The 55,049-nt window shown below is 62.3% G+C and carries 40 protein-coding genes, 1 tRNA gene and 1 pseudogene (1 of these 42 only partly in view); 22 read left to right on the top strand and 20 right to left on the bottom strand.

Going from position 1 to position 55,049, the window contains the following annotated elements; all coding sequences use genetic code 11:
* Positions 1–48, top strand: partial view of a DUF3800 domain-containing protein gene (locus PT282_RS07295; protein WP_277168864.1) — the final stretch only. Its footprint begins 633 nt before the window's first position; 48 of the gene's 681 nt are visible here — the last part of the coding sequence; its start codon lies beyond the left edge, outside the window; its stop codon occupies positions 46–48.
* 71 nt (positions 49–119) lie between these two features.
* Here the strand turns inward: PT282_RS07295 and PT282_RS07300 are convergent.
* From PT282_RS07300 to PT282_RS07325, 6 genes and pseudogenes are all read right to left on the bottom strand, one after another.
* Positions 120–195, bottom strand: a tRNA-Lys gene (locus PT282_RS07300).
* Positions 196–455: 260 nt separating this feature from the next.
* Complete coding sequence (locus PT282_RS07305; protein ID WP_277168865.1) at positions 456–839, bottom strand: DUF1516 family protein; 384 nt, start codon at positions 837–839, stop codon at positions 456–458.
* A gap of 407 nt (positions 840–1,246) precedes the next feature.
* A complete protein-coding gene (locus tag PT282_RS07310) occupies positions 1,247–1,459 on the bottom strand; it encodes a hypothetical protein (RefSeq protein ID WP_277168866.1) in 213 nt (70 codons plus the stop codon).
* A 99-nt stretch (positions 1,460–1,558) separates the two neighbouring features.
* Positions 1,559–1,903: a DUF1516 family protein gene (locus PT282_RS07315; protein ID WP_277168867.1), complete on the bottom strand. Its 345-nt coding sequence runs from the start codon at positions 1,901–1,903 to the stop codon at positions 1,559–1,561.
* Between the two features lie 374 nt (positions 1,904–2,277).
* On the bottom strand, positions 2,278–3,327 hold the full coding sequence (locus PT282_RS07320; protein ID WP_277168868.1) for an NAD(P)-dependent alcohol dehydrogenase: 1,050 nt from the start codon (positions 3,325–3,327) through the stop codon (positions 2,278–2,280).
* A gap of 235 nt (positions 3,328–3,562) precedes the next feature.
* Positions 3,563–4,255, bottom strand: a pseudogene (locus PT282_RS07325) (HNH endonuclease family protein); the annotation flags it as partial.
* Positions 4,256–4,609: 354 nt separating this feature from the next.
* On the opposite strand from PT282_RS07325, the gene PT282_RS07330 reads away from it, so the two are divergent.
* The 3 genes from PT282_RS07330 (at position 4,610) to PT282_RS07340 (ending at position 9,198) form a co-directional block, all read left to right on the top strand.
* On the top strand, positions 4,610–5,701 hold the full coding sequence (locus PT282_RS07330; protein ID WP_277168869.1) for a LacI family DNA-binding transcriptional regulator: 1,092 nt from the start codon (positions 4,610–4,612) through the stop codon (positions 5,699–5,701).
* A 497-nt stretch (positions 5,702–6,198) separates the two neighbouring features.
* Positions 6,199–7,521, top strand: a complete 1,323-nt coding sequence (locus tag PT282_RS07335) for an MFS transporter (protein ID WP_277168870.1) — start codon at positions 6,199–6,201, stop codon at positions 7,519–7,521.
* Positions 7,522–7,647: 126 nt separating this feature from the next.
* Complete coding sequence (locus PT282_RS07340) at positions 7,648–9,198, top strand: glycoside hydrolase family 32 protein (protein WP_277168871.1); 1,551 nt, start codon at positions 7,648–7,650, stop codon at positions 9,196–9,198.
* A gap of 467 nt (positions 9,199–9,665) precedes the next feature.
* Here PT282_RS07340 and PT282_RS07345 read toward each other — a convergent pair whose 3' ends face one another.
* The 3 genes from PT282_RS07345 to PT282_RS07355 form a co-directional block, all read right to left on the bottom strand.
* Positions 9,666–13,520: a BspA family leucine-rich repeat surface protein gene (locus PT282_RS07345; RefSeq protein WP_277168872.1), complete on the bottom strand. Its 3,855-nt coding sequence runs from the start codon at positions 13,518–13,520 to the stop codon at positions 9,666–9,668.
* Between the two features lie 396 nt (positions 13,521–13,916).
* On the bottom strand, positions 13,917–15,257 hold the full coding sequence (locus tag PT282_RS07350; protein ID WP_277168873.1) for an aspartate aminotransferase family protein: 1,341 nt from the start codon (positions 15,255–15,257) through the stop codon (positions 13,917–13,919).
* A 25-nt stretch (positions 15,258–15,282) separates the two neighbouring features.
* Complete coding sequence (locus PT282_RS07355) at positions 15,283–16,740, bottom strand: APC family permease (protein WP_277168874.1); 1,458 nt, start codon at positions 16,738–16,740, stop codon at positions 15,283–15,285.
* A gap of 527 nt (positions 16,741–17,267) precedes the next feature.
* Here PT282_RS07355 and nrdF point away from each other — a divergent pair.
* From nrdF to PT282_RS07390, 7 genes are all read left to right on the top strand, one after another.
* Positions 17,268–18,320, top strand: coding sequence for a class 1b ribonucleoside-diphosphate reductase subunit beta (gene nrdF / locus PT282_RS07360; protein WP_374114153.1), 1,053 nt, complete (start codon positions 17,268–17,270; stop codon positions 18,318–18,320).
* 445 nt (positions 18,321–18,765) lie between these two features.
* Positions 18,766–21,123: a BspA family leucine-rich repeat surface protein gene (locus PT282_RS07365; protein WP_277168875.1), complete on the top strand. Its 2,358-nt coding sequence runs from the start codon at positions 18,766–18,768 to the stop codon at positions 21,121–21,123.
* Positions 21,124–21,424: 301 nt separating this feature from the next.
* Positions 21,425–23,713, top strand: coding sequence for a BspA family leucine-rich repeat surface protein (locus tag PT282_RS07370; protein ID WP_277168876.1), 2,289 nt, complete (start codon positions 21,425–21,427; stop codon positions 23,711–23,713).
* Positions 23,714–24,131: 418 nt separating this feature from the next.
* Positions 24,132–25,346 carry an ATP-binding protein gene (locus tag PT282_RS07375; protein WP_277168877.1) on the top strand — a complete coding sequence of 405 codons (1,215 nt, stop codon included), beginning with the start codon at positions 24,132–24,134 and terminating at the stop codon, positions 25,344–25,346.
* 531 nt (positions 25,347–25,877) lie between these two features.
* Positions 25,878–27,746: a BspA family leucine-rich repeat surface protein gene (locus PT282_RS07380; RefSeq protein ID WP_277168878.1), complete on the top strand. Its 1,869-nt coding sequence runs from the start codon at positions 25,878–25,880 to the stop codon at positions 27,744–27,746.
* A gap of 544 nt (positions 27,747–28,290) precedes the next feature.
* Positions 28,291–30,276, top strand: coding sequence for a BspA family leucine-rich repeat surface protein (locus PT282_RS07385; RefSeq protein WP_277168879.1), 1,986 nt, complete (start codon positions 28,291–28,293; stop codon positions 30,274–30,276).
* Positions 30,277–30,638: 362 nt separating this feature from the next.
* The gene (locus PT282_RS07390) at positions 30,639–30,893 is read left to right on the top strand and encodes a type II toxin-antitoxin system RelB/DinJ family antitoxin (protein WP_277168880.1); all 255 of its coding nucleotides are present in this window, start codon (positions 30,639–30,641) and stop codon (positions 30,891–30,893) included.
* 146 nt (positions 30,894–31,039) lie between these two features.
* On the opposite strand, the gene PT282_RS07395 is transcribed toward PT282_RS07390, so the two are convergent.
* From PT282_RS07395 to PT282_RS07405, 3 genes are all read right to left on the bottom strand, one after another.
* The gene (locus tag PT282_RS07395) at positions 31,040–33,127 is read right to left on the bottom strand and encodes a BspA family leucine-rich repeat surface protein (protein ID WP_277168881.1); all 2,088 of its coding nucleotides are present in this window, start codon (positions 33,125–33,127) and stop codon (positions 31,040–31,042) included.
* Positions 33,128–33,270: 143 nt separating this feature from the next.
* Positions 33,271–33,483: a hypothetical protein gene (locus PT282_RS07400; protein ID WP_277168882.1), complete on the bottom strand. Its 213-nt coding sequence runs from the start codon at positions 33,481–33,483 to the stop codon at positions 33,271–33,273.
* A 57-nt stretch (positions 33,484–33,540) separates the two neighbouring features.
* Complete coding sequence (locus PT282_RS07405; RefSeq protein WP_277168883.1) at positions 33,541–33,756, bottom strand: hypothetical protein; 216 nt, start codon at positions 33,754–33,756, stop codon at positions 33,541–33,543.
* 288 nt (positions 33,757–34,044) lie between these two features.
* On the opposite strand from PT282_RS07405, the gene zwf reads away from it, so the two are divergent.
* The 3 genes from zwf (at position 34,045) to pgl (ending at position 37,837) form a co-directional block, all read left to right on the top strand.
* Positions 34,045–35,583: a glucose-6-phosphate dehydrogenase gene (gene zwf, locus PT282_RS07410; protein ID WP_277168884.1), complete on the top strand. Its 1,539-nt coding sequence runs from the start codon at positions 34,045–34,047 to the stop codon at positions 35,581–35,583.
* Entirely contained in the window at positions 35,580–36,569 is a 990-nt protein-coding gene (locus tag PT282_RS07415; protein ID WP_277168885.1) for a glucose-6-phosphate dehydrogenase assembly protein OpcA, read from the top strand. Before zwf ends, PT282_RS07415 begins: the two co-directional genes overlap by 4 nt.
* A 455-nt stretch (positions 36,570–37,024) precedes the next feature.
* Complete coding sequence (gene pgl / locus PT282_RS07420; RefSeq protein WP_277168886.1) at positions 37,025–37,837, top strand: 6-phosphogluconolactonase; 813 nt, start codon at positions 37,025–37,027, stop codon at positions 37,835–37,837.
* A gap of 307 nt (positions 37,838–38,144) precedes the next feature.
* Here pgl and gndA read toward each other — a convergent pair whose 3' ends face one another.
* Entirely contained in the window at positions 38,145–39,605 is a 1,461-nt protein-coding gene (gene gndA, locus PT282_RS07425) for an NADP-dependent phosphogluconate dehydrogenase (RefSeq protein WP_277168887.1), read from the bottom strand.
* A gap of 659 nt (positions 39,606–40,264) precedes the next feature.
* Positions 40,265–41,089 (bottom strand): tyrosine-protein phosphatase, encoded by an 825-nt coding sequence (locus PT282_RS07430; protein ID WP_277168888.1) that lies wholly within the window; start codon positions 41,087–41,089, stop codon positions 40,265–40,267.
* 214 nt (positions 41,090–41,303) lie between these two features.
* On the opposite strand from PT282_RS07430, the gene PT282_RS07435 reads away from it, so the two are divergent.
* Positions 41,304–43,079: a glycoside hydrolase family 13 protein gene (locus PT282_RS07435; RefSeq protein ID WP_277168889.1), complete on the top strand. Its 1,776-nt coding sequence runs from the start codon at positions 41,304–41,306 to the stop codon at positions 43,077–43,079.
* A gap of 33 nt (positions 43,080–43,112) precedes the next feature.
* Here the strand turns inward: PT282_RS07435 and PT282_RS07440 are convergent, their stop codons facing one another.
* The 3 genes from PT282_RS07440 to PT282_RS07450 are packed head-to-tail and all read right to left on the bottom strand — an operon-like array spanning position 43,113 to position 44,426.
* Positions 43,113–43,418, bottom strand: a complete 306-nt coding sequence (locus tag PT282_RS07440) for a HigA family addiction module antitoxin (RefSeq protein ID WP_277168890.1) — start codon at positions 43,416–43,418, stop codon at positions 43,113–43,115.
* Positions 43,390–43,677, bottom strand: coding sequence for a type II toxin-antitoxin system RelE/ParE family toxin (locus tag PT282_RS07445; RefSeq protein ID WP_277168891.1), 288 nt, complete (start codon positions 43,675–43,677; stop codon positions 43,390–43,392). The genes PT282_RS07440 and PT282_RS07445 overlap by 29 nt, the downstream gene beginning before the upstream one ends.
* 50 nt (positions 43,678–43,727) lie before the next feature.
* A complete protein-coding gene (locus tag PT282_RS07450; RefSeq protein ID WP_277168892.1) occupies positions 43,728–44,426 on the bottom strand; it encodes a histidine phosphatase family protein in 699 nt (232 codons plus the stop codon).
* A 101-nt stretch (positions 44,427–44,527) separates the two neighbouring features.
* Between PT282_RS07450 and PT282_RS07455 the strand changes: the two genes are divergently transcribed.
* The 7 genes from PT282_RS07455 to PT282_RS07485 all read left to right on the top strand — a co-directional run bounded on the left by PT282_RS07455 (position 44,528) and on the right by PT282_RS07485 (position 52,221).
* Positions 44,528–45,055 (top strand): DUF4235 domain-containing protein, encoded by a 528-nt coding sequence (locus tag PT282_RS07455; RefSeq protein ID WP_374114154.1) that lies wholly within the window; start codon positions 44,528–44,530, stop codon positions 45,053–45,055.
* Between the two features lie 433 nt (positions 45,056–45,488).
* On the top strand, positions 45,489–46,586 hold the full coding sequence (locus PT282_RS07460) for an iron-siderophore ABC transporter substrate-binding protein (RefSeq protein WP_277168893.1): 1,098 nt from the start codon (positions 45,489–45,491) through the stop codon (positions 46,584–46,586).
* A gap of 139 nt (positions 46,587–46,725) precedes the next feature.
* Positions 46,726–47,799, top strand: a complete 1,074-nt coding sequence (locus PT282_RS07465) for an iron ABC transporter permease (RefSeq protein ID WP_277168894.1) — start codon at positions 46,726–46,728, stop codon at positions 47,797–47,799.
* Position 47,800: 1 nt separating this feature from the next.
* Positions 47,801–48,976, top strand: a complete 1,176-nt coding sequence (locus PT282_RS07470) for an iron chelate uptake ABC transporter family permease subunit (RefSeq protein WP_277168895.1) — start codon at positions 47,801–47,803, stop codon at positions 48,974–48,976.
* Between the two features lies 1 nt (position 48,977).
* Positions 48,978–49,844 (top strand): ABC transporter ATP-binding protein, encoded by an 867-nt coding sequence (locus PT282_RS07475; RefSeq protein WP_277168896.1) that lies wholly within the window; start codon positions 48,978–48,980, stop codon positions 49,842–49,844.
* 179 nt (positions 49,845–50,023) lie between these two features.
* A complete protein-coding gene (locus PT282_RS07480) occupies positions 50,024–51,214 on the top strand; it encodes a siderophore-interacting protein (RefSeq protein ID WP_277168897.1) in 1,191 nt (396 codons plus the stop codon).
* Positions 51,215–51,450: 236 nt separating this feature from the next.
* On the top strand, positions 51,451–52,221 hold the full coding sequence (locus PT282_RS07485) for a nitroreductase family protein (RefSeq protein WP_277168988.1): 771 nt from the start codon (positions 51,451–51,453) through the stop codon (positions 52,219–52,221).
* 190 nt (positions 52,222–52,411) lie between these two features.
* Here PT282_RS07485 and PT282_RS07490 read toward each other — a convergent pair whose 3' ends face one another.
* From PT282_RS07490 to PT282_RS07500, 3 genes are all read right to left on the bottom strand, one after another.
* Positions 52,412–52,930, bottom strand: a complete 519-nt coding sequence (locus PT282_RS07490) for a ClbS/DfsB family four-helix bundle protein (protein ID WP_277168898.1) — start codon at positions 52,928–52,930, stop codon at positions 52,412–52,414.
* A gap of 114 nt (positions 52,931–53,044) precedes the next feature.
* Entirely contained in the window at positions 53,045–53,308 is a 264-nt protein-coding gene (locus PT282_RS07495; RefSeq protein WP_277168899.1) for a hypothetical protein, read from the bottom strand.
* A 246-nt stretch (positions 53,309–53,554) separates the two neighbouring features.
* Positions 53,555–54,490: an aldo/keto reductase family oxidoreductase gene (locus PT282_RS07500; RefSeq protein ID WP_277168900.1), complete on the bottom strand. Its 936-nt coding sequence runs from the start codon at positions 54,488–54,490 to the stop codon at positions 53,555–53,557.
* Between the last annotated feature and the right edge of the window lie 559 nt (positions 54,491–55,049).

The following is a 55,049-nucleotide window of genomic DNA, read 5'->3' on the forward strand; positions in this document are numbered from 1 at the left end:
GACTTCAAAAAGAACTATTACCGCAAATTCGCGCGCAAACAGCTATGACCGCAGATATGCCAAATCCCATACTGCGTAAGAAAACAATGAAGGCACCGCGAAATCACGATGCCTTTCGGTGGTGCCCCCCGTGGGACTCGAACCCACAACCCACGACTTAAAAGGACGCTGCTCTAACCATTGAGCCAGAGGGGCAACAACTTTCAATTATATAGCCACTTCTCGATTTGCGTATTCGAGTTTGCGTGTCGCAAATACGGGCGGACAGATTGCGCCATAAACGAGCCGCTGACGACGACTCACCGGCCTAAAATGGCGCAATCAAACAAAGCCGCCATAAATGAGCCACTGGGCGTCGGCGAGCGGCTTGTTTATGGCGTAACCGGAGTATGGGTCCGATGGGTCCGATAGGTCCAATGAAGCATGCGTGGCTGTGCACCATGTGCAGCCGTTAGCTACTGTCGCGGCGATTTGGCCTTGCCGCGACCATGGTGCTTGCCGCGAGCCAGCCAGAGGCCCAGGACGAAGACCACGACACCAAAGAGCAGCGGCATCCAGAGCGCCTGCAGCGGCGAAGTGCCGTGAAGCCGGTGGACGAAGGCGACCTCGCACATGCCGATGAGCCCGAAGGCGGCGACTACCTTGACGATGGTCATGAACCAGTTCGCGCGCCACGCGTGCAGCAGTGTGGGCACCGCGCTGACCATGAGCACGATGTAGCAGATCCGGGCCACCATCGCCCACGCCTCAAGCTGGCCGACGGGCACCAGTATGCCGATCACCATCGCGGCGAGCGCCACCACCGCCGCGCCAATATGCGCCCAACGAAAAACCACCATACCCATCCCATCCTTCAACGAAAGCTCGCCGACTCACCGACTCAGCGACCGGCTTAGCTCAATCCAGCCCAACCTGCACTCGGCGTGACTCAACTCAGCCCAACCTAGCTCGACCCGGCCCAACCTATCCCAATCGGATTCGGCTCAGTCCAACCCAGCCCGTCCTGACTCAGTTTGGCTCAACCCGGCCCAACCTGACTTGGCGTGGCTTGACCAGACTCAAGCCGGCTCGGCTAGCTCTCCCGAATCAGCCCGACTTGGCCCAGCTCGATCCGACTCGATGCAGACCAACCCAGCACATCCTGATCCGGCTCGGCTTAACCCAGCCAAACCTGACCCGGCTTGTCTTAACCCAACCCAATCCAGCTCAGCTCGGTTCAACTTAGCCCAGTCTGATTCGGCATGACTCAATTCGATTCAACTCGAATAGTAACGGGAAAACGGCGGCGCCATCCGTTTTTAGCGACATTTTCACAATATCCGTCGCAAAAGATACCCAGAACCTTATTATCCGATGCGCAACTGCGCGCACCAACGCGCACCCAACCAGTTACGCCATAAACAAGCCACTGACGACGATTCAGCGGCCCAAAAATGGCGAAAATAAACAAAAGCGCCATAAATGAGCCGCTCACCTCAGATCAGTGGCTCATTTATGGCGTAAACGAAGCATCCGTGCGGCTCAGCCTCAGCCGGATGGACCAGCCAGCTGCCAGCGGCTAGTGCATGATGACGGGGAAACCGCCGGTCATCACGAAGCCGAGCACCAGCACGACCACGCCGAGCACGATCGGAATCCAGATGGCCGAGGCGCCCGCGGCCTCGCGCGACTTCCTGGCGAACCCGATCTCGGCGAAGGCGATCATGACGATGGCCAGCACGACCTTCACCACGAGCAGCACCGGGCTGTGCTCCCAGGCGCGTACGATCATCAGCACGCCGCTCAGGATGATGAGGATGTAGCAGACGCGGGCGATCATGGCCCACACCTTGGTGCCCTTCGCGGGCCCCAGCAGCCCCGCCGCCACCGCGACGATCAACACCACTCCAACGATCAGATGCATCCAAGGCCAGACCATGTTCACTCCCAAAAATCGAAATTCAACCAGATATCGCAACCGTCAACAGTCGCCGGCAACCGCCAGCAACCGCCGCACGTTGCGCTATCTCCAATATATAAGCTGCGCCGCGCCGCTTCAACACCGCTCATCCTCGGCGCAACGACCCACCAATCGCGGCGCAACAATCCGCTAACCATTCAGCCAAACAGCCCCGCGCACCAACGCCAATCAATCTACTACACGGCTTCGCACCAATATAGCTAATAACCACCGCCACATACGAAAGGCGGGACACCCACCAGGGGCATCCCGCCATCCAACAATCAGATCCAGTCAAATCCAACTAGGGCTGATTAACTCACAATATTCGCTATTGCTCACTCACCCATGTGAGGCACCACGACGGCGCGCTTGGAGAGCTTGCCGTCGACCAGCTTGTGGTAGGCGTCGAGCGCGTTGTCCATCGAGTAGGTCTCGACCTCGGGGGTGATCAGGCCCTCGCGATAGAGCGCGGCGACCTCGTGCAGCTCGGGCATGGAGCCCCAGTAGACACTCACGAGCTCCTGCTGCCACGGGTTGCTGTACCAGTCGTAGGAAGCCTTGCCGCCGGCGATGCCCACGATGGTGACGCGGGAATCGATGGCGGAAGCGGCCTGCGCGGCGGCGATGGTCGGCGCGATGCCCACGAAGTCGAAGACGGCGTCAACGCCGTGGCCTCCGGTGATCTTGCGGATGTTCTCGACCTCATGCTCATCGCCCTTGACGGTGATGGCGCCCTTCTCCTCGGCCTTGGCCATGGCTTCGGGCTTCATGTCGGTGGCGATGATGGTGGCGCCGGTGATGGCCTTCAGGATCTGAATGGCGATCTGGCCCAGGCCGCCCAGGCCGATGACCAGCGCGTACTTGCCACCGCCCTGCAGGTGGGGCAGCGCGGCCTTGATGGCGTGGTACGGGGTCAGCGCGGCGTCGGCGAGCGGAGCCGCGGCAATCGGGTCGGCGTCGCCCAGCGGCACGAGGTTGCGCGCGGGGACGACCATGTATTCGGCCATGCCGCCGTCGCGACCGAGGCCGATGGCCAGGGACTTGTTGGTGGCCATGTTCTCGCAGTAGTTCTCTTCGCCGGCGACGCAGCGCTTGCAGTGGCCGCAGCCGGTGGGGCCGTAGACCAGGTAGGCATCGCCCTTCTTGAAACCGGTGACGCCGGAGCCGACCTCTTCGACCCAGCCGGAGGTCTCGTGGCCGAGGATGAACGAGGGCTTGGTCTGCGCGCCGGTGACCTCGTCATAGTCGCGGAAGACGGAAACGTCGGAATGGCAGCAGCCAGCGCCGGCAACCTTCAGCAGCACCTCGCCCGGCCCAGGGGTCGGCTTCTCGACATCTTCGAGCGACGGGAACGTCTTGTACTCTTTGAACACAACGGCTTTCATAGCTGTCCTTTCATGTTGCGGATGATAGTCAGGAACTGACCAGCCCACGCAATCGCGCCGAACCTGGCAAATTCACGTACCACATCGTAGCGTTTTCGTTTCCTCATTGGAATCGAAACTGATGTCTTTAATCATACATTTGAATCAAACGATACACAAACGCTGAAAATGGCGAAATATCAACGCTTCGCCAGTTTTGTATGAAATATCACAAAACGGTTTTTTCAGCGAACGGACCGTCATCGGCCGGAACCTGCTGCGCCGGGCAGGTGGCCAGCACGCGCTTCATCGCCGCTTTTTCGGGAGCGGTGACCCACAGGCCATACTTGTGCTTCACACCGATCTGCCGCGCGACGTAATCGCAGCGGTAGCCCTTGTTGGCCGGCAGCCAGGTGGCCGCGTCGCCGTCGCTTTTCTGCTGGTTGCTCGGCCCGTCGACGGCCAGTAGGTTATAGGGGTCATTGGCCATCTGCGTGCGCTGCGCCTCGGTGAGCTGCTGCGCGCCGGTCTGCCAGGCGTTCGACAGCGCGACGACGTGGTCGATCTGCACCGCCGACGAGGTGCGCCGCCCCTGCCTGAAGCTGATGGTCTTGCGCGTGTAGGGGTCGCTGAGCGTGCCCGCCATCACCTTGCAGCCGCGGGTGCCGGGCTTGAGGCGCTTGTCCTTGAGGTCGCGGCCGAGGATGTCGTTGCGGGTGTCGCAGCCGTTGCGGTCCACGTCGGCCCAGGCGCGGCCGAACTTGGCGCGCTTGTAGCCGGTCTTGGGCGCGCGGCCCTTGAGCGGCAGCTCGTCCAGCACGCTCGAGGCGGACTCGCCGTCGCCGTTATCGTTCTGCGCCGCCTGCTGGACCTCGTACGCGGGTTCGGCCTCGGCGGTGTTGGCCGGCGCCCAGTCCGGGGTGAAGGTGAAGAAGACGACCGGCACCATGACCACGGCGGCCAGCAATGCCGCGAGCGCCCTCAACGACCTGCGGCGGAAACGGGTATGGATACGGGAAGAAGCGCGGTTTATGTTGTCGGTGCTGTCGATATTCATGAGGGTCCCAGTCTATACCCGCCCGCGCGCGCATACCTTATAACTAGTACCTTGTTTTCGTCATCCGCCACCAATCGGCGCAAGGCGGACGCCCACAGCCCGTTTTGTCACCGAACCAACCACACACTGTTACGAAACCACACCTTGTGCCTCACCTGACACGCAGCGCCTCGCCGCCGGCCGCCCGCCGAGGCAATCGGCGGCACCCTCCGCCCCATTTCAGCGCGTTCGTCTAACGTGGTAAATATGACGACAATCAAGGAAGTTGCCAAACGCGCAGGAGCGTCAGTCACCGCGGTCTCGATGTCCCTGAACCACCGCGAATCCGGGCATGTGAACAAGGAGCTCGCCGAGCGCATCCGGGCGACGGCGAAATCCATGGGCTACCGCCCCAACCCCCTGGCCAGGTCACTGAGGACCAGCCGCACCAGCACCATCGGCTTCCTCAGCGAGCAGATCGCCACCACCCCCTACGCCGGCGCGATCATCAGCGGCGCGCAGGACGCGGCGAGCGAGCTGGGCTACATGATGCTGCTGGTCAACACCGACGGCGAGACGAACGTGGAGCGAGGCATCGAGGCCCTGAAGCGCTACGAGGTGGACGGATTCCTGTGCGCGAAGGTATACAACCGCCTCACCCGCGTGCCGGAAAGCCTGCTGCGCCGCCCGACCGTGCTGCTTGACGCCATCGACGAGGCGGGCCGAGTGCCCTGCGTCATCCCCGACGAGCGCGGCATCGGCTACGACGCCACCAACCATCTGATCGCCTCCGGGGCCAGGCGCATCGCCTACATCGGCTCCTCCAAAGGCATGCTCGCCGAACGGCCGCGGCGCGAGGGCTACGAGCAGGCCCTGCGCGGCCACGGCATGGAGATCGACCCGGACCTCGAGATCGGCGTGGCCAACAACGGCCCGGCGCTCGAGGCCGTCTCCCGCCTCTTCGACGAACAGCGTCCGGACGCGTTCTTCTGCTTCAACGACGCCCGCACCTGGTACGTCTACGAATGCGCCGCACGGCGCGGGCTGCGCGTCGGCCGCGACAGCTCGGTGGTCGGCGTCGACAACCACCGCGTGCTCGCCGAGACCTTCGACCCGAAGCCCACCACCGTGGAGCTGCCCCACTATGAGATGGGCTACTGGGGCGCGCGCCGCCTCATCTCGATGATCGAGGAGCACCCGCTTGACGAGACCATCGACCCGCACACCCGTGCGCCGATTCCGCCGTTGGACGCCCCGAGCCCGGTGCGCATCCACTGCACGCTGGTCGAGAACGGCTCGGTGATCGGTATGCACTGCGAAGAAAAAGGTGAAGAAGAAGGCGACGCCCCGATACGGTAACGGCGGTACCGACGGCCCAAAACCTCCGAAAATTCCGAAGAAAGACTGGGACCGGTCTGAGGCTCCCGCGAAAGTGAGCTCGCCGCGGCCCCGCAGCGAATCGGCAACAGATCAGAGGCGAGCTGGGAACAGCTCACCCATCTCGCCGACACGCCTTCGGCCCAGGCCACCGAAACGGCATGATACCGCCATTTCACAGCCCGCGGCGCACCGGAAGGCGAGCCATCGGAGCCTCTCGCCCGCCCTGTTTCAAGGTCGCCGAAAACCCCCGCATAACCCCTGCACGGCCTCCGCGAATCCCCCGCGAAATCACAGACGGACAACACCGCGACACGCCTCTGCCGCCACGCCACAGACGATATTCAGCTTGACGTGAATCGTTTCCCGTCCTATATTTTGTCAACATGGCTTCCTTGACCACAACGTGGCGATGGATGATTTCCCGGAAGCCGGTGTGAACGCCACGTGGCAGTGACGCCGAAAAGAAAGGTTAAGCAATGGCAAAAAGAGGTGCCAATACGTACCGCAACCCCTCATATCTTGAGAGCTCCGTCGGTATCTTCATGTTCTTCTGCTCCTGGGGCATCTGGTGGTCCTTCTTCTCCAGATGGCTCACCGACCCGACCAAGGGCTTGGGCATGACTTCCGCCCAGCAGGGCGCCATCTACTCGGTCAACTCGCTGGCGACGCTCATCATCATGTTCGTCTACGGCATCATCCAGGACAGCCTGGTCATCAAGCGCCGCCTAGTCATCGTCGTCTCGGTGATCGCGGCCTGCGTCGGCCCGTTCGCGCAGTTCGTCTACGCGCCCATGCTGACCGCCGGCGGCACCACCAAGTTCATCGGCGTGCTCATCGGCTCCATCGTGCTTTCCGCCGGCTTCATGTCCGGCTGCTCGCTGGTCGAGGCGCTCACCGAGCGCTGCAGCCGCTTCTTCAACTTCAAGTACGGCCAGTCCCGCGCATGGGGCTCCTTCGGCTACGCGCTCGTGGCGCTCATCGCCGGCCACCTGTTCAACATGAACATGATGTACAACTTCTGGCTCGGCTCCGCCTTCGGCGTCGGCATGCTCTGCGTCTACGTCTTCTGGCGTCCAGCCGCCCAGCGTGAGGAAATGAAGAAGGACGCCGATCCGAACGCGCCCCACAGCAACCCGTCCGTCAAGGAAATGGTCTCCGTGCTCGGCATGGGCTCCCTCTGGGCCGTCGTCGTCTTCATCTTCTTCACCTACACCTTCTACACGGTCTTCGACCAGCAGATGTTCCCGAACTACTACGTCAGCCTCTTCCAGACCCAGGCTCAGGGCAATGACTGGTACAGCACCCTCAACGCGGTCCAGGTCTTCTGCGAGTCCGCGATGATGGGCGTGGTCCCGGTGATCATGGACCACATCGGCGTGCGCAACTCGCTGCTGCTCGGCGCCGTGGTGATGTTCCTGCGCATCGGCCTGTGCGGCGTCTTCCACGACCCGGTGATGATCTCCGTGGTCAAGATGTTCCACGCCATCGAGGTCCCGCTCTTCAGCCTGCCGATCTTCCGCTACTTCACGCTGCACTACAACACGAAGCTCTCGGCCACGCTCTACATGGTCGGCTTCCACGTCGCCGCGTCGCTGGGCCAGACCGTCATGTCGACGCCTCTGGGCCTGATGCACGACAAGCTGGGCGACCGCCCCACCTTCTTCACCATCTCGGGCATCGTGCTCGTGGCGCTGATCTACGGCTTCTTCATCATCAAGAAGGACGACCAGCAGGTGGACGGCGATCCGTTCATCCGCATCAAGGACCGCAAGAAGGCCGAAGCGGAAGTCTCCGCCTGACCGGTTTCCTCCCCGTTGTGGAGCCGTGCGCGCGTTGGTATCATAAGCCACGCACGGCTCCGCACCCCAGGCATTTGGCCGACGTCACCTTTCGTGCGCCGGCCACAATTGAAATGAAAGGCATCAATGATGACTACCGAATATCCCGTTTACCATGAGATCCGCGACGAGAACGAGGAGATCGCGAAGGCCGAGGCCGCCATCGACACGCTCGCCATGCAGCGCGACGACCGCTGGTACCCCAAGTTCCACATCGCCTCCGACGGCGGCTGGATCAACGATCCCAACGGCCTGTGCCGCTACAAGGGCCGCTACCACGTCTACTACCAGCTGCACCCCTACGGCACGCAGTGGGGCCCGATGCACTGGGGTCACGTCTCCAGCACCGACATGGTCTCCTGGCGCCGCGAGCCGGTCACCATGGCTCCCAGCCTCGAGGAGGAGGGCCAGGGCGTCTTCTCCGGCTCGGCCATCGTCGACGACGAGGGCAAGCTGCGCTTCTACTACACCGGCGAGCGCTACAACAACGGCGTCGACCGCACCGACGGCCAGTGGCAGGTCCAGATGGCCGCCATCGCCGAGGACGACGACGCCACCAAGCTCAAGAAGCTCGGCATGGTCATCGACTGCCCGCGCGAGAAGGTGAGCGAGCACTTCCGCGACCCGAAGGTCTGGAAGCAGGACGGCGTGTGGACCATGATCCACGGCGTCTCCGACGTCAAGGGCAACGGCCAGCTGTGGCTCTACACCTCCGAGGACATGGTCAACTGGACCTTCCAGTACGTGCTCTTCGAGGACCCGGATCCGGATGTCTTCATGCTCGAGTGCCCCGACTTCTTCCCGCTGAAGGACAAGGACGGCAACACCAAGTGGGTCATCGTCTTCTCCGCGATGGGCGCCAAGCCCAAGGGCTACATGAACCGCAACACCAGCAACGCCGCCTATATGATCGGCACCTGGACCCCGGGCGAGCCCTTCAAGCCCGAGACCGAGCTGCGTCTGCTGGATTGCGGCGCCAACTACTACGCCCCGCAGTCCTTCGAGACCGACGGCCGCCGCATCATGTACGGCTGGATGCGCCCCTTCAACGAGAGCGCGCCGATGCAGCACGACGGCTGGTGCGGACAGATGACCCTGCCCCGCGAGTGCTTCCTGGGCGAGGACGGCGACCTGCACACCGTGCCGGTGCCGGAGGTCGACAACCTGCGCATCAACACCTTCGAGCACACGGTCAAGGCCGTGGAGAACAACGAGGAGAAGCTCGTGCTCGAGGACGCCGAGGCCGTGGAGATCGAGCTCAACATCAACCTCAAGGACACCACCGCCGAGCGCGCGGGCCTCAAGGTCCACGCCACCCCCGACGGCTCCTACACCTACGTGGCCTATGACGCACAGGCCGGCACCGTGGTCGTCGACCGCCAGGCCGCGGCCCGTGGCAACCGTGGCTACCGCGCCGCGGTGCTCACCGCCGACGAGCTGGCCGCCGACGAGCTGCAGCTGCGCGTCTTTGTCGACCGCGGTTCCGTGGAGGTCTACGTCAACGACGGCCTGCACGTGCTGAGCGACTACAGCTACCCGTCCGAGGGCGAGCGCGCCGTGAAGCTCTGCTCCGAGTCCGGCGTCCTCGCCGTCGACTCGCTGACCGTGCACGACATCAAGAGCATCGGCCTGGAGTGAGCCGCCGAGGTCGCTAGGGGCGCTTAGCGCCTTGATATAGCTCGACGAAAGCCCGCCTCGCATCGACATCAATCGGTGCGGAGCGGGCTTTCGTGTATCCGTATGCGGCCGATACAGCCAATGCGGGCCACCCGTTAAAGGCGACGCACAGCCTATGGGGAACACGGCCTATCGAACGCGGGAGCGTCAAGCGAACAGCCTATCGGGCATGCGGTGTATCAGGCGCAAGTCGCATCGGGCACCACGCATTCAGCCTGGCGCGTGGCCGGAGCGTCATATAGCCCAGCACGCATCCACCAACCCTCGCGCGGCAGGCCAGCCACACGGCGACCAAGCCGCGCATACAACCGGCCACGCAGCGACCAAGCCACGTATCCCGCCAGCCACACACGGCAAACGGGCGGGGGCCACGAATCATCTGATCCGTGGCCCCCGCCTGTCCGTTCGCTCCCTAACGGGAGCCCCTGTCAGCGATCGCTGTTCTCGTCGCTACGATGCTGCGCGTAGACGAACCTGTCGCGGTCGGCGTAGCAGTAGTAGCCAATCAGCGCCACCGCGGCCAGCAGCACGATCCACCAGGGGAACGCGGCATGATGCGCGTTGACCGTGACGGTGCTCGACGCGTCCTTGGGCACGCACCGCTCGGCGCTGGGCACCACATAGCCCGCGTCATCGAGCACGTACGCCGAGGTCAGGGTGTAGCCGGGCAGGCACAGCGGCTTCTTGTTGCTCTGGGCCGACTTGGACTTCGCGTGCTTGCCGGCGAGGCTGTCCTTGCCGTTGCCAGCGGCGCCGAGCAATCCGTTCGCGCCGCTCTGGCCGTTGAGGTAGAGCGGGCGTCCGGAGTTGCCGCCAAGGGCACCGGGGCCGTTCGGATTCGACGGCTGGTTAGGCTGGCCGGACTGACCGGGCACCGGGCTCACGGGCGGAGTGATGGGATTCACGCTCCACATCGCACGCACCACCTGTTCACCGGCGGGCACTGCCATCTGGGTGCCGGGATCGCTCATGGCCGAGGCGGGATCGCCGTCGCGCAGCCAGCCGACGTTGGTATAGCCATCGGCATGGAGCTGGGCCGGAAGGGCGACGACCAGTCCGCGCACATCCACGGGCTTCTCGCTGCCATCCACCTTGACGCCCAGCGCATCGACGCCGTGGAGCTGCTGCGGAGCCATCACGCTATCGTCGTAGGGAGCCTTGGGCTTGGTGGCGTCAAGGCCGGCGAAGTGCGCCAGAGAGCTCTGCTCCCAGACGTAAGTCGCCTCCTGCTTGTTGGCGTTGGCATGGTCCATCATCGAGGCCGTGGCGCTGGTGCCGGCCGTGCGGCCGCAGCTGGTCCAGGCCTCGCCATGGGCCGTGTAGGTCGTTCCGTCAACGGTGCACGTCTGCTTGGCGTCGGCCTTGTTGCTGGCCTCGGCCCACTGGCCGGTGTAGGAGCCGGCATCGCGCGTGGACCCACCGGGCTCGGCGCCCGTCACGAAGTACTCGGGGCGCAGCACGGTCTTCGGCCCGACGGTCAGCTGGCGCAGATCGGCGGAGAAGCGCGGCTGGAATCCGGTGTTGGCCGTCGTGTCCCAACCGGTGAGGTCGAGCTCGGCCACATTCGCTTGGCGCAGCGACATCTCGACGCTGACCTTGTCGTTGACCTTCCAGTTCGAGAGGTCCAGCTTCATGCCGTCACTCGAGCCGGCACCGTCGAATGTGCCGTCGAAGCTATCGAGGCTGTGGGCATCCCAATTGGAGAGGTCCAGAGACTTGAGGCTTGAATTGTTGGTGAACACATTCTTGCTCTTACTCACCTTCTGGATATTCCAACCGGACAGATTGATGCTTTCGAGCCCGGTGTCGCCAGAGAACATGTAGTCGATGCCGTGGTCAGAGTGATAGGTCGTAGTGGTGCCTCCGCCATCCGGATGAGTCACCACCACATGGTAGTAATCCGACGTCACGTCTCCCAGGTCCCATCCGCTCAAGTCCAGGGACTTGAGCTTCGGGCAATCCTGGAACATGCTTTGGGTGTTCAAGAAATTGTGGGTATCCCATACCTGTGATCCAGGCTTATGAGCCAGGCTGCCGACGCTGGTCAGGGAAGTATCGCCCTTGAACATCTCCTCGGCGCCCCAGTTCTTGCTTGTCTTCCAGTTGCTGATATCCACGGATTCCAGCTTCGGATCGTTCTCGAACGTTCCACCGGTGTCACCCATATTGCCGGTGTCCCATTTCGAAACGTCCACCGTCGTCAAGTTCGGCATATTCCTGAACATATAGACGCCGCTTGTGAATTGGCTCGTATCCCATCCGGCGACGGGAAGGGTCTTGGCAGCACATCCGTCGAACAAGCCGTATACGGTGACATCTGAGGACTTGCTGAATTGCCACCCTTCGATGGACGACAGATCGACGACATCAGCCGCATTCGACACATCCTGGCCGAAGTTCTGGAACATGTCACTTATATCGCTCATATTGGAGACATTCCAACGCGAGAGATCGAGCGTCGAAAGCTTGCGGCAGTTGGCAAATACATCCGAGGCGTCGCGCACGGAAGCGGTATCCCATTCGGAAACGCCCTCCAAGTTGGTCAGTTTCACACAGCCACTGAACATATAACTCAGACTGGGCGCCTTGGAAGTATCCCACCCGGTAACGTTGATCGAGGTAAGCTGGCTGTTCATGTTCTTCCATGCGTTCGCCAAGCCGCTACCGCTGAAGCCCCGCATAGCCATGGCGAACATGGCGTCCATGTTCTTGGCGTTCTTGGTGTTCCAGGAATGCAGGTCCAGAGCAGTCAACGCCCAATCGTTGACGAACATACTGCTCATGTCTTCCACGTTCGCCACCTGCAACCCTTCGATGCCACCGATGGATTTCAGGTTCTGGTTGTAGGCGAACATCTCGCTGGCATCGGTCACGGCGCTCATGTCAATCTTGTCGACACCGGTCAGCTCGGTAAGCGATTCGGACGATGGCAGTTCATTGGAAATTCCCTTGGCTCCCGCAAACAGCCGATTCATCGTCGTGACATGCGAGGTGTCCCAGGTGCCTATCGCACTGACGTCCTTGATATGGGCGTCCTCGGAGAACATGCGGTCCATGGCCGTCAGGCTGTCCAGCTTGAGATCTTTGGCATCGACGCTCTGCAGATCGTCATCGCCTAAGAACATGCCCGACATAGTCGTTACTTTCCTCAGGTCCCAGTGCGAAAGCGCCGAGATGTCCGAGATCTGCGTCTTCCAGAACATGCCGCTCATATCCGTCACCTTCGAGGTATCCCAGCCTGAGAAGGCCCCTGTACCTGTGATGGACACATTCTCGTTGAACATGTCGTGCATGTTCGTCACATTGCTGGTGTCAAGCTTGCCGATCTGGTTGACGTCGAACACGCCGGGATACTTCACGTCGGCGAACATCTTGGAGCAATCGGCCGGAAGCACCGTATGTTCCGGATCGGTGAAAGTGACCGTGCTGTCCGCAGTGAGAGTCACATCATAAAATGCATGCGAGAGCCACGGAGCGTCTCCCGCCGAACCAACATGCCCGGCACCGATCTCATAGAAATAAACGTCCTTTTCCGGCTCATAGCGGTCGCTTGGCTGCGCCACATCCTTGATCGCGGACGCATCTCCCCATTTAGCGGGCTTTCCCATTTTATATATAGGGGAGATGGTGTCATGCCATCCATCATTGCGGTCAACCCTATATTCGTCCCAGTACAAGCCGATTTCCTTGACCAACCCATGAGGCGAAGAGAATTTCATCTCTCTAATGCCACTCACGGAGTCATTGTCAGTATAATAATTGATGCTCGTCACCGGATCGGTCTGCAGGTAAACGAAATTGTAACTACCCACATACTTTGGACTGACCGAGGTCACCGTGCCGTCGAAGGAACGGTAGGTATAGCTGCCGTCGTTGTGGAGGTCGAGCTGCGAACCATCAGCGATATCGATCTTGAACGCCTTGCCGCCCTGCTGGGTGATCTTGGCGGTCGGCTTCGTGGGCCGCTGGCCGAGCAACGGGCTGTCGCCGGGCTGCGCCTGGGGCGCGCTCTTGGTGGTGGCGGCGTCCTGCTTGGACTGGTTCTTCGCCCCGTCCTTCGCGGCGGGCTTGGCCTCGTCCTTGGCGGTCTTGTCGCCGGCCTTGTTGTCCTTATTATTATTGTTGGCATCCTGCTTCTGCGCTTCGGTTTCCTGCGCAGCGGTGGGCTGCGAAGGCCCCACGTTCTCGTTCGCCGCCGTGGCCGAAACGGTGACGGCCCCGCACAGCATGGCCAATGCGGCGACCGAACCTAAGATCTTGGGGATCTTCTTCCCTGCGGTCATCGTTCTCTCCCTTCATGCCGATTCACGACATAGCTCTGACTCGTTAGTGTATATTTTTGTATCGCATTCGATTCAAATCAAAGCCAAATGGATAAACGGTAGGGAACGCACCCCCAACGGTAGGAATGCCGGCGCGAAATATGAGCATGAAATGGGGATGGCAATCACGGGACGACATGGGCAAACCGACGAGCCCGCGAACCCTCCAATCCCGAATCCGTTCCGCACCCGGCCAAACCGGCCCGGCCCAGGCGCGGCACCATCGTCGCGCCGGTCATCAGGGCACACCCGCGTCAGCCGCGGACGCCCCATCCGCGCACGGGCATGCGAAGAGGCCCGAACATCGTGGAATGGCTTCCTGCGATGCTCGGGCCTCTTGAATGGGATCGGCGGCTCTCACCAACCCATCTTCGCGGCGCCCTCGGGCAGGCTCAGCTTGCCCGCAGCCAATTCGGCCAGGGCCTGGTCGAAGGCCTTGAACGCCTGCTGCAGCTGGTCCTCGGTGATGACGAGCGGCGGCTGGAAGCGCAGGATGTAGCCACGCAGGCTGATGATGATGACACCCAATTCGTAGAGGCGGTACATCAGCTTGGTGGTCGCCTGCTCGTCGCCCTTGCCGGTTTCCGGATCGATGATGTCGATGCCGCCGTCGAGGCCGTAGAAGCGGATGTCGCCGATGAAATCGTACTGCTCGCGCTTCTTCTCGAAGTAGGCCTTGACCACCGGCCCCAGCTTCGCCGAACGCTCGACGAGGTGTTCCTGCTCGACGACGTCCAGCGTGGCGTTCGCGGCCGCCGTGGTGACCGGGTTGCCCGCCGTGGTGTAAGTGACGGCCGGGGAGCCCAGGGAATCCATGATCTCCGCACGCCCGACGACCGCGCTCAGCGGCAGGCCGGAGGCGATCGATTTGCCGACGGTCATCAGGTCGGGTTCGAGGCCGAAGTTCTGAATCGACCACCATTTGCCGGTGCGGCCCATACCCTGGTTGACCTCGTCGATGGCCATCACGATGCCGTGCTCGTGGGCGAATTTCCAGACGAAATCCATGTAGCGCTGCGGCGCCTTGACGATGCCGCCGTCGCCCTGGATCGGCTCGATGACGATCGCGGCCACTTCCTCGGCCGGCAGGTAGGTCTCGAACGGCAGCTTGAAGGCGGCGATCATCCGGTCGACGAACGCATCCTCGCTCTCGTGCGGCAGGCGCGCATGCACGTCGGGATAGGGCACCTTCACCACGCCTGGCAGCATCGGGGCCATCTTGCGGCTCATGTTCAGGCTGACCGACGAAATCGACATCGAGCCGTAGGTGGAGCCGTGGTAGGCGCCCGTATAGCTGACGATGTACTGGCGGCCGGTGTAGGCACGGGCGTACTTGATGATCCCGTCGTTGGCGTCGGAGCCGGAATTGCCCCAGGCGACCTTCACGGGCCCGCTTATCGGCGCCAGCTTGGCGAGGCGCTGCGCCAGCTCGATCTCGGGGCCGCTGGCGAAATAGGCCGGCGTGTATTGAATCAGCTGCGCGGCCTGCCTCTGGATCGCCTCGACGACGTGGGGATGGCAGTGGCCGGTGTTGGTCGCCGACGCGCTGGCCAGCAGGTCGATGTATTCACGGCCGTCGGCATCGGTGAGCAGCGCGCCTTTGGCCTTCTGGATGACGATATCGAAATACTTGATGCGCACCGCGGGCGACAGGACCTCGTCCTCTTGCGCCAATAATGCCTTGTTGTTATCCGACATTGCTCCTCCTTATATATCTTCCCTATCAGTCTTTCCCGTCGGCTTGCCCGTCGGTCTTCCCCGCCAGGGCGGAATGCCTCATGCCGTAGCCGAAATACAGGATCAGGCCGAAGACGAACCATCCGAACGCGCAGATCTTCGCGTCGGCGCTCAGCCCGAGGAACACGATCAGCGAACCGAGGAACGCCAGGGCGGGCATGACGGGGTAGAACGGCATCTTGAAGCCGGGCTCGGCGATGTCCTTGCCCTCGCGCCTGCGCAGGCCGTAGATGCCGAGCGAGACGAACATGAAGGCGATCAGCGTGCCGGCCGAGATCAGCTGGCTCAGGAACGCGAACGGGAAGATGGAGCCGATGATCACCGCGAAGACGGTCAGCGTCACCAAGGCGTTGTTCGGCAGATGCTTGCCGTTGATCTTGCCCAGCTTGCGCGGCAGCAGGCCGTCGCGTCCGAAGGAATAGATCAGGCGGGAGCCGGCCATCATCATGCCGATCAGGGCGGTGAACATGCCCACGCAGGCCACCGCCTGGACGATCGCGGCGATGACGCCGTGGCCGCTGTGGCGCAGGGCCCAGCCCACCGGTTCGGCGTTGTTGGCGTAGAGCGGATAGTGGAACATGCCGACCAGGACCAGCGAGACGGCCGCGAACAGCACGACGCCGATCAGCAGGGAGCCCAGGATGCCGCGGGGCATCGTCTTGGAGGGGTTCTTGGCCTCGGCGGAATTGGAGGCGATGGAGTCAAAGCCGACGTAGGCCAGGAAGATCATCGAGACGCCGGCGTAGATGCCCTGCCAGCCGCCGAAGGCCGTGCCGTCGGCGTTGAGATGGTACTTGGGGATGAAAGGCACGTAGTTCTGCGGCTTGATCGCCGTGCAGCCGACCACGATGAACAGCAGGACGGCCAGCACCTTCAAGACGACCAGAGTGTTCTCGACCCGACTGGTCTGGCTGGCGCCGCGGGAGAGCAGAAGCGCCACGGCGAGGATAGCGATCACGGAGATCAGGTCGATCACGCCCCCATCGGTGCCGAATGGGTTGGCCAGCGCCTTCGGCAACGTCCACCCCAAAGGCTCGATCAGACCGCGGAAATTGGCCGACAGGCCCGAGCCGACGAAGGCCACGGCGATGAAGTACTCCGCCAGCAGCGCCCAGCCGGCGACCCAGCCGAAGAACTCGCCGAAGACGACGTTGATCCAGGAATACGCCGAACCTGCGAACGGCATCGCCGAGGCCATCTCGGCATAGGCGAACGCCACCAGTCCGGCCACCACGCCCGCGGCCACGAAGGAGATGACCACCGCGGGGCCGGCGTGCTGGGCCGCCACCGTTCCGGGCAGCGTGAAGATGGTCGTGGATACGATGGTTCCCAGGCCCAGGGCCAAGAAGTCCCGCACTCGCAGGGTCCGAACCAGGTGGGCATCCTTCTGCTCATAGACGCTGGGATCCTCTTTTCGGAAAATGCGTTCCTTGAAACTCGTCATATTCTTCCTTCAGTCCTGTTTGTTCGAAGCAATCGTGGGGCACGGACCAGATGGTCCATCCCGATAGCGCCAGTTATGCTGTGCGCTTCCCCCCAATTTTTGCTTGTGCACAAAAGATAGTTCATCGTTTCCGTTCCGGGAGCCAACGTTCCGCATCGTGACACAATCGCGCCCGCAGCCCACCACCGGACCGGCGACCGGCGACGTCGAACCGGCGACCGGCGGCCACAAGGTGTTAGCTACATCACAGCGAGACCCCGCGCGTCACGAAACATGACACAGGATGAGAGATTACTATATATAGAAGCATCGCGTTGCCGAACCACTAGATATAGTGCTGGTGTCGCGATAAGCGAGCCGCCCGATGTCAATGGAATACGACACAATGGGCGTCTCGAAACGTAGCGAAAGCAAGGCGCCTGACGACCGGCCGGCACGACGGCCACCGCCAGACGAAGGCAACGCCCCACGACGCCACGGAACCCACATCCGCGGCCGACGGGCACGGCACGAAAAGAAGGAACACAATGACAAACGAGGTCAAACTCGCCGACGACAAGATGATGGCAGACTCGCTGACTCCCCCGCAGTGGTCGACGGCCTTCGCCAAGGGCGCGGACCCGGAGAGCATGCGCATCCGTCCGGTCAACTGGAACAACATCCAGGACGACAAGGACCTCGAGGTCTGGAACCGCCTCATCGCCAACTTCTGGCTGCCCGAGAAGGTGCCGCTCTCGAACGATATCCCCACCTGGCGCTCCATGACCGAGCACGAGCGCACCACCACCGTGCACGTCTTCGCCGGCCTCACCACGCTCGACACCGAGCAGGCCACCGTCGGCGAGCTCGTCCAGATCCCGGACGCGCTCACGGAGCACGAGCAGGCCATCTACACCAACATCGCCTTCATGCAGTCGGTGCACGCCCGCTCCTATTCCTCCATCTTCTCCACCCTCTGCTCCTCCGAGCAGATCGACGAGGCCTACCGCTGGGCCGTGGGCAACGACCTGGTACAGGAGCGCGTGCGCATCGTCATGGAGCAGTACCAGTCCACCGACCCGCTCAAGCGCAAGGTCGCGGCGGTCATGCTCTCCTCGCTGCTGCTCTACGCGGGCTTCTACCTGCCGCTCTACTTCTCCAGCCGCGCCAAGCTGATGAACACCGCGGACATGATCCGCCTCATCCTGCGCGACAAGGCCATCCACGGCTACTACTCCGGCTACAAGTACCAGCGCCACCTCGAGCACCGCACCGCCGCCGACCAGGAGATGCTCAAGAAGTACACCGACGACCTGCTGAGCCAGCTCTACGACCTCGAGGTCAAGTATTCCGACCAGGTCTACGCCGGCTTCGACTTCATCGACGACGTGCAGGCGTTCGTGCGCTACAACGCCAACAAGACCCTGATGAACCTCGGCTACGAGGCCAAGTTCTCCGCCGCCGAGACCAAGGTGAGCCCCGAGATCATCGCCGCGCTCTCGCCGTCCGCCGACGAGAACCACGACTTCTTCTCCGGCTCCGGCTCCTCCTACGTCATCGGCAACGCCGAGGCCACCGACGACGAGGACTGGGACTTCTAGGTTCGTTAAGTCTCAGCACCCCACTCACAAAAGTCGGAGATAGGAACTGGCGTTTGGCGTCATTGCACCACTCACCCTTCCCTATCTCCGACTTTTGTGAGTGGGGTTTGACCTAACTATCGACCTTCCAGCCCCGTCCTCCTGTCACCAACAAGACAATCCCGCTAGTTTTCGTACGTTTTCGACCGCAAAAACGTACGTTTTCTAGCGGGATTGTCTTGTTTCTAGCAGTATTGGCACGTATATACTCGCGCCACCATTCCTACCGTTTGCGCACGATACGACACCGGTCGGCATTTTTTTCATCCATCGGAATCCACATATACCTAAAGTATTAACGTCCGAAAACCGGTGCCTTGGGCATGTGGTGGCCACATCGGCTGGGGTCCTCCGGTATCCGCAAGAGAGAGAAGAAGGACCGATACCGATGAACGGAAAACTCGTTATGGCGATTGGCGCGCTGGCCGCGGCGGCAACGCTGTCGTTCCCCGCGTTCTCCAACGCCGAGGAGATCCAAAGGTCGCACCCGGAGAGCGCCGCACCGACCTCGCAAGCAGCGCCAAAGCCCACGCAGGCAACGCCTAACGAAGGCCAAGTGACACATGGGACGGCGAATGGGCAGCGGCTGAATGCTGCCGCCAATACGACAGCCAAGGACGCGAGCGCCGGCTCGACCGCCGGCAAGCAGACGACCGGCGAAACCGCCACCACGCCGAAGACGACCACGCCCCAGGCGCAAGACAACGACCAAGGCTCCAGCTCCTACACGCGCGGCCCCGGCGTCACCGTCGACCCGAATTACGTCTCCGGAGTCATCACCATCACTGCCCTCCCTGGCGGCGGCACCCTCGACGCCGGCGACTCGAATCTTTGGAAAGGCAGCCTCAGCAGCAACGTCAAGAAGATCGAGTTCAAAGGCGGCATGACCAAACTGCCGGCAAGCTGCTGGGAACTGTTCGCCAGATTGCCCAACCTCACCGAGCTGACCGGTCTGGACCACGTCGACACCAGCGACGTGACGGACATGAGCTTCATGTTCGCCCACGATCCCAAACTCAACACCATCGACCTGCACACCTGGAACACCAGCAACGTCACCACCATGAGCTGCATGTTCCAGGAATCGTTCAAAACCGCCACGGCCCCGGCCAGCCCCAACCTCACCGGGCTCGTGACCAGCACCACCACCGACATCAGCCACATGTTCCAGGACGACACCAACTTGCCCAGCGTCGATGCCAGCAGCTGGAACACCAGCTCAGTGACCTCCATGCTCCAAACGTTCAAGGGCTGCACGAACCTGACCACCGTCAACATCAGCGGCTGGAGCAGCGCCTCCGGCAATGGCACAGGAGGGATGTTCGATGGGTGCACGAACCTGACGAACGTCATCGACACCGGCTTCGACACCAGCAACATCAACACCACGGACGCCATGTTCCGGGGCTGCGAGAACCTGGTCACCCTTGACGTAAGCAACTGGGACGTCGGCAAGGTTCAAAACATGTCATACATGTTCGACGGTTGCTACGAGCTCGCCAACCTCGACGTCAGCGGCTGGACCACCGGCAGCGTGAAGAATATGTTCCGCATGTTCTTCAACGATGAGGAGCTCACCAGCCTTGCCGTCGGAGACTGGGACGTCGGCAACGTCACCAATATGGGTGGTGCGTTCGCTGCCTGCGACAGCCTGGCCAGCCTCAACGTCAGCGGCTGGGACGTGCACAAGGTCCAGGACCTGAGCGGCACGTTCGCCTATGATTCCGCGCTCACCGACCTCGCCGTCAGCGGCTGGCACACCGACGCCCTGACCACCATGTACACCGGCATGATGCCATTTGGCACGTTCGAGCAAGACAGTGGACTAACCAGCCTCGATGTGAGCAAGTGGAACACTTCGGCCGTGACGAACATGGGCCACGCGTTCAAGGACTGCACCGGGCTGACCAAGCTGAACCTGAACGGATGGAACACCTCGGCCGCCTCCATGGCCGACATGCTCGCCGACTGCACCGGCCTCGCCCAGATCTCCGTCGGGCCGGCGACCAAGCTGGCCAGCAACACCAACCTCCCCGCCGCGCCCACCACCGCTCCCCACACCGGCAGCTGGATCCAGCTCGCGATCCCCGGCACGCCGTCCGCAAGTGCTGACGAGACCGCTGCCTACGCCTCGGCCGACCTGCTGACCCGCACCCAGAACATCTCCAGTGACGCGACGGAGCCCGGCACCTACGTGCTGCAGCAGAAGCGCAAGCTGACCCTCAACGCCAACGCGCCCACCGGTACTCAAGCCGACGGCGCCGCCACCCGCGACTCCGACATCCTCGGCGGGGTCGGCACGCAAGTGCCCGCCTACAACGCAGCCGGCAATCTGGTTCAGACCTATCCCACCTTGGGCACGACGTTCGCCATCCCCGCCAACCCGTTCACCCTGAGCGACGACGGCACCGACGCCTCCGCATACCACTTCACGAAGTGGATCGATCCGGCGACCCACGTCGCGCACGATGCTGGCGACACCATGGACTTCCCCGGCAGCGACGTCATCCTCAACGCCCAATGGCTCGACAGAAGCGGCGCACCGGCCCCGGGATCCGACCCCGGCTCGAACCCTGGCCAGCCCGGAACACCTGGCCAGCCAAGTCAGTCCGGCAACAACAACGCCGGCAAGCACGGTGCCAATAACGCCAAGCTGGTCCAGACCGGCGCCACAATCACTCCGATCCTGATGGTTCTCGCAGCAGCCCTTGTGGCCGCCTGTGCCGCAACCGTCACCCTCAGGAAAACAAGGATGACCAAGTAACCACCAACCGAACACCGAAGGAATCCTGTCACTAACAAGACAATCCTGCTAGTTTTCGTATGTTTTCAGCCGCAAAAACGTACGTTTTCTAGCGGGATTGTCTTGTTTCTAGCGCTTTGACGCGCATTACTCGCGCCACCATTCCTACCGTTTGCGCCAGTTATGGCACCGGTCGGCATTTTCCCAGACCATCAGAATCTGTCCATATATACAGTATTTAGTGTCTGACAAATCTATGCCACAAACGCCTAGTGGCAATACGGACCGGGGCACACCGGTTCCCTGGAGAGAAGAAAGGCCGATGTCGATGAACAGGAAACTCACCATTGCGATAGGGACGCTGGCGGCAGCGGCGACACTGTCGTTCCCCGCATTCTCCAACGCCGCGGAAATCCAAAGGTCACATCCGGAAATCACTACCCCGACCTCACAGACGACGTCGGAACCCACACAGGCGACGTCGTCCGAAGGCCAGACCACGGATAAGCACGCGGACACCAACAAGCCGACAGCAAGCAAGACCGACACCAAGTCGAAGCCGGCCACACCCAAGGCACAAGGCGACGAACAGGACGCCAGCTCCTATACGCGCGCAAACTACTCCACCGTCAACACGGACCTGAGCACCGGAATCCTCACCATCACCGCCGCGCAAGGAGGCAGCTCGCTCGACACCGCAAACACAAGTTGGAAAGACGACCCTAGCGTCAAAAAGATCGAATTCAAAGGCGGGACTACCACACTACCGGCCAACTGCGAAAATCTATTTGCACGCGTACCCAATCTCACCACGATAACCGGTTGGGACCATGTCGACGCCAGCGACGTGACGGACATGAAGTTCATGTTCTCTTCCAACCCCAAACTGACCTCCATGGACCTGAGTGGCATGAGCAACACCGGCAGCGTCACCACGATGTATGGGATGTTCCAGAGCGACAAAGAACTGACCAACATCGGCGTCGGCGGACTCGTGAAAAGCAGCACCACGGACATAAGCTCCATGTTTGAAGATTGCTGGAAACTGACCGGCATCGACGCCAGCACCTGGGACACCAGCGGTCTCACCCGCGCGTTCCAGACTTTCGCCGATTGCAAGAGCATGACCAGCGTTAACATCAGCAACTGGAAAACCGGTATGAACGCCAGCTTGAACAACATGTTTTATGACTGCGAGAAGCTCACGACCGTCATCGACGCCAACTTCGACACCAGCAAGGTCAAAAACATGGCAGGAATGTTCTATAGGTGCCTTGAACTCCCCGGCCTTGACGTCAGCGGCTGGAAGACCGGCAACGTCGACGACATGTCCGGCATGTTCTTCACTTGCCCCAAACTGGCCAGCCTCGACGTCAGTGGCTGGAACACCGGCGAGGTCCAAAACATGACAATGATGTTCGGCAACAACATAGAGCTTACCGGCCTCGACGTCAGCGGCTGGCAAGTCGGCAACGTCACCAATCTCGCTCTTGCCTTCTTCAACTGCAAAAAACTGACCGCTCTCGACGTCAGCCAATGGGACACCCACAGCGTCCAGAGCCTGGCCGGCACATTCACGCTCGACAAAGCGCTGACCAATCTCGACGTCAGCGGCTGGGACACCAGTGCCGTCACCAACATGAGCAATCCGTCAGTCGGCCTCCCTAACGGCACGTTCGAGGGCTGCACCGGACTGACCGCTCTTGACGTCAGCGGTTGGGACACCCACGCCGTCACCAACATGAACCGCGCATTCAAGGACTGCACCGGGCTGACCTCGCTCAATTTGACCGGTTGGAACACCTCGGCAGCCACCATGACCGATATGCTCGCCGGCTGCACCAAGCTCGCCCAGATCTCCGTCGGGCCGGCGACCAAGCTGGCCAGCAACGCCAACCTCCCCGCCGCGCCGACCGACGCGACCCACACCGGCAGCTGGATCCAGCTCGCGATTCCCGCGACACCGTCCGCAAGCGTCGACGAGACCGCCACTTATGCCGCCGCCGATCTGCTGACCCGCACCCAAAGCACCTCCGACACCACCGTGCCCGGCACCTACGTGCTCCAGCAGAAGCACACGCTCACCCTGCAGGCCAACGCGCCCACCGGCACCCGGCCCGACACCGCCACGCAGGACTCCGACATTTTGGGCGGGATCGGCACCAACGTCCCGGCCTACAACGCAGCCGGAACCCTGGTAACGACTCATCCAACCCTGGGCACGAAGACCGCCGTCCCCGCCAACCCGTTCACCCTCAGCGACGACGGCACGGACGCCTCCGCTTTCCACTTCACGAAGTGGATCGACCCCGCCACGCACGCCGCGCATGATGCCGGCGACACCATGGACTTCCCCGACGGCGATGTCGTCCTCAACGCCCAATGGGCCGACAGGAGCGGCAATCCGGCTCCGGGATCCGACCCCGGCTCGAACCCCGGCCAGCCCAGTCAGCCAGGTCAGCCCGGCAACAACAACGCCGGCAAGCCCGGCGTTGACAACCCCAAGCTGGTCCAGACCGGCAGCACGGTCCTGCCCGCCATCGCGATGATGACCGTGGCCCTCCTGGCCGCCGGCACCATCACCATCAGGAAAACCAGAATGAACAAGTAACCACAAACCGAACACCGAAGGAATCCCGCTAGTTTTCGTATGTTTTCAGCCGCAAGAACCTACGTTTTCTAGCGGGATTGTCTTGTTTCCAGCGGTATGGGCTCGCAATATCCGAGCCCATCATTCGATTTCCAGACCTCCGACTTTTGCAACCAACGATCGCGCAGCTGCCGCACCATCATGCCCGGAAACAAGCCAATCCACCACTCATCAGACGCCCAATATCAGGATTATCAGAACTCCTATTTCACAATCACCCGAGACTCTATGTCAGGATCGCCCGAAGTTCTACATCACAATCTCCCGAAGTTCTATGTCAGGATTACCCGATAATCTAAGTCATGATTAGCAGAAACTCTATGTCACAATCAGCCGATAACCCACAGCGACTCTCGGCACGGAACGAACGGCGGCACCCATGATCGACAGGATTCTCAGCGCATACGTCAAGAAACTCGCCACTTGGTTCCCGGTGGTGTCGATCACCGGACCTCGCCAAAGCGGCAAGTCCACGCTCATCCAGAACGTATTCAGCGACTATGAATACATCAATCTGGAGAGGCCGGACGTACGCGCCAACGCGCTGAACGATCCGGTCAGCTTCATCGAGAACCGTTCCGACAGGCTCATCATCGACGAAGCGCAATATGCGCCCGACCTGTTTTCGATGATCCAGACGGAGTCGGACCGGCGCGGCACCACAGGCCAATACATCCTCTCCGGCTCCCAGAATTTCCTGATGCTGAAGAACGTCAGGCAATCGCTCGCCGGGAGGGCCGGCATCGCACGACTGCTGCCGCTCTCCTACACGGAAGCACAAGGCTCGGCGCAAAAACCTTCCGTGGACGAGTTCATGCTGCGCGGCGGCTACCCGCGCCCGTACGACGTCGGCATCGACCTCGACGCCTATTTCGACGCCTACATCAGCAGCTACATCGAACGCGACGTCAAAGACTATCTGGACGTCCGCAACGTCGACGACTTCCGCCGCTTCCTGAGGCTTTGCGCCCTGAACGCCGGCAACCTGACCAACTACACGAACATCGCGAATGACCTGGGAGTGAGCTTCCGGACGGTGAAATCGTGGCTGTCGATTCTAGAATCCAGCTATATCCTGTTCTCGCTGCCCCCGTACTTCAAGAGCGCCGGCAAACGCGTGGTCAAGACGCCGAAACTCTATTTCTACGACACCGGCCTGTTGTGCAACCTCCTGGGCATTCACAGCCTGGAACAACTGCTCGGCCACGATATGTTCGGCGCCGTGTTCGAGAACCTCATCGTCGCGGAGACGGCGAAGCACTATTACAACGAGGGCAAAAAGCCGGAACTCTATTTCTACCGCGATTCCGACAAACAGGAAGTCGATCTGATCGACATGTACGAATCCGCTGCGCCGAAACTGCTGGAGATCAAATCCTCGAGAACCTACCACGACAGACAGGGCAGGACCCTCGCCAAACTCGGCGGCCTGCTGGGCGTGCCCCGCGAACGGTGCGCGGTCATCTACCGCGGGTCCGGGCCGATGCAGCTCGAGCAGTACGCGGTCATCAACGCCACAGAATATCTCGAATTCGACTGCCCAGACGGCACTTTGCCCGGGACCAGGGCGGAAGTCGGACCGGCAGCCTTGTAGGCGCACACTCGCCCTCTTCCCTAACGGCCCGTTCCTACCTCTAACAGACCGATTCTGCACGTTTTAGTACATTTTCATGGCGAAAAATGTAGGTTTTCGGGCAGTATCGATCTGTTAGGGGCAGGAACGGGCCGTTAGGGTCAGGATCAACCAGCTATGGGCAGGAAAGCCGGCAGCAGCCAGCACAACTTATCGCGATCATCACCGAAACCGGTCTGTCCGCCAAAACGGCAGCACGGTCACGCCCTATGCCCCGGAACAAAAAAACGATATTCTTTCCGCACTAAAATGTATGGAAAACTAGAAATTAGTACATTATTAAGCCAAGAGCTTAGTGCTTGTTTCGTCCGCTGACAGCCAATTGCAACACAACCAGCCATTTTCACCGTTATTTTAGAGTTTTTCACCCTGTCAATAACTCTTCGTATGTACAATATTCCTTGTATGGCAAAATCGGGCCCCGAGCACATGCATAGAAGCATTGACGAGGGCTGCCGACACCTCCGAAGAGAAAAGGACAGACCGATACCCATGAACAAGAAACTCACCATCGCCGTCGGTGTGCTCGCCGCGGCGGCGACGCTGTCGATGCCTGCGTTCTCCAACGCCGTGGAAATCAACGAGTCGCATCCGGAAACCACCTCAACCACACAAGTCGCGCCAAGCAACGGCCAGACGGCACACAAGCTCGCCACCAAAGACCAGTCGGAAGCCCCCAAAGCCCCGGCCGCACACAGGAAGGCGGCAGATAACGCCACAACCGAATCGCGCAACGCCGCGCCCCAAACGCAAGAAAGCCAAGACACTCGCTCGTACACGCGCGGAGCCGGCATCACCGTCACCCATGATTCCTCGACCGGAGTCGTCACCATCAAAGCCGATCCGGCCGGCGGCACGTATGATTCCAGCGATCGCTGGAGTGACGACAGCGGCGTGACGAAGATCCAATTCACCGGCGGAACGACCAGGCTGCCCTCGGGTACCTCATATCTGTTCGGCCAAATGCCCAATCTCACCGAAATCACCGGCCTTGACCATGTCGACACGAGCGGCGTCACCGACATGGAGTGGACGTTCGCCGAAGACCCCAAACTGGGCTACCTCGACCTGAGCGGCTGGGACACCAGCAACGTCACCAACATGGCGGCAATGTTCTCAGACTCCGGTTTGACCCACGTCAAGCTCGATGGACTGGTGACCAGCAAAGTCACCGACATGAACGGCATATTCGCCAACTGCCACAAACTGACCAGCCTCGATGCCAGCAGCTGGGACACCAGCGGCGTCACCGACTTGAACGGAGCATTTACCTCCTGTTGGAATCTGGCCAACATCAACATCGACGGTTGGAGCACTGCCGCCAACTGTGACGCAAGCCTCATGTTCTACAATTGCGTAAGCCTCACGAACTTCACTGGCACTGGCTTCGACACCAGCAACGTCATCAATATGATGGGCATGTTCTACCGTTGTCTCAACCTTGCCAACGTCCAAATCAGCAACTGGGACACCAGCAACGTCCAAGACATGAGCTCCATGTTCGGTGACACCGCTCTGACCTCCCTGAACCTGAACGGCTGGAACACCTCTGCTGCCACCATGACCGATATGCTCGCCGACTGCACCGGCCTCGCCCAGATCTCCGTCGGGCCGGCGACCAAGCTGGCCAGCAACGCCAACCTCCCCGCCGCGCCAACCACCGCTCCCCACACCGGCAGCTGGATCCAGCTCGCCATCCCCGCGACGCCGTCCGCCACCGCCGACGAGACCACCACTTATGCCGCCGCCGATCTGCTGACCCGCACCCAAAGCACCTCCGACACCACCGTGCCCGGCACCTACGTGCTCCAGCAGAAGCACACGCTGACCCTGCAAGCCAACGCGCCCACCGGCACCCAGCCCGACGCCGCCACGCAAGCCTCCGACATCTTCGGAGGAGTCGGAACCGACGTACCGGCTTACAACGCAGCCGGAACGCTGCTGAAGACCTACTCGACCCTAGGCACCAAGACCGCCGTCCCGGCCAATCCGTTCACCCTGAGCGACGACGGCGCCGACGCCTCCCAGTACCATTTCACGAAGTGGATCGATCCTACGACCCACGCCGCACACGAGCCTGGCGACACCATGGACTTCCCCGACGGAGACGTCGCCCTCAACGCCCAATGGGCCGACAGGAGCGGCACACCGGCTCCCGGATCCGACCCCGGCTCGACCCCTGGTCAGCCCGGCGACTCCGGCCAACCTGACAACAACAACGCCGGCAAGCCCGGAACCGACAACCCCAAGCTGGTCCAGACTGGCGCCACGGTCCTGCCCATCATCGCGATCATGACCGTAGCCCTCCTGGCTGCCGGCATCATCACAGTCAGGAATACGAAGGCGAAAGCGGCCGAGTAACAACGGGATAACCGAGTAAGGTTCGGGCGAACGCCCGGGCAAACCTCGAGGATTCTCCTAGCCGGAACGTCTCCTTACCGTCATCGCGCCACACGAGCGACGATGACGACAAGGAGACGTTTTCATATCCGTGGCTCTTCCATGGACCAGCCCCAGCCCCGTCCGGCCAATCCCAGCTATCACTCTCCTAGCGCAGCTTCATCCAACCGGCTCCCAACAACGACCGGGGGTTTTCAAAACCGCACTCACAAAAGTCGAAGATAGAACACAGCTTTTGGCGTCATTCCGCCATTGGCATCCTCGTATCTTCGACTTTTGTGAGTGGGTCCCCTCATCGTCCGACTTCTCCTCTAGCCACCCGCGGATAGTTCTTCACCAATCATCTTGGAAAAACAAAACGCCATACAGGTAGGCATGATTTGTAATATAATGCCCTTCGTGCGGCCATCCGGTGAGATGACCAAAGAACCATTGACGCGTAATCATGGCGGAATCAGCCGACCTGGTGCGGGGAACACAAGGGACAAGAAGAACGATGAAGAACATGAAGACATTGGTCGGACTCGTCGCGGCGGCCGCAATGCTCGCCCTGCCGGCGCTCTCCCAAGCCGACGAGATCCAGCGATCGCACCCCGAGGACGCGCAGGTCACCCAGTCGCAGAAACCGACACCCGCCGGCGACAACGCAAAACCGCAGACGAATTCCCATGAGAACAAGCCGAGCAACGGCAGGCAGGCCGCCGGCGGCAAAACCAAGAGCTCCAACCGGCCCACGGATACAGACAAGACGACGATGAAACCGGCAACCAGCCAGAAACCCACCGTCCAGGGCAACCCCGCACCAAGCGGTAACGCCACCGTCACCGTCGATGGCACCACCCTCACCGTTCACTCGCCCGAAGGCGGCTCCGCAATCCTCAACAGAAACGAGCTTTGGAATAAATACGATTCCACCACCGTTCCCATCACCATGAAATTCACCGGGGGAACAACCAGCCTTCCACAGGACTCCTCGGGCCTTTTCAGCAGCATGAATCGCCTCACTTCCATCGAGGGCCTCGACAAAGTCGACACCAGCAACGTCACCAACATGCGCGAAATGTTCGAGGGCGTCGGACTGGCCGAACTCGACCTCAGCCACTTCGACACCAACCATGTCACCGACATGAGCAGCATGTTCCAAAGTTGCGAAAACTTGGCCGAACTCGACCTCAGCAGTCTCGACACCAGCAACGTCACCGACATGAGCAGCATGTTCTGGGGTTGCGGAAGCCTGACCAAACTCGACCTCAGCAGTCTCGACACCAGCAACGTCACCGACATGAGCTGGATGTGCCGGTCATGCTACAACCTGGTCAGCGTCGACATGAGCGGGCTTGATACCCGAAACGTCCACGGCATGGCCTTCATGTTCATGGAATGCTACAAGCTGGCCAGTGTCGACATGAGCGGACTGGACAACAGCAACGCCAGCAGCTACGTAACCGGGATATTCACCCAATGCCGGAGTCTGAAACAACTCCGAATAGGAGCAAAGACAAACCTGTGGACCCTCTACGACGCACAGCTTTCTCCGGACGACAACTACACGGGCCTGTGGATTCAACTACCGGAACCCGGGACCCAGTCCGCGGACGTGAACCCCGACACCACCTACACCGGCGAGGCACTGGCTGACCGGACGACGACCAGCTCACCGGACAAGGCAGGCACCTATGTGCGGCAACAAAGGCTGACGCTGAAACCGTCGAGCACGCTGCCTTCCGGAACCAGCGTCACCGATCCGAGCGGCAAGACCATGCTGGGCGGCGTGGCCACGATCAAGGACGCCGACGGGCATGACACCTTGCTCACCAGCTTCAAGGCGCCGGGCAGCAAGTACACGCTGGCTGGCGGGGACGCCGGCCAATATCGGTTCGCCGGATGGTCCGAGCGCGACAACGCCGCAACAGCCGACTTCCACGAGGGCGACGACATCGACGCCGACACGGTACCTGGGCGTATCCTCTACCAGATCTGGACGAAGAGCTTGCCAGTTCCGATGCCATCGCCTAGTCCGTCACCGACACCCGGCCCCTCACTGACACCAACGCCGAACCCGTCCACCAGCCAGAATCCAAATCCGGGTATGCCGTCGGCTCCGACCGCTCCATCGAACCCGGGCCGGAACGCTGGGCTCGGGAGTCCGGCCTCGCCGCTCATGCTCGGAGCCGCAACGACCGCACAGGCAATGACCGGCGGCGACCACACCGACCACACCATCGGCGGCAACACGGCCAAGCCCCAGGCACGCGGCCACAAGTCACTCAAGTGCGAGCCCGTCAGCTACATCGAGGGCACGCTGGTCCCAGCCAGCAACATCTGCGCCGGCGACACCACCGCCACCGTCGGCAAAGCCGGTAACACTCGTCAGATGCCGCTGTGGATCTTCCTGCTGATTGCCGCCATCACCGTGGCGGCCCTCGTATCGATCAAGCGCAATGACGACTTCACCGTCGTCCAACACCGCGCCGCCGACACCACCAAGTAAGGCGAGCGCACCACCGATAGCGCTAAGGTGTCGGTCCAGCAGTGAAACCATCCGCTGGACCGGCATCTTTTCTATAACAAATCCGCACACGCAACAGGTCCAATCACCAGTGCGTCACCTTCTCCGCACCCAATACGCTCCCGTAGCCTCACCACAAAAATTGTTAATTATAATTCACAACCTGTCAGTGAAATCGCAAAATGAGCATTATAAGTCACAATTTCATCTATGGCAGCCGACCGTACGGAAATATCATAAGCAAGCCATCGCATACATAGATAGCACATAGAATACTTACATTGTATTTGAATAGTTATCTCTTATATATAAAATATACATATCGTCGAGCAAAGGAAATCATTATGGCAACCACCACCGTCAGCTTCAGGACCGACAAGGACGTCAAGGACCAGGCCAAGGAGCTCTTCGCCTCGCTGGGCATGGACCTCTCCACCGCCATCAACGTCTTCCTGCGCCAGTCGATCCGCGACAACGCCATACCGTTCCGCATCACCGGCGACGATGCCAGCGCTCGGGCACGTTACGAAGCCGAACATCACATCGGCAAGGCCTTCGACAGCGTAGACGACCTGATGGGAGACCTCGAAAAGGACTGATTTCGCCACCCCTCAAGGCCAGCAGACACCGACGAATACTCTGTCCCATCGGCGAAAACGTTCTTGTTATGCCATTGGCCGGCGGCAGCTTCGGTGCGATCCGAGCCACCACCGGCCAATGCCAGTAACTGATTTGCTATAACGTCCTATTCATCAACATCCGCACTACGATGCTGCGCCACGGGGGAATCGCTTCTATACCGTATCCCGACCATGACCGCAATGGCAGCGATGGCCAGCAAAAGCAGGATCCACCAAGGCACCTGACGAACATTGTTCGGTTGGACCGTGGCCACGGACCGCTCATCCCGGCAGTTGGATGCCACCGGAATCGTCGTGCCGGAGATATAGCCAGTCGGCATCGCGCACCTGTCCTTATGCCTCTTCACAACCCGTGGGCGTACCGTACGCCCACCGCTGATATGGTCGCTACCAGCCAAAGGCACCGTATTCGCGTTCCCACGTGCCCCTGCACCGGCGGCCCCAGTGCCGGACTGCGACGGCAGGATGGGCGCGGGACTCGAGTTATTGGTAAGCGGCAAATTCACACTGCCCAAATCACCGGCTGCCTTCGGCATCCACATCTCATAAAGAGTCGTATCGCGTGTGACGTTCACTGTGTCACCCTCGTGATAGACCACCATAGGAACCATACCAGCACCCGGCGTAGCGGTGGGCATGGCCGGCCCCGTAGCCGACCAACCAGCAAACTGGTAGCCACTGGCAGGATTATTGTCCGAGTCAAGAAGATCGAACCGACTACCCGGAGCCAAGAGACGGAATGAGCTTGCCGATGCGCCAGAAGGCAGGGCGACAACACCACCCAGGACGGTGGACGTCTTGGGCTGCGCGTCACCTCGAGCATGAAGACCCATAGGCACCGTCGACGCTTCCAACGTCAACGTTCTCTTCTGCTGCCACACATACGTGCCGGCACGATTCGGATCAGTGCTCTGCGTACGGGCCAGGAGCTCGCTGACAGTATAGCCATTATCCTTCGCTACCACAGTGCCATCGGCCGACACCTGCATCTGAGTCCACTTACCGGTATAACCGTCAACCACGGAAGGCGAAGTGGAACACGTGCTTGCACTAACGCCGATATAGCAGGTATACTCAAAAACATCAGATCTCAATTTTGTAGACGCCCCAAGCTTAAGTTGACTGAGCTTGGAGGAGATTCCAGCCAATATACCCCTCATGTCGGTGACATTACTGGTATCGAAATTACTCAAATCAAGCCCCGTCAGACTCCGGCAATCCCAAAACATACCGCTCATATCGGTGACATTACTGGTATCGAAACTACTCAAATCAAGACTCGCCAAACCCAAATCGTAATAGAACATACTGTTCATATCGGTGACATTACTGGTATCGAAACTACTCAAATCAAGACTCGCCAAACCCAAATCGTAATAGAGCATACCGCTCATATCGGTGACATTACTGGTATCGAAATTACTCAAATCAAGACTCGTCAAATTCCTATCGGCACCAATCATATACTGCATATTAGTGACATTACTGGTATCGAAACTACTCAAATCAAGACTCGTCAGACCCGGAAGACTGCCGAACATGTAACCCATATTAGTGACATTACTGGTATCGAAACTACTCAAATCAAGACCCGTCAGACTCTGAGCATTGTAGAACATGGCGTACATGTTGGTAACGTTACTGGTATCAACCTTGTCCAGGCCGGAGATATTGGTCAGCCCTAGATGACTAAACAAGTTGCTGGAGTCCTGCGGAAACTGAGTCGTGCCGCCGGTGAACTTGACTTGCTTAATACGGTAGCTGTAATTTAGCACATTACGGAACGCAGTCTTATCAAGCGTATCGACAGCATCCGGGGAATTGACAATAACAGCACTGCCAGTTGAATCGATGCGAACCGTGGCTTGTCCCGCGACCTGCGCGGATGGATGTAGGTCCTGGGCTGTGGGTTGTGGGACCGCGGACTTGGCCACATCACCCTTCGGCTTGGACGTGTCACCGGCCATAGGTGCAACAGGTTTCTGGCCTTGCGAATCAGCTTGCACCGGGCCGGACTGCTGGCTGACGGCATCCTTTTGCCCGTCTGCCCGCTGCGCCGGATCCTGCACCTGTGCCTGACCGGTGTCCTCAGGATGGGAACGCTGAATCTCATCGGCCTGCGCAAAGGCCGGGACCGCCAGCATCGCCACCGCGGCCAGAACGCCCGCGAGCGCTTTCATCTGCTTCTTCATCGTCTGTCTTATCCCCTTCTTACAGAACTCTCTCCATAAACGAACGAAGCATCCCGACATAGGAATACTCATGAACGTCGTTTTGTGATATGGAAAATTTATCACGAAATGTAATAGAAAAAGTATCGCGTTCTACGCATCTTTCAGCCAAATTCCAAGAGAAATACAGCATCTATCAAAGAGAGCACATCGCCGTTATCGGACCGGATTTCACTCGATTTTCCCGATAAGGAAAACGTTCCACGCTTCATTTCCACAGCGAAACCGAGAATGCCGAAACGGACAAGTTCGCCACCGAAAAACTCTGCGTAGAACGATAACCCCGCATCAATCGCACGGACCAGATCCACGTCCACGATTTCCCGCTGCGGCGATGCCCCCCCCCCGCGAATCAGCCTCCTCTACAGAAAACGTCATTCACTCAGAGCATAATTATTTTTAATATGTCTAGTTTTTTGTTGACATATCGAGCCGCAAAAGCAACCAGCACCACCGAATATCGCCTTCTCTTTTGACAGGAGGTCGACAGTCTCCACCGAACACAGCCAGGCATGCGCGTCAGAAAACTCGACCATGACCTCTCGCCACCCCATCTTGAACGGTGAAAACTCATCCTTGCCATCATCCATACCTTGAACAAATAAACAACGCGAAAAAGATCGCCACGAACGGTGTGACCATCACGGCACGCACCAATCAGGAAATCAAGAATCCGGCACAGAACATATCGAATAACGAGACCCAATACCTTCAACGGTGTCGACGACCTGACAGAGCCCTCGGAAAAGCCTGATTTCGCCGCCCCTCGTCCGCCAGCCCGCACAGCAAACCTCCCGAAATGTGAACCACGCGACATCGTGTTCACCTGACGCACGGCGACCACACCACGGATAACCCGTCCGGCTAGTATGGGAACCATGAGTGAACAAACTTCCTGGGCGAACCCCCTGCGCGACCCGCGAGACCTACGGCTGCCGCGCATCGCGGGCCCCTGTAGCCTCGTGATTTTCGGCGTCACCGGCGACCTGTCGAAAAAGAAACTGCTGCCGGCCATCTACGACCTGGCCAACCGCGGTCTGCTGCCACCGAGCTTCGGGCTGACCGGCTTCGGCCGACGCGACTGGAGCAACGAGCAATTCGCCAACTTCGTGCGCGAGTGCGTGAAGGCCCGCTGCCGCACGCCGTTCCGCGAATCGACCTGGACGAACCTCGCCAAGGGCATGCGCTTCGTCACCGGCACCTTCGACGACAAGGCCGCCTTCGAACGCCTGAGCAAGACGGTGAAGGAACTCGACCGCGACCGCGGCACCCGCGGCAACCACGCCTTCTACATGTCGGTGCCGCCGAGCGCGTTCCCCGTCGTCTCCAAGCAGCTGGCCGACTCCGGGCTCTCCAAGTCCAGCGAGAACGCCTGGCGCCGCGTGATCATCGAGAAGCCGTTCGGCCACAACCTCGAGAGCGCCAAGGAACTCGACCGCGTCGTCTCCGGCGTCTTCGAGCCGAGCTCGGTCTTCCGCATCGACCACTACCTCGGCAAGGAGACCGTACAGAACATCCTGGCGCTGCGCTTCGCCAACTCCATGTTCGAGCCGGTATGGAACTCGAACTACGTCGACCACGTGCAGATCACCATGGCCGAGGACATGGGCATCGGCGGCCGCGCCGGCTACTACGACGGCATCGGCGCCGCGCGCGACGTCATCCAGAACCACCTGCTGCAGCTGATGGCCCTGACCGCAATGGAGGAGCCGGTGAGCTTCGCCGCCGGCGACCTGACGGCCGAGAAGACCAAGGTGCTCTCCGCGGTGCGCCTGCCCGAGGACCTCGCCCACAACACTGCCCGCGGCCAGTACGGCCCTGGCTGGCAGGGCTCCGAGGAGGTCAGCGGATACCTGGGCGAAAAGGGCATCGACCAGTCCAGCACCACCGAGACCTACGCCGCCATCCGCCTTGACGTGGATACGCGCCGTTGGGCCGGAGTGCCGTTCTACCTGCGCACCGGCAAGCGCCTGGCCAAGCGCGTCACCGAGATCGCCATCGTCTTCAAGCGCGCCCCGCACCTGCCCTTCGAGCAGACCGCCGTGCGCGAGCTCGGCAACAACGCCATCGTCATCCGCGTGCAGCCCAACGAGGGCGTCACCATGCGCTTCGGCGCGAAGGTGCCCGGCGCCACCGCGATGGAGGTGCGCGACGTGTCGATGGACTTCAGCTACGGCCGTTCGTTCACCGAGAACTCGCCCGAGGCCTACGAGCGCCTGATCCTCGACGTGCTCCTGGGCGATCCGCCGCTCTTCCCGACCACCAAGGAGGTCGACCTGAGCTGGAAGATCCTCGACCCGATCGAGGAATACTGGGCCACGCTCGGCCAGCCGCAACTCTACCGTTCCGGCACCTGGGGCCCGAAGGAAGCCGACGAGATGCTCGCGCGTGATGGACGCCATTGGAGGATGCCATGATCATCAAAATGCCCGATACCCAGACCAGCGCCATCGCGCGCAAGATCGAGGAGCTGCACCAGAAGCGCGGCGAGGCCGGCAACGACCGCGTGCTCACGCTGATCATCTCCACCGACGAGAAGGAACTCGAGAACGCGCTGAAGATCGCCAACTTCGCGGGGCGCGAGCATCCGTGCCGCGTCATCGCCATCGTGCCCGAGACGCGCGAGACCACCTGCCCGGCGCCCCAACCCGGCGACGCCACAGCCCAGCCCGAGGCCTGCATCGACGTCGACCCCGGAACCGACGAGACCGACCTCGACGCCCAGGTGCGCTTCGGCGCGGACGCCGGCGCCGGCGAGGTCATCATCCTGCGCCCGCGCCACGGCCTGTGCCAGCACACCGACACCCTCGTGATGCCGCTGCTCGTGCCGGACGCCCCGGTGGTCACCTGGTGGCCGACCAATCCGCCCGCCAACCCTTCCAAGGACCCGCTCGGCGCGATGGCCGGCAGCCGAATCACCGACGCGCTGCGTGCGGACGATCCGAAGGGCACCTTCGCCAAGCTGCGCTCCAACTGGAGCCCGAAGGACGTCGACTTCTCGTGGACGCGCGTGACCACCTGGCGCGCGATGCTCGCCACCACCGTCGACCAGCCGCCGCACCTGCCGATCGAAAGCGTCAAGGTGACCGGCCAGCCCAACTACCTGCCGATGAAACTGCTCGCGGCCTGGCTGGCTCTGAAGCTCAACGTGCCGGTGGAGCTGGGCTATGTCACCGGCGCCGAGGCGATCACCGGCGTCTACCTCAAGCGTTCGGACGGCACGATCGCCATGGAGCGCCCGGATTCTCGCGAGGCCGTCATCAGCCAGCCGGGCCAGGCGCCGCAACGCGTGGCCATGCCGCTGCGTTCGCTCGAGGACTGCCTGAGCGAGGAGCTGCGCCGCATCGACCCGGACGAGGTCTACGCCGACGTCATCACCAGGGGCTGGGACCTGCTCGGCTGAGACGGCGGCTGGGCAATAGCGACCCGTGAACCCTGCCCAATCTGTGACCTAGCCCAGCTCATCCTCCCAGTGAAGGAACCGCATCTTAGAGGCATCAAGATGCGGTTCCTTCACTCTTATTAGGTAGCCGGTGAAGAAACAGGTTCCTGACGACGCTCAGATACTGTTTCTTCACCAACAATCAAGTATCGGTGAAGAAACGGGTTTGGGCGGCGCTCAGGTGCGGTTTCCACACAAGTACGCATAGGTACCCCGGCTGCCAGTGAAGAAAACGCACCTAGGCGGCACTCAGGTGCGGTTTCTTCACCGATAGCCGGATGCTGGTGGAGAAAGCGCATCTTGGCCGGGGCTAGATGCGGTTTCTTCACTGGAACTCGGATACACTGGTGCGGAAACAATCTCCTAGTATGTGGTGTAGGGATAGCCCCCATAGATCTGCTCAAAGGAAGAGGATAATGGCGAATCGAACGCTGGAAGTGTACAAGGACGCGGAAACCGTGTCGCAGGCGGCGGCGCAACGCATGCTGCTCGCCATCCTGGACGCGCAGAGCGAACGCGACGAATCCGGCAAGCCCGCCCGAACGCGCTACGACGTGGCGCTGACCGGCGGCACCGACATCCTGCGGGCGATGAGCTATATGACCTCGAACCCGCTCGTCGACGCCATCGACTGGAGCCGCGTGTACTTCTGGTGGGGTGACGACCGCTTCGTGGCCCCCACCGACGAGGAACGCAGCTCGTGGCAGGCCCGGCAACGATTCCTCGGCAAGCTGGTCGCCGACGGACGACTGCCCGAAACCAACATCCACGAGATGGCCACCGACCCGCGCACGCCCGAACAGATTGCCAACGCCAGCGACGAGGAGGACAAGGCGCTGGTCGCAAAGGCCGCGGCCGACTATGAGCGGACGCTCAGGCGCGAACTCGGCGACGAGCCGGTGATGGACCTGCTCGTCCTTGGCATGGGCCCCGACGGTCACTTCGGCTCGCTTTTCCCCGGCCACAGCGGGATCGACATCATCGATCCGGCACACTTGGTCACCGGCGTGACGCATTCGCCCAAGATGCCGCCACTGCGCCTGTCGATGACCGCGCCGATGCTCGGCCGCAGCCGCCGTACCTGGATGCTCACCTGCGGGGCCGGCAAGGCCGACGCCACCGCCGCCGTTTTCGCGCGCCCGGACAACCCTGCCTACCCCGCCAGCTTCGCGACCGGCACCGATGAGTTCGTCTGGATGACCACCCCGGAAACGGTGGCGAAGCTCTAGCGCATACCGGCTGGAACGCGGCCACGGCGCCGACGTTCGGCACCATCGCCGGCGTCCGGAATCGTCTCCGGCACACGACGCCTTCAACCATTCGATACCGTTACCGGCGCTCGGCACGGCCACCAGCACCCAACACTGGTACCATCGCCGCCAACACTCCAATACGATACGAAAAATCCTACCGGAACCAATGATTTCGGTAGGATTTTCTCGTTTCCGGACGCACGCATGAACGTGCGCCCGCAAGCCTTCGCATAAGCCTCAGACGAGACTCACACGAGGCTTAGTCGAACATCAGCACGAACGCTCAGTCGCTCATCTTCTCCTCGGGGCGGTCTTCCTGCGCCCAGAGGGTGTGGAAGGTGCCGGGCTCGTCGACGCGGCCATAGGTGTGGGCGCCGAAGAAGTCACGCTGGGCCTGGATGATCGTGGCGGGCAGGCGCTTGGAACGCAGGCCGTCGTAGTAGGAAAGCGAGGTCGAGAAGACCGGCGCGGGCACGCCGCAGAGCGCGGCCTTGGCCACCACGCGACGCCAGGAATCCTGCGCCTTCTCGACGGCGGTCTTGAAGTACGGCGCGAAGAGCAGCGAGACGTTGGCCGCGCCGGACTCGAACGCGTCGGAGACGACGTTGAGGAACTGAGCGCGGATGATGCAGCCGCCACGCCAGATGCGCGCCACGGCCGCGAGGTCGATCTTCCAGTCGTACTGCTTGGCGCCGTCGCTGATCTCCTCGAAGCCCTGGGCGTAGGAGACGATCTTGGAGGCGTAGAGCGCCTGGCGAATGTCCTCGATGAAGGCCTTGCGCTCGTCGTCGGAGGCGAACTCGAGCTTGCCGCTGGGGCCGGTGAGGTTCTGCTTGGCGGCCTCGTCACGCACCTCGGTCTGGCTGGAGAGGCCACGCGCGAAGACGCCCTCGGCGATGGCGGTGACCGGGGTGCCCGTCTCGAGGGCGGTCTCGACCGTCCAGGTGCCGGTGCCCTTCATGCCCGCGTGGTCGAGAATGACGTCGACCAGCGGCTTGCCGGTCTTCTTGTCCTTCTCATGCAGCAGGTCCGCGGTGATCTCGATCAGGTAGGAGTCGAGCTCGGTCTTGTTCCACTCGGTGAACACATCGCCGATCTCGTCAGGGGTCATGCCCATGCCACGGCGCATCAGGTCGTAGCTTTCGGCGATGAGCTGCATGTCGGCGTACTCGATGCCGTTGTGCACCATCTTGACGAAGTGGCCGGCGCCGTTCTCGCCGATATGCGTGACGCAGGGCTCGCCCTCCGCCTGCGCGGCGATGGTCTTGAGGATGGGGCCGAGGGTCTTCCAGGACTCATCGGTGCCGCCGGGCATCAGGGACGGGCCGTTCAGCGCGCCCTCCTCGCCGCCGGAGACGCCACAGCCCACATAGTGCAGGCCGCGGGCGCGGATGGCCTTCTCGCGGCGGATGGTGTCCTTGAAGTAGGAATTGCCGCCGTCGACGATGATGTCGCCCTCGTCCATCGCATCCGCGAGCGCCTGGATCATGGCGTCGGTCGGGGCCCCGGCCTTGACCAGGATGATGGCCGTACGCGGCTTCTTGAGCGAGGCCACGAACTCGTCAACGGTCTTGGTGGGCACGAACTGGCCTTCGTCGCCATGCTCCTTCATCAGCTTCTCGGTACGCTCGTAGTGACGATTGTACAGAGCCACGGTATTGCCATGATGCGCGAGATTCCGCGCGAGATTCGACCCCATGGCCGCCAGGCCGACAACTCCGATGTTTGCTGTTGCTTCCGCCATTGTTTACCTTTCACATCGACAAACCACGCGCCTGCAATCCGCCCGTTCGCCCCGCGCTTTCGCGCACGGCCGACGGTTTGCCCGCACCCATCCGCAGCATGTGCCACGTTGACGCGGATGGCGCGGCCGAGGCCATCGCGGCCCCAGGCGCATACGTCGCTTCCAGTTTATCCCCACGGTGGCCGACACGCATCAATTATCAGCCCAATGAGACAGTTATATCCGCGCCCTCGCATCCGCTCGACCGGATTCCCGTCACATCGTGTTATCCGCCGCTGCGGACCCCGTGGGCTCGCGGCATCGCGGGCAGGGGCCAAGCCGCGCGAAAACAGGCCTTTCGGCGGGGTTGGCGGAGCTACCGGCATCCCTTCGGAACCGTTCGGGCAGGTCCGCTCCGATCCCCGACCACATGGCGAATGCAACGGAAACGGAAACATGCCCGCTGATACAAATGACGGCAACATATGCCCGAAAAGGCAGGTGTCGCCGTCAATATCGGTCTGGCGTTCGCCGTCGCCTACGTCTCAGTCGGCCATATCTCAGTCACCCAGGCCATATATGGCTGTCCGCGAAACCGTGGCCGCGAACTGGCGCCAATGAGGCAAAGCGATGACGGACGGCCGACAAAACCACGAAACCACGAAACCGCCAACGCGCGGTCAGCGCAGGAACATCGCTCGCAGCGCCTCGACCTCGCTGGCGTCCATGCCGTTGCACAGGCAGTAGCGCTCCACCGAGCCGTACTCCTTCTTGATGCCCGCGAGCACCGTGCGCATCAGCTCCGGCGGCGAGGCGAGCATGGCGGTCTGGGCCGCCGAGATCTGGCCGACGCCGTCACCGTCGCCCACCAGGCCCGCCATGATGGCCTTCTTGAACGCGGCGCCGAGGTTGTCGCCGGACTGGGCGTAGCAGGAGACGACCATGTCGTCGCTGACGCCGAGCAAGCTCATCAGGATGCCGGAGGTGATGCCGGTGCGGTCCTTGCCCGCGGTGCAGTGGATGAGCATCGGGTGACCGTCGTCGGTGAGCAGCTTGCGCAGGATGAGCACAATCTGCTCGGCCGAGCCGAAGACGATGTCGTGGTACATCTCGGCCATGTCGATGCCCTTCGCGGTCATCTCCTTGAGGTCGCCGTCGGCGGAGGGATCGGTTTTCAGCAGCGGCACCCGGTCGACGTGGATGTCGTCGGGCAGGGTGTAGGGCCACTCCTCGATCTCGAGCGGGTCGCGCAGGTCGACGACCTCCTTGACGCCCAGCCGGTGCAGATCGTCGACGCCGTGCTCGCCCAGGAAGTTGAGGCCGGCGGTGCGGAAGAAGAGGCCGTCGCGCACCGTGTGGCCGTCCGCGGTCGGGTAGCCGCCGATGCCGCGCGCGTTGGGCACGCCGTCGATCTCGACGCCAGCGCCATCGCCTTCCGGGCGGTAGTCCAGGTACGCCTCGTCGTCCTTGATGTCCTTCGCCCCGCGTGTATCTTCAGCAGCCATGCCATACCTCTTTCATCGATCGCCCCACGGCGAATACCTAACGAATATGCGTACCAGTCTATCGGGCGACGTTGGGAACTGGCTGGGAACCGTCCGCAGGCTGGCGGCGGACTACGCACACGGCGCATAATCGCGTTTGAGGTAGACTCAACATAACCCGACATGGCCGGCCCGACCACGCCGGATTCCATGTTTTTCGCTGAGGAGGACGCCGATGACCGCCAACAACACGCGCGACGATTGGTGGAAGCAGGCCGTCGTCTACCAGGTCTACCCGCGCAGCTTCAAAGACACCGACGGCGACGGCATCGGCGACATCGCGGGCGTCACCGAGAAGATGCCGTACCTGCAGGCGCTGGGCGTCGACGCGATCTGGCTCTCGCCGTTCTACCCCTCCGAGCTGGCCGACGGCGGCTACGACGTGATCGACTACCGCGACGTGGACCCGCGCCTGGGCACCATGGACGACTTCGACCGGATGGTCGCCGCGGCGCACAAAGCCGGCCTCAAGGTGATCGTCGACATCGTGCCCAACCACACCTCCGACCGCCACCGCTTCTTCCGCGAGGCGCTCGAGGCCGGGCGTGGCTCGGCGGCGCGCGACCGCTATATCTTCCGCGAGGGACGCGGCGAGCATGGCGAGCTGCCGCCCAACGACTGGCAGTCGCTCTTCGGCGGCCCAGCCTGGCAGCGCGTCGACGACGGCCAATGGTATTTCCATATCTTCGCCGCCGAGCAGCCCGACCTCAACTGGAAGAACCCGGACGTGCGCGAGGAGTTCGACCGCACGCTGCGCTTCTGGAGCGACCACGGCACCGACGGGTTCCGCATCGACGTGGCGCACGGGCTGGCCAAGGACTTCGACAGCCGGCCGCTCGGGGAGCTCGGGCGCGAGTACACCGTGCAGGACCAGAGCAACCACGACGGGCGCAACCCCATGTGGGACAGGCCCGAGGTGCACGAGATATACAAGGAATGGCGCGCGATCTTCGACGAATACGACCCGCCGCGCTTCGCGGTCGGCGAGGCCTGGGTGGTGCCGGAGCACCAGCACCTCTACGCCTCGCCTGATGAGCTCGGGCAGGTGTTCAACTTCGAGCTCGCGAAGGCCGACTGGGACGCCGGGCGGATGCGCGCCGCCATCGAGGATGGGTTGGAAAGCGCGGAACGCAGCGGCGGCTCGACCTCGACGTGGGTGATGAACAACCATGACATCCCGCGCAGCGCCACCCGCTACGCGCTGCCGCAAGTGCCCGCGCGCGGCAAGCACCGTATCGCCAAGGACTGGATCCTGCGCGACGGCAAGAGCTATTACGAGGACCGGACGCTGGGCACGCGCCGCGCCCGCGCCGCCGTGCTGATGGAGATGGGACTGCCCGGATCCGTCTACGTCTACCAGGGCGAGGAGCTCGGCCTCTTCGAGGTCGCCGACATCCCCTGGGACCGGCTCGAGGACCCGACCGCCTCGCGCACCAGCCGCAACTTCGCCGACAAGGGCCGCGACGGATGCCGGGTGCCGTTGCCATGGGTCACCTCCGACGAGCCGCAGCCGGCCGATTGGAACATGGACTTCGGGCAGGGCGAGTCCTTCGGTTTCTCACCGGCACGCAAGGCCGAGGGCAGCGCGAGCGCCGACCCGCACCTGCCGCAGCCCCTATGGTTCAAGGATTTCGCGGCCGACCGGGAATCGGCTGACGGCTCCTCGATGCTCAGCCTCTACCGCACGGCGCTGCGCCAACGCGCCAAACTGCTGACCGCCACCGGCGACTACACGAGCTTCGACTGGCTGGGCATGGGCCACGACGTGATCGCCTACACGCGCCCGGCCCTCGACCCCGACGGCTCGCCGGCCACCTTCGCCAGCGTCACCAATTTCGGTTCCGTTCCGGTCGCGCTGCCCAAGGGTTCGGTGCTGCTCGCCTCGGCCGAGCTCGACGCCGACGGCCGGCTCCCCCGGGACGCGAGCGCCTGGCTGCTCCTCGACGAGTGAGCGGCTCAAGCGCCTAAACCGAGCCGCAACCGCCTAGGCGACCAGTCTTTTGACCTCTTGCCTGATGCCGGAATCGTCGAAGGTCCTCTCGTCATAATCCATCTGAAGGGTGAGCCAGAAATCGGCGGTCGTGCCCAACGCGAACCCCAGTCGATGCGCCATGGGCACGGTGATGCTTCGCTTGCCATGCAGGATCTCGCCGACGGCGGTCTCACTGACATGCATGGCATGCGCCAGCTTGTAGGCGCTGATTTTCAGTGGTTCCAAAAACTCCTCGCGCAGGATTTCTCCCGGCGTGCTCACGAATGTGCTAGCGGTGGTAGTCATCGAAATAGACATCACGCGCCTCCTGTTCCCGATCGTCCCAACGGAATACGAGACGATACTGCTGATTGACCCGAATGCTCCAGAACCCATCCAGATCACCACGCAAGCGTTCCAGATGGTTTCCCGGCGGCACCATCAGATCATGCAACGCGCATGCCGCATTGAGCATCTGCAACTTGCGCATCAACGGTCTGGCGAGTCCCATCGGATACCCGCGAGGGTAAACGCCCTCCCTCCAGAAACGCTCGAGTTTTCTTAAATCTATCTCCATGTCACTATACTAACGAGCAGCGTTAGTATACGCAACCCGGAAATCCAGCCTCAGTCGTTCCAGTGCTCGATGACGCGGTCGTTCTTGTAGTAGCCCAGCACCGAATAGTGCGCGGTGTCGAAACGCAGCAGGCGCCCCTCGCGCGGGTCGACGCCCAGCCATTGCGAGGTGACGATGCGCAGGATGTGGGCATGGGCGACGAACAGGACGTTGTGGCCGGCGAGAATCAACGGCTCTACCTTGTCGATGACGCGCCTGGCGCGGGCCGCGGCCTGTTCGACGGTCTCGCCGTCGCCGTTGTGGACGTTGACCGTCCTGCCCTCGTCGATGGTGCAGGTCCAGTCGCCTTTCAGTGAGGCGGGCAGCTTCTCCGGTCCCTCGTCCCACACGCACCACTCGTGGCCCAGCGCGGCGCTGACCTCCTCGCGCCTGTGGCCTTCTGCGGGGCCGTAGTCCCACTCCATCAGGTCGTCGAGTCTCTCGAAATCGGAATAGCCTGCCAGCTGCGCGGTCTCGGCGGCGCGGTGCAGCGGACTGCAGAAGACGTGGCCGTGCCCGAAACCGTTCGGGAATGCCTTGCGCAGCCGGTCGCCGCCGTCCAACGCCTGCCGCCTGCCCTCGACGTTGAGCGGCACATCCGTACGTCCTGTATATTGCCCGGTGACGCTCCACGCCGTCTGCCCATGGCGCAGCAGCACGAGATAGCCGGGATTCGAGGCACCTTCGCCCGAAGTAAGATAATCACTCATGCCATTACTGTAACTCGGGCAGCGGAGCGGAGCGCGCCGAGATGGCACCGCCAGGCGCGAAGAACCGGGCAGCGGCCGGCGCCAGCGCCTATCATGGAGATATGCACGCACGACACAGCAAGACGGCGGTCCGGGAGGCCGAGAAGGCCGAGGCCTCCGCTTTGGCGACCTCGCCCTCCGGCTCCGAGCCCGCATCTCCGTCGGTTTCGCCGTCCGCGACGTCGGCATCGTCAGCCTCTTCGCCCGCGTCAACTGCTTCGGCCTCGGCGGACCGCATCGTCGAGACCCTGCATCGCGTAGACAGGAAAGTGGAAGCCATGCGCCAGAACCGTTTGCAAGACCCGGACACCCTGGGCGACAAGATCTTCAAGTTCGCGTTCCCCACCCTGCTGGGCGCGGTGGCCGGCAAGGCGTTCAAGTCCGTCTGGGACAGCTTGGTCGCCGGCGGGCGTTCGGCGGGCAAGGGACCCAGGTCCGGTGGCGCCGAGGAAGCCGAGCAGCAGGGACTGGTGGCCAGCGTCATCTTCGCCGCGGCCTCGGCGGCGTTCGGCTCGGTGATCTCCACGCTGGGCACGCGCGGCTCCAACGCGCTGGTGACCCGCCGCCGCAACCGCCGCAACGCCAAGTAGGCCATAGCTTCTGCCAGGCGAGGGAGGGCACGCGGCCGACGCCGACTGCCATTCTTTCGGTTGCCCAATCACTGTTTCATCGGCATTCATCCCATTATCCGTTCGTCGTTTATCCACCATCCATGTGGCATCCGCCCGCCGTTTACTTATCTACCCATCCGATATCCGCGCGCCATCCATGCGACGCCACCCAATAGCCATTCGGCATTCCCGCCGTTTATTCATCATCCGGCATCCGTCCATCCATTATCCACACCCCGCATCCATCGCCATAATGTGACCTGGCCCACATAACGTCTCCACGAGCCTCGATTAGCACAAAACGATGAAAAAACAAGTCTTTTTATCCTGTGGTTTCACTGTTAGATTGGCTTTCAACAACGTTGCTTCGGCGATCGGCGCCGAAATCATGCCAGCCAACCGAGGAGAAACCATGTCACTCACATCATCATCGCCACACCGGCTCGGCCACACGCTCGTCCGCGCCACCGCCGCGCTCGTCGCCGTCGCCTCGTTGGGCGCCCTCGCCGCGTGCGGAACGTCGGGCAGCGCCGGCAAGGGCGCGGAGCAGTCGCAGTCCGCGAGCGCCGGCAAATCCGCCAAAACCCAGGGTTTCCCCGTCACCATCAAGCACGTCTACGGCACCACGACCATCAAGTCCAAGCCGACGCGCGTGGCGACCGTGGGCTGGGGCACGCCGGACAACCTCATCGCCCTGGGCGTCACCCCGGTGAGCATCCAGAAGAACACCTTCGGCAAGACCACGCACGGCGGCTTCCTGCCCTGGACCTACTCCGCGCTGCAGAAGGTCGGCGTGAAACCCGCCGACATGCCGCAGCTGCACGACGAGTCCGACGGCGTGGACGTGGAGGCCATCGCCGCCGCCAAGCCCGACCTCATCCTCGGCATGCAGTCCGGGATGACCCGCGGCGAATACCAGAAGCTCAGCGAGATCGCACCGACCGTCGCCTACCAGAAAGTCTCGTGGGGCGACCCGTGGCGCGGCATGATCCGCACGACCGCGCAGGCCCTGGGCGAGCCCGACAAGGGCGACAAGCTCGTCGCCTCGCTCGAGTCGCAGCTCAAGTCCGACGCCGCGCAATACCCGCAGCTGAATGGCAAGACCGGCGCGGTGATGAGCTTCGATGCCTCCAAGCTCTCCAGCTTCAGCGTCTACACCACCACCGACGTGCGCCCGCAGCTGCTGAACGACCTCGGCCTGAAGACCCCGGCCTCCGTGGCCAAGCTCTCGCGCGGCACCACGAAGTTCTACAAGGACGTCTCGGCCGAGAACGCCGACCAGTTCAAGGACGTCGACGTCATCGTCACCTACGGCACGCCCGACTTGCTCGCCGCGATGCAGAAGGACCCGCTGCTCTCCAAGATCCCGGCCGTCAAGCGCGGCTCGGTGGTGGTCGTCGACAACGATTCCGAGATGGCCAACGCACTGGACCCGAGCGCCCTGTCGATCCAGCAGACAGACGCGCAGTACGCCAAGCTGCTGGCCGACGCCGCCGCCAAGGTGCAGTGACCCAGCATCGGTATCCTGCTAGTTTTCGTACGTTTTGGACAGCCAAAACAGCCGAAAACTAGCGGGATTGTCTTGTTTCTAGCAGGACGACCACCAACAGACCCGGCAACGGACCCGACAGCGAGAGGAGGGAAGCACGATGAGTGACCACGCACAGACGTCTGCGCAGCCTGCACATTCGGCTGCCATGCAGCCGGCCGACACTCATGCCCACGGCACGCACAGGCTCGGCACACCGGCACTGTACGCGCTGCTGATCATCGCCCTCCTCGCGCTGTCGCTGCTCTCGGTCATGTTCGGCTCACGCATCGTCACCCCGGCCGACGTGGCACGCGCCCTGACCTCCGACGCCTCCGACATCGCGGCCACGGCGGTGCGCACCCGCCTGCCGCGCACGGTGCTCGGCATCCTCATCGGCGTGGCCCTGGCGCTGGCCGGAGCGCTGATGCAGGGCGTCTCGCGCAACCCGCTGGCCGACCCGTCGCTGCTCGGCCTCAACACCGGCGCCGCGTTCGCCATCGTCCTGTCGATCGCGTTTTTCGATCTTTCCACGCCTGCCGCCTACGTCTGGGTGGCGCTGCTCGGCTCGGCCGTCACGGCGGGCCTGGTCTGGCTCATCGGCTCCATCGGCCATTTCGGCGCCACCCCGCTCAAACTCACCCTCGCCGGCGCGGTGCTGAGCGCCGTGCTCAGTTCGCTGACCAGCGCCGTGCTGCTGCCGCGCACGCAGACCATGGCCACCTATCGCTTCTGGCAGGTCGGCGGCATCTCCGGGGCCCGCTTCGGCCTGATGCTGCCGATCCTGCCGCTGTTGGCCGTGGGGGCCGTCGTCGCGTTCGCCGTGGCCCCCGCGCTCAACGCGTTGGCGCTCGGCGACGAGCTGGCGGCCGGGCTGGGGGCGAGACTCGGGCTTGTCCGCCTCGTGGCATGGACGGGCGCGGTCCTGCTCTGCTCCGGCGCGACGGCGCTGGCCGGTCCGATCGGTTTCGTCGGACTGGTCATCCCGCATGCCGCACGGCTCATCGTCGGTTCGGATTACCGCCGCATCATGCCGCTGAGCGCGTTGCTGGGCCCGGTGCTGCTGCTCGCAGCCGACGTACTCGGTCGCGTCATCACCCGCCCCGCCGACGTGGAGGTCGGCATCGTCACCGCCATCATCGGCGCCCCGGTCTTCCTCGCGCTGATCCGACGTCGCAAAGTAAGCGAGGTGTGACATGGCGAAACCCTCGTCACCATCGTCTTCGGCATCGTCGCCGGTCGCGCACGCGTCCTCGCAATTTCCGGTTCGCAGCATCGCCGACACCACATCGCAGGCCGCCATCACAGCAACGGTTTCCGACGACGAAGCACTCATCGCCATCCGCCTGCGCCGCTCCCGCCGCCGCGAACATCTGCGTTCCGCAGCAGTCACCACGTTGCTCTTGGTCTTGCTGGTCGCGCTTGCCTACGTCGACCTCGCCTTCGGCCACGAGCTCTATTCGTTCTCTGACATCGTCTCGGTCGCCGAGGCCAAGCTCGCCGGCGGCGACCCGGTGCCCGGACTGAGCTTCGTCATCGCCGAGCTGCGAGCGCCACGCGTGGCCGTCGGAGCCTTGTGCGGCCTGGCGTTCGGCCTCGCAGGCGCGACGTTCCAGCACATCCTGCGCAACATCATGGCCAGCCCCGACATCATCGGCATCACCGCCGGCGCCAACACCGCGGCCGCCTTCGGCATCGTCGTCCTCGGCCTTTCCGGCCTGAGGCTCTCGGCCTTCGCCCTGATCGGCGGACTGGCCACGGCCGCCCTGGTCATCGCGTTGGCCTGGGAGGGCGGCACTCCGAGCATCGGCAAGCTCATCCTCATGGGCATCGGACTGGCCGCGGCGCTCAACGCGGTGAGCTCGTGGATCCTCATCCGCGCCGACCAGTGGGACATGCAGTCGGCGCAGCGCTGGCTCACCGGCTCGCTCGCCGACGCCGCATGGCCACAGGTCGCGCCCATCGCCGTGGTCGTCATCGTGGCGGGGCTGGCGTTGACCGCGCTCAACCCGCACGTCGACATGCTGCGTTTCGGCCCGAAGCTGGCCACCGGCCTGGGAGTGCGCGTCGCACGCACGCAGATCGCGGCGATGCTGCTGGCCGTCGTCCTGCTTTCGGCCGCCACCGCCACCAGCGGTCCCATCGCATTCGTCGCCTTCCTCTCCGGCCCCATCGCCGCGCGTCTGGCGGGCCCCGGCAAACCGGCCATCGGCCGCGCGGGAATCGTCGGCGCCTGCCTCGTGTTGGCCTCCGACATCGTCGCACAGCATCTGCCGCAGGCGCATGTGCCGGTCGGCGTGGTCACCAGTCTGATCGGAGGGCCTATTCTGGTGATACTCATGATTCGCATGGCCCGCGGCAAGAAGGTTTGATATGACGACGCTCACCAGTCACGACGCCGACCACCAGCATCTGCCCCACGCCTTCGAGGCCCGGCATATCGCACTGGCCTACGACGGCCACGAGGTCGTGCCGGATTTCTCGCTGACCGTCCCCGCCCATCAGGTCGGTGCCATCATCGGCCCGAACGGCTGCGGCAAGTCCACTGTGCTCAAGGCGTTGGCGCGCCTGCTGAAACCGACGCACGGGTCGGTCATCCTCGACGGCAAATCCATCAACACCCTGCCCACCCGCGAGGTGGCCACCAAGGTCGGACTGCTGCCGCAGAGCCCCACCGCGCCGGAGGGCATCACCATCGCCGACCTCATCACCCGCGGCCGCTACCCCTACCACGGACTGCGCGGCGGCTGGAACACCGACGACGAACAGGCGGTCGCGCACGCGCTCAACGCCACGGGCCTGGCCGGCCTCGCGGACCGCTCGCTCGACGAGGTCTCCGGCGGCCAGCGGCAACGCGCCTGGATCGCCCTGGCGCTGGCCCAGGAGACGGACATCCTGCTGCTCGACGAGCCTACCACCTACCTCGATATCGCCTACCAGATCGAGGTGCTTGACCTGCTGAGCTACCTGAACGCCAGCGAGGGCGTCACCGTGGTGATGGTCTTGCACGACCTGAGCCTCGCCGCGCGCTACGCCGACTGGATGGTCGCCATCGACCACGGCCGGATCGCCGCGCAAGGCACCCCGGGCGAGGTCGTCACCGAATCGCTGCTCCACGACGTGTTCGGCCTCAACGCCAGCGTCACCACCGACCCCGGCACCGGCCTGCCGATCATGGTCCCCGCCGCCACTCACTCGCTCAAGGCCCAGCGCGAGGCATATGCACGGAAGGCATCATGACCGATCATCGGACCAAATCGCAAGAAATGTCAGCCGTCAAGCCGTCATCGGCCAATGAAACGGCGAACACCGCATGCCACATTGTCCGTCACCATGAACCGGCAGACCATTCGGAACCATCCCCCGCAAACGCCACAACTTCGACGGCATCGACATCGGACCCGCAGCAAGAAGATTCCGTGCCCGCCCAAACATCGCCGGACGTTGACGCCGCCAATGACATCAACATCGCCGATGAGACCGCCGAACAATCCGCTGCAGACCTGCCAATGGAACCACCGGCGTTCCAGCCATACCTGGTCAGTGTGGCCCGCAAGCGCCGGCTATCGCCCCACTTCATGCGCATCGTCTTCGCCGGCAGCGAGCTCGGCCACTTCGGCACCGACGGCTATGACCAGCGCATCAAGGTGATGCTGCCGATGACGCTCACCCACCCCGAGACCTGGCATTCCCGGCAACCCTGGGCCGATCCACTACTCTTCGACCCCGCCTCCATCGCGCATGGCGGCTGGTGGGATCAGTGGCGTGCGCTGCCGCCCGGACGCCGCAACGTCTTCCGCACCTACACCGTGCGCGCGGTCGACCAGGCCTCCCGCGAGGTGACCGTCGACTTCGTGCTGCACGACGACGCCGGCCCGGCCGGCACCTTCGCCGCCACCTGCCGACCGGGAGATGCCGCCGTCCTCATCGGCCCCAACGCCCACTCAACGGACTCGGCCCTCGGCATCGATTTCCATCCCGATCGCATGGAACCCGACGGCGAATCCGGCCTTCTTCGCGACCAGTCGCGCACTGCTCCGACCCTGCTCGTCGGTGACGAGACCGCCACACCCGCCATCGCCGCCATCCTCGAAGGCCTTGCGCGCGACTCATGGACGGGCCGTGTCGACGCCTTCATCGAAGTGCCCCGCACCGGCGATTTCCTACGGCTCTCCGGCCCGCAAGGCAGCGCAATCCATTGGGTCGCGCGCGACGACGCCCCACGCGGCGCGCGCCTGCTGACCGCGCTCAGCGCATGGTGCAGCCATACCGCCATCGACAATCCGCACGATTCCGCTGCCGCAGGTGACCCCGCCGGAATCAATGACACCGATACCGTCACCGTCATCACCGGCACCGATACCGCGCATCCCGAAACATCCGAACAGCCTGCGCGCACAATCGACCCAATCAAACGCATATCCAATCAAAACAAACGCATATTCAGCCGCCCGGCTCCGCCCTTCAATCCCGCCACCACGTACTGCTGGCTGGCGGGCGAGGCGACGCTCGTACGCAGCGCCCGCCGGCTCCTGGTCAATGAATTCGCCGTTGCGAAGGCCCATATCTCGTTCATGGGCTACTGGCGCGAGGGCAAGGCCGAGCTCTGAGTACCGAGTCCATCGTCACCTCGCCAGACATACATGAACATGAACATGCACCTGTGCGTGTGAATATACATAACCGTCTCGCAAATGCTCGAAAACCAAGCAAACATAACTAACTAGACGTTCGCGACACCCCGGTCTCATTACCCACAGCGGAAAACCGCGCCGCCTCTTCCACCCCTTGTTGAGAGAATGGAACCATGACAGAACATACCGAAACCGCGCCCGCGCGCGAAGACCTGCGCACCAACGAAACCATCGAGACCCCGCTGAACCGCCGCTCGATCCGCAAGTTCAAGCCCGAGGCCGTCGACAGCCAGACTGTCGCCACGCTCGAAGTGGTGGCGCAGCACGCCGCCTCCAGCCAGTACCTGCAGGACTGGTCCGCCATCCGCGTCGAGGATCCGGCCATCAAGCAGGCCATCGCCGAGATCGGCCACCAAACCTACATCGCCGAGGCTCCGCTGCTCTACATCTTCGTCGCCGACGAGCACCGCAACGCCGCCATCGCCACGCGTAAGGGCGTCGACGTGCACGCCGACGAGTTCACCCTGAACTCCAGCTACCGCTTCTCGCAGGCGCAGAACGACGCCGTGCTCGCCCTGCACGCCATGGAGACGGCCGCCTATTCGCTCGGCCTGGGCTGCGTGATCCTCGGCTCGGTGCTGAACGACCCGCGCAAGCTCATCGCCACGCTGCACCTGCCGGAGTTCACCTACCCGGTGCTGGGCCTCGCCATCGGTAAGCCCGATCAGGCGCCCGCGCTGAAGCCCCGCATGGAGCGCGACGACCAGTTCTTCACCGACTTCTACCCCGCCGACGACGCGCAGCTGCTCCACGGCCTCGACGCCTTCGACGGCACCGTGCACCAGTACTACGACCTGCGCAACACCGACCGCCCCGTCGACGCCTTCAGCGACCAGATCGCCAACAACGCCGTCGACCGCGGCGTCTTCAGCCGCTCCGTCACGCCCGTGGCCGAGGACCAGCATTTCCGCTTCGACCGCTGAGCCGCATCAATACACCGACGCTATACGAATGCCTCCGAAACGCCGAAATTCAAGCGCCTCAGAGGCATTAGCGTATATATGAGGCCGCATCCTCACGCGAACGCGCACTCTCTCCGACTTTCAGCGCGTCAAATCATCCATTCCAATGGCGACGGTACCCCACAACCAATGTCGCCATGCTTACCGAACATCACAAAACGTCCTTTTTCCATTTCCTGATTGTTGTCCTGAACGTTTTGAAAGGTGCAACAGTGTTGATGTGTATGAACTTCCACACCGGCCATACAGCCGTTTTAGTGGCCTCATCCGCCCATCGCCGTTGATGCGTATTGAAAACCTCATCTTCCGACATAGTGTCAATCATGGTAAGAATGTCGGCCACGTTGGCTTCAAGCCTCTCTCTAAGCTCCCGCAATGGCAGCCCCGCATACGTGTCCGTGAACCAACGATACAGGTCGCCCAGCTGATTCCATGCGTATCGGTCGGATGGCGTGCGCACCTGCCGCCCCGCACGCTCGTCGCGCTCCCATTGCAGAAGCAGGGTGGTCCATCCGACTTGGTACGCAAGGTTTTCCGCGGGTGTCCGATCGACATCCTCGCACCGTTTGTCTTTCAACGCCTCCGGGATCTCGTCGAACTCCGCGATGTACTTGCCGTATGCCTTTCGAATTGTGCTTTTCAGGTCCTCTTTGCCTTGATATGTCTGCATTTCCGCGACCTCCGCGTCCGAATTCCGTCAGCGTCCACATGACACCGCGAATCACCAGACAACGCCGTCCAAGTATTATCCCACATCTTAGCCATGTCCACCATCGTTACGCCGCTAGCGCCGCCTCGGTTTGAAGCCACGCTTGCGCGAGCGTGGCTTTCCTTGTCGCGTGGCCTGTGCACCCATGCCACGCAACAGATGTTCCTCTTTGGGATCGTGGTGCGTCAGATGCCATCCGCCGCAGTATTCGCACCGGTAGACCCACAGCTCGGCCCCGCGCTCGATAAGACCCTGCCGGGCGGCGCGCTCGGCCTGGGCCTTGTCGTGGTAGATGATCTTGCGCGAGCTGGCGCAGCGTTTCGGGGTGAAGTAGTGCACACCTCCACCCTACCAACGCGGGCTTACGGCGTCTTATGCCGTTACGACATTCGTCTCGCTTGCTATTCACATGGTATGTAGCCAAATCGACCATCCAGGCTACAAACCCATGATGAAGGAGTTCCTTATCGTGTGTTTGCGGCATGAACAAGACCGAAAGCTACAAACCCATGACAAAGCGTTTCCTCATCATGGGTTTGTAGCTTGGATGCGACCACCAAGGTTCACTTATGAAGCATGAACACCTTACGGCAGGTCGTTGCCGGCGGCCACGTAGAGGTCGTACCATTCCTGCGCGCCCAGCTCCACGTCGGCTCCGGCCATCATCTCATTGAGACGGCTCGGCGTCATCGACCCCAGCAGAACTTGCATGCGCGCGGGGTGCCGCAGGATCCACGCCACGGCGATCGCGTTCTTGGTCACGCCGTGCGCGTCGGCCACGCGCTGCAGGGCCTCGTTGAGCTCGGGGAACTTCGGGTTGTCGATGAACACGCCCTCGAAGAAGCCGTACTGGAAGGGGCTCCACGCCTGGATGGTCATGTGCCGCAGCCGCGAATAGCTGATCAGTCCGCCGTCATGGTCAAGGCTCGGCGCATCGGCCATGTTGACGTGGAACTCCTGCTGCACCATGCCCGTGTGCCCCAGCCCGAACTGCAGCTGGTTGACCTCGAGCTTCTGGTCGAGGGCGCTCTGCAGCATCTCGACCTGCGAGGGATTGACGTTGCTGACGCCGAAATGCCGCACCTTGCCGCTGTTCTGCAGCTCGTTGAATGCCTCGGCCAACCCGTCGAGCTCCACCAGGGTGTCCGGCCGGTGCAGCAGGACGAAGTCCACATAGTCCGTCCCCAGGTTGCGCAGCTCACCGTCGAGCGCGGCGAGCAGGTGGTCCTTGGAGAAGTCGTACCGGGTAATCTTGCCGTCGGTGCCTTTGAAGATGCCGAACTTGGTCTGCACATAGACCGAGCCGCGGTCGACCTTGAGCCCTCGCAGTGCCTGCCCGAACCGACGGCTGCTCTCGCCGCCCTCGTAACTGTCGGCGGTGTCGAAGAAGTTCACGCCGCCGTCCAGGGCCGTCCTGACGACGGTCTCCGCCTCGGCCTCGCTTTTCAAGGCCATTCTCATCACGCCAAGCGCCAGCCGCGAGGCCTTCACGCCCGACGTGCCCAATTCACCGTATCTCATCCATTCCTCCTTGAGCGATGTCTTCAGTCATTTATTCAGTCATTTCCATCATACGGGCCAGCGCCGAGGCGAGCCCACCATACGCCAGCGGCATACCGTCGCAAGCTCCTTCCACAAGCCCGTTCGCCGCTTGCCGCCCCTGCCGTTCTTTGCCCTTTGCGTCTACCGGTTCAGAACACGCTGAAGCACGCTGGCACATACCTGGAGTGCATCGGAGAGCATACGAAACCACAAGCGCATGCGAAAGGGTGCCCACGGCGGTCAACGTCGTGGGCACCCTTGAAGAAAGCCGATTCTTTCCCGGTTACTCATCCATCTCGGGAGCGCGATGCCGGGCGACCATGAAGCCGTCGCCGCGCTTGACGGCCGCCTGACGTGTGTGGGTCTCCCTCTTTCGCGGAAGGACGTATCCGCCGAGGCGCGTGGGGGTCCGGTCGGGGTCCCTCCCGGGACATGCGGGTGTGCGGGGTGTCTCCTGGGTGTGCGAAGGACCCCATGGGAGCCGTAAGGCTCGACCATGGGGTCCTTCCTGGAGTGTGATGCGGCGGCGGGCTACTCT

This window comes from Bifidobacterium sp. ESL0763 (genome assembly GCF_029433395.1).
In the GTDB taxonomy this organism is placed as follows: Bacteria; Actinomycetota; Actinomycetes; order Actinomycetales; family Bifidobacteriaceae; genus Bifidobacterium.

Excerpts from the sequence above, each read along its gene's own strand:
- PT282_RS07380 (WP_277168878.1), top strand. The coding sequence starts at position 25,878 with ATGAACAAGAAACTCACCATCGCCGTCGGTGTGCTCGCCGCGGCGGCG.
- PT282_RS07445 (WP_277168891.1), bottom strand. The coding sequence starts at position 43,677 with ATGGAGATAGATTTAAGAAAACTCGAGCGTTTCTGGAGGGAGGGCGTT.
- PT282_RS07310 (WP_277168866.1), bottom strand. The coding sequence starts at position 1,459 with ATGGCGCTTTTGTTTATTTTCGCCATTTTTGGGCCGCTGAATCGTCGT.
- PT282_RS07375 (WP_277168877.1), top strand. The coding sequence starts at position 24,132 with ATGATCGACAGGATTCTCAGCGCATACGTCAAGAAACTCGCCACTTGG.
- gndA (WP_277168887.1), bottom strand. The coding sequence starts at position 39,605 with ATGGCGGAAGCAACAGCAAACATCGGAGTTGTCGGCCTGGCGGCCATG.
- PT282_RS07490 (WP_277168898.1), bottom strand. The coding sequence starts at position 52,930 with ATGCAGACATATCAAGGCAAAGAGGACCTGAAAAGCACAATTCGAAAG.
- PT282_RS07395 (WP_277168881.1), bottom strand. The coding sequence starts at position 33,127 with ATGAAGAAGCAGATGAAAGCGCTCGCGGGCGTTCTGGCCGCGGTGGCG.
- PT282_RS07335 (WP_277168870.1), top strand. The coding sequence starts at position 6,199 with ATGGCAAAAAGAGGTGCCAATACGTACCGCAACCCCTCATATCTTGAG.
- PT282_RS07450 (WP_277168892.1), bottom strand. The coding sequence starts at position 44,426 with ATGAGTGATTATCTTACTTCGGGCGAAGGTGCCTCGAATCCCGGCTAT.
- PT282_RS07370 (WP_277168876.1), top strand. The coding sequence starts at position 21,425 with ATGTCGATGAACAGGAAACTCACCATTGCGATAGGGACGCTGGCGGCA.
- PT282_RS07405 (WP_277168883.1), bottom strand. The coding sequence starts at position 33,756 with ATGGATGATGGCAAGGATGAGTTTTCACCGTTCAAGATGGGGTGGCGA.
- PT282_RS07440 (WP_277168890.1), bottom strand. The coding sequence starts at position 43,418 with ATGTCTATTTCGATGACTACCACCGCTAGCACATTCGTGAGCACGCCG.
- PT282_RS07305 (WP_277168865.1), bottom strand. The coding sequence starts at position 839 with ATGGTGGTTTTTCGTTGGGCGCATATTGGCGCGGCGGTGGTGGCGCTC.
- PT282_RS07315 (WP_277168867.1), bottom strand. The coding sequence starts at position 1,903 with ATGCATCTGATCGTTGGAGTGGTGTTGATCGTCGCGGTGGCGGCGGGG.
- PT282_RS07365 (WP_277168875.1), top strand. The coding sequence starts at position 18,766 with ATGGCGATTGGCGCGCTGGCCGCGGCGGCAACGCTGTCGTTCCCCGCG.
- zwf (WP_277168884.1), top strand. The coding sequence starts at position 34,045 with ATGAGTGAACAAACTTCCTGGGCGAACCCCCTGCGCGACCCGCGAGAC.
- PT282_RS07435 (WP_277168889.1), top strand. The coding sequence starts at position 41,304 with ATGACCGCCAACAACACGCGCGACGATTGGTGGAAGCAGGCCGTCGTC.
- PT282_RS07340 (WP_277168871.1), top strand. The coding sequence starts at position 7,648 with ATGATGACTACCGAATATCCCGTTTACCATGAGATCCGCGACGAGAAC.
- PT282_RS07430 (WP_277168888.1), bottom strand. The coding sequence starts at position 41,089 with ATGGCTGCTGAAGATACACGCGGGGCGAAGGACATCAAGGACGACGAG.
- nrdF (WP_374114153.1), top strand. The coding sequence starts at position 17,268 with ATGACAAACGAGGTCAAACTCGCCGACGACAAGATGATGGCAGACTCG.
- PT282_RS07455 (WP_374114154.1), top strand. The coding sequence starts at position 44,528 with ATGCACGCACGACACAGCAAGACGGCGGTCCGGGAGGCCGAGAAGGCC.
- PT282_RS07475 (WP_277168896.1), top strand. The coding sequence starts at position 48,978 with ATGACGACGCTCACCAGTCACGACGCCGACCACCAGCATCTGCCCCAC.
- PT282_RS07465 (WP_277168894.1), top strand. The coding sequence starts at position 46,726 with ATGAGTGACCACGCACAGACGTCTGCGCAGCCTGCACATTCGGCTGCC.
- PT282_RS07345 (WP_277168872.1), bottom strand. The coding sequence starts at position 13,520 with ATGACCGCAGGGAAGAAGATCCCCAAGATCTTAGGTTCGGTCGCCGCA.
- PT282_RS07355 (WP_277168874.1), bottom strand. The coding sequence starts at position 16,740 with ATGACGAGTTTCAAGGAACGCATTTTCCGAAAAGAGGATCCCAGCGTC.
- PT282_RS07415 (WP_277168885.1), top strand. The coding sequence starts at position 35,580 with ATGATCATCAAAATGCCCGATACCCAGACCAGCGCCATCGCGCGCAAG.
- PT282_RS07470 (WP_277168895.1), top strand. The coding sequence starts at position 47,801 with ATGGCGAAACCCTCGTCACCATCGTCTTCGGCATCGTCGCCGGTCGCG.
- PT282_RS07460 (WP_277168893.1), top strand. The coding sequence starts at position 45,489 with ATGTCACTCACATCATCATCGCCACACCGGCTCGGCCACACGCTCGTC.
- PT282_RS07385 (WP_277168879.1), top strand. The coding sequence starts at position 28,291 with ATGAAGACATTGGTCGGACTCGTCGCGGCGGCCGCAATGCTCGCCCTG.
- PT282_RS07350 (WP_277168873.1), bottom strand. The coding sequence starts at position 15,257 with ATGTCGGATAACAACAAGGCATTATTGGCGCAAGAGGACGAGGTCCTG.
- PT282_RS07500 (WP_277168900.1), bottom strand. The coding sequence starts at position 54,490 with ATGAGATACGGTGAATTGGGCACGTCGGGCGTGAAGGCCTCGCGGCTG.
- PT282_RS07320 (WP_277168868.1), bottom strand. The coding sequence starts at position 3,327 with ATGAAAGCCGTTGTGTTCAAAGAGTACAAGACGTTCCCGTCGCTCGAA.
- PT282_RS07330 (WP_277168869.1), top strand. The coding sequence starts at position 4,610 with ATGACGACAATCAAGGAAGTTGCCAAACGCGCAGGAGCGTCAGTCACC.
- pgl (WP_277168886.1), top strand. The coding sequence starts at position 37,025 with ATGGCGAATCGAACGCTGGAAGTGTACAAGGACGCGGAAACCGTGTCG.
- PT282_RS07390 (WP_277168880.1), top strand. The coding sequence starts at position 30,639 with ATGGCAACCACCACCGTCAGCTTCAGGACCGACAAGGACGTCAAGGAC.